Origin of the sequence: Pseudomonas sp. 2,4-D (genome assembly GCF_030418155.1) — a bacterium.
Classification (GTDB): Bacteria; Pseudomonadota; Gammaproteobacteria; order Pseudomonadales; family Pseudomonadaceae; genus Aquipseudomonas; species Aquipseudomonas alloputida.
The window spans coordinates 114,789-163,069 of record NZ_JAUHUI010000007.1 but is presented as its reverse complement, the minus strand read 5'-3'; the positions used below and the strand labels follow the sequence as shown (position 1 = coordinate 163,069).

Genomic DNA, 48,281 nt, shown 5'->3' with positions numbered 1-48,281 from the left:
CCCTCCCCCCTCCCAATGGCCTAGACTGCATTATTGCGTCAGTTCGCCCAAGGCCCTTGCATGTCCGACCCCCGCTATCAAATCGACGTCAGCGTCGTGACCCGCTACCTGAAAGAACAATCCGACCCCGAAAACAGTCGCTTCGCTTTCGCCTACACCATTACCGTGCAGAACAACGGCTCGCTCAGTGCCAAGTTGCTGTCGCGCCACTGGCTGATCACCAACGGTGACGGCGAGGTTGAGGAAGTACGCGGCGCCGGCGTGGTCGGCCAGCAACCCAACATCGACCCTGGCCAGAGCCACACTTACAGCAGTGGTGCCGTCATCAGCACCCGCGTTGGCACCATGCAGGGCAGCTACCAGATGTTCGCCGAAGACGGTAAGCGCTTCGACGCAGAGATTGCCCCCTTCCGGCTGGCAGTGCCCGGAGCGCTGCACTGATGGCCACCTACGCCGTCGGTGACCTGCAGGGCTGCCTGCAGCCACTCAAATGCCTGCTCGATCGCGTCAGTTTCAACCCCGCCGTCGACCGCCTGTGGCTGGTCGGCGACCTGGTCAACCGCGGCCCCGAGTCACTGGAAACCCTGCGCTTCCTGTACTCGATCCGTCATTCACTGGTCTGCGTGCTGGGCAACCATGACCTGCACCTGCTGGCCGCCTGGCACAACGTCGAGCGCCTCAAGAAAAGCGACACACTGCGCGAGATCATCGAAGCGCCGGACGCCGACCAGCTGTTCGACTGGCTGCGCCAGCAAAAGCTGCTGCATTACGACGAGCCCCGCGGCATCGCCTTGGTTCACGCCGGCATACCGCCACAATGGACCCTTGGCAAAGCCCTGGAGCTCGCTGCCGAGGTCGAGGAAGTGCTGCGTGACGACACCCGCCTGCAGCTGTACCTCGACGGCATGTATGGCAACGAGCCGAACAAGTGGAGCAAGAACCTCGCCGGCGTCGAACGCCTGCGGGTCATCACCAACTACTTCACCCGCATGCGCTTCTGCACGGCCGATGGCAAACTCGACCTCAAGAGCAAGGAAGGCCTGGGTAGCGCGCCCAAAGGCTACAAAGCCTGGTACGCGCACAAGGACCGCCGCTCACGCCACGTGAAGATCATCTTTGGCCATTGGGCCGCTCTGCAGGGTGAGGTCACCGAGCCCGACGTCATCGCCCTGGACACTGGCTGCGTATGGGGCGGCGCCATGACCCTGTACAACGTCGACAGCGGCCAATACCACCGCTGCGACTGCGCCGACGACGGCACCCTGCGCCAGCCGGCACAACCCACTACACTCAACGACCACACCTGAAGGAAGTAGTACCCATGAGCGAATTCAAGCGCATCCCTCCTGAGCAGGCCTTGGAGCTTCGCAAGAAAGAAGGTGCGGTCGTCGTCGACATTCGCGACCCGCAGGCCTTTGCCGCCGGCCACATCACCGGCGCCCGGCACCTGGATAACCACTCGGTCGCTGATTTCATCCGCAACGCCGACCTCGACGCGCCAACCCTGGTGGTCTGCTATCACGGCAATTCCAGCCAAAGTGCTGCCGCCTACCTGGTAGGCCAGGGTTTCTCCGACGTGTACAGCGTGGACGGCGGCTTCGAACTGTGGCGCGCGACCTACCCGGCCGAGACCGCCCAGGGCAACGCTGAATAATTTTTTATTTTCCCCTGCAGCCCGTGCCCCGCGCGGGCTTGCGGCTTATCTGACGAACGGTCGTTCGTAACTTCTGCCTTTCTCGCCCCTTTACCTTGCAGATAACCAACTACGCTTAAGCTCAGGCCATCCAAAAAGGGGAGAGCCGGTACACCGGCGTGCGGGTCATCGGTAGCGTTACAGGGTGTTCTGGGGGGTATACAGCAATCGGCCAACCCGGTTGCATGCCAGCATCAGCTGACTGATCCGGCGTCGTCTCCACGTATCGAGCGAGGTGACGTCATGAGTATTTTTAGCCACTTCCAACAACGTTTCGAGTCTACGCGCCAGGAAGAACTCTCGCTGCAGGAGTACCTCGAGCTGTGCAAAGAGGATCGCAGTGCCTACGCATCGGCGGCCGAACGGCTGTTGCTGGCCATCGGTGAGCCAGAGCTGATCGACACCTCTACCAACTCCAGGCTGTCGCGCATCTTTTCCAACAAGGTTATCCGCCGCTATCCGGCCTTTGCCGACTTCCATGGCATGGAAGAGTGCATCGACCAGATAGTGTCGTACTTCCGCCACGCCGCCCAAGGCCTGGAAGAGAAGAAACAGATCCTCTATCTGCTGGGCCCGGTAGGCGGCGGCAAGTCCTCGCTGGCGGAAAAACTCAAGCAGCTGATGGAAAAGGTGCCCTTCTACGCGATCAAGGGCTCGCCGGTATTCGAGTCACCTCTGGGCTTGTTTAATGCCACCGAAGATGGGGCCATTCTCGAGGAAGAGTTCGGCATCCCACGGCGCTACCTCAACACCATCATGTCGCCTTGGGCCACCAAGCGCCTGCAGGAGTTTGGCGGTGACATCTCCAAGTTCAAGGTGGTGAAGCTGTACCCGTCGATTCTTAACCAGATCGCCATTGCCAAGACCGAACCCGGCGATGAAAACAACCAGGACATCTCGGCCCTGGTCGGCAAGGTCGATATCCGCAAACTTGAGGAATACCCACAGAACGACGCCGATGCCTATAGCTACTCGGGCGCGCTGTGCCGGGCCAACCAGGGCCTGATGGAATTCGTCGAAATGTTCAAGGCGCCGATCAAGGTCCTGCACCCCTTGCTCACCGCCACCCAGGAAGGCAACTACAACAGTACCGAAGGCCTTGGTGCGATCCCCTATACCGGTATTCTGCTGGCGCACTCCAACGAATCGGAGTGGCACACCTTCCGTAACAACAAGAACAACGAAGCGTTCATCGACAGGATCTATATCGTCAAGGTGCCGTACTGCCTGCGGGTCAGCGATGAAATCAAGATCTACGACAAACTGCTGGTCAACAGCTCGCTGTCCAAGGCCCACTGTGCGCCAGATACGCTCAAGATGCTGGCTCAGTTCACTGTGCTTTCGCGCCTGAAAGAGCCCGAGAACTCCAATATCTATTCCAAGATGCGCGTTTACGACGGGGAAAACCTCAAGGACACCGATCCCAAGGCCAAGTCGATTCAGGAATACCGGGACTCTGCGGGTGTCGACGAAGGCATGAACGGACTGTCGACTCGCTTCGCCTTCAAGATCCTGTCCAAGGTGTTCAACTTCGATCCACACGAAATTGCCGCCAACCCGGTGCACCTGCTGTATGTCCTCGAACAGCAGATCGAACAGGAACAATTCCCGGCTGAAGTGCGCGAACGCTATCTGCGCTACCTGAAGGAATACCTGGCACCGCGCTACATCGAGTTTATCGGCAAGGAAATCCAGACCGCCTACCTGGAGTCCTACAGCGAATACGGCCAGAACATCTTCGACCGCTACGTGCTGTATGCAGACTTCTGGATTCAGGATCAGGAATACCGCGACCCGGAAACTGGCGAAATTCTCAACCGAATTGCGCTCAACGAGGAATTGGAAAAGATCGAGAAACCGGCTGGCATCAGCAACCCGAAAGACTTCCGCAACGAGATCGTCAACTTCGTACTGCGCGCACGCGCCAACAACAATGGCAAGAATCCAAGCTGGCTGAGTTATGAAAAGCTGCGGGTCGTGATCGAGAAGAAAATGTTCTCCAACACCGAAGACCTGCTGCCGGTCATCAGCTTCAACGCCAAGGCCAGCAAAGAGGACCAGAAGAAACACAACGACTTCGTCACCCGGATGGTGGAGCGTGGCTATACCGACAAACAGGTACGCCTGCTGTCGGAATGGTACCTGCGGGTCAGGAAATCGCAATAAAGCGGCAAGCTACGAGCCGCAAGCTGCAAGCTGCCTGGCGTTGGCATTGCTGCCCGCGTCACAGCTTGCAGCGGCGGTGGCTGCTCTTTCTTGCAGCTTGAAGCTTGTGGCTTGCAGCTTGTGGGTTGCAGCTGCATCCAGTCACCGGAGGGACCATGAGCTACGTTATAGACCGACGCCTGAACGGCAAGAACAAGAGCACGGTCAACCGCCAGCGCTTCCTGCGGCGGTACCGCGAACATATCAAGAAGGCCGTCGAAGAGGCGGTGAGCCGCCGTTCCATCATGGATATGGAACACGGCGAGCAGATCAGTATTCCCGGGCGCGACATCGACGAACCGGTCTTGCATCATGGTCGTGGGGGCAAACAGACCATCGTGCATCCTGGCAACAAAGAATTCACTGCCGGTGAACACATCCCACGGCCGCAAGGCGGTGGAGGTGGCGGCGGTCGCGGCAAGGCCGGCAATTCCGGCGAGGGCATGGACGAGTTCGTCTTCCAGATCACCCAGGAAGAATTTCTCGAATTCATGTTCGAAGACCTTGAGCTACCCAACCTGGTCAAACGTCACCTGACGGGCGCCGACACCTTCAAGACCGTTCGCGCCGGCATCGCCAACGAAGGCAACCCGTCACGCATCAACATCGTGCGCACCCTGCGCTCGGCCCATGCCCGGCGTATCGCCCTGACCGGCAGCAGCCGCGCCCTGCTGCGCGAAGCACAAAAAGAACTCGATCGCCTGCGGGTCGAAGAACCAGACAATTTCACCGATATTCAGGAAGTCGAACAGGAAATCGAGCGCCTGAAGGCACGTATCAACCGCTTGCCCTTCCTCGACACCTTCGACCTCAAGTACAACCTGCTGGTCAAGCAACCCAACCCCAGCTCGAAGGCAGTGATGTTCTGCCTGATGGACGTATCCGGCTCGATGACCCAGGCCACCAAGGACATCGCAAAGCGCTTCTTCATCCTGCTGTACCTGTTCCTCAAGCGTAACTACGAGCGCATCGAGGTCGTGTTCATTCGCCACCACACCAGTGCCCGGGAAGTCGATGAAGAAGAGTTCTTCTACTCGCGGGAAACCGGCGGCACCATCGTCTCCAGTGCCCTCAAGCTGATGCAGGAGATCATGGCCGAGCGCTACCCGGCCAGCGACTGGAACATCTATGCCGCGCAGGCTTCTGATGGCGACAACTGGAACGACGACTCGCCCATCTGCCGCGACATCCTCTCCAAACAGATCATGCCGCATGTGCAGTACTACACTTACGTTGAGATCACCCCCCGTGAACACCAGGCGCTGTGGTATGAATACGAGCGTATCGGAGATGCTTTCCCCGACACGTTCGCCCAGCAGCAGTTGGTATCGGCCGGCGATATCTACCCGGTCTTCCGTGAACTCTTCCAGCGCAGGTTAGCCACATGACCGCCAGAGCACAGAGACGCCAACCCATTTCCACTGGGTCCGAGTGGACGTTCGAGCTGATCCAGACCTACGACCGGGAAATCAGCCGCTTGGCCGAGCGTTACGCCCTGGACACCTACCCCAACCAGATTGAGGTCATCACTGCCGAGCAGATGATGGACGCCTACGCCTCTGTCGGCATGCCGCTGGGCTACCACCACTGGTCCTACGGCAAGCAGTTCCTCAGTACGGAAAAGTCCTACAGCCGCGGCCAGATGGGCCTGGCCTACGAGATCGTGATCAACTCCGACCCTTGTATCGCCTACCTGATGGAAGAAAACACCATGTGCATGCAGGCACTGGTGATTGCGCACGCCTGCTACGGCCATAACAGTTTTTTCAAAGGCAATTACCTGTTCCGCACCTGGACTGACGCCAGTTCGATCATCGACTATCTGGTGTTCGCCAAGCAGTACATCGCCCAGTGCGAAGAGCGCCACGGTATCGATGCTGTGGAGGACTTGATCGACTCCTGCCATGCCCTGATGAACTACGGTGTCGACCGCTACAAGCGGCCTTATCCTATTTCCGCCGAAGAAGAGCGGCGCCGGCAACAGGAGCGTGAAGAGCATCTTCAGCGTCAGATCAACGACCTTTGGCGGACAATTCCGAAAAATGCCGAAAAGGGTAACGACCGGGATGAGGGGCGCTTCCCCGCCGAACCGCAGGAAAACATCCTGTATTTCATCGAGAAGAACGCCCCGCTGCTCGAGCCCTGGCAGCGTGAAGTAGTGCGCATCGTGCGCAAGATCGCCCAGTACTTTTACCCGCAGCGCCAGACCCAGGTCATGAACGAGGGTTGGGCAACCTTCTGGCACTACACTCTGATGAACGACCTGTACGACGAAGGGCTGATTACCGAAGGCTTCATGATGGAGTTCTTGCAGTCGCACACCAGCGTGGTGTTCCAGCCCGGTTTCGACAGCCCGTACTACAGCGGCATCAACCCCTACGCACTGGGCTTTGCGATGTACACCGACATCCGCCGCATGTGCGAAAACCCCACCGAGGAAGATCGCCACTGGTTCCCCGAAATTGCCGGCAGCGACTGGCTTTCTACCATCAAGTTCGCCATGAGCAGCTTCAAGGACGAGAGCTTCATCCTGCAGTACCTGTCGCCCAAGGTGATGCGCGACCTCAAGCTCTTCAGCATCCTCGATGACGACCAGCGCGACGACCTGCTGGTGCCCGCCATCCATGATGAGGCCGGCTACCGGGTGATTCGGGAGCAGCTGGCAGCGCAGTACAACCTGGGCAACCGTGAACCGAACGTACAGATCTGGAGCGTCGACCGCCGCGGAGACCGCTCGCTGACCCTGCGACACCAGCAACACAACCGCAAACCGCTGGGCGACTCGACCGACGAAGTGCTCAAGCACCTGCATCGCCTGTGGGGCTTCGATATCCACCTGGAGACCGTGCAAGGCGAGCAAGTGATGAGTACTCACCACATGCCGCCGCGCGGCGAGCATAGCGAAAGCGCCGACTACGGCCGCATGGACCTGGCCGTTATCCACCACCTCTGATGCAACCCCATGACCGCCGACGGGTTATCCTGTCGGCAGTTATGGAGAGCTGCACATGCACATCTACAAAGTTGGCGGCGCCGTGCGCGACCGTTTGCTCGGCCGCCCTTTCAGCGATATCGACTGGCTGGTGGTGGGCGCCACCGTCGAAGAAATGCTCGCCAAGGGCTATCGGCCGGTGGGAGCCGATTTCCCGGTGTTCCTGCACCCGAAAACCGGTGAGGAATACGCCCTGGCGCGCACCGAGCGCAAGAGTGGGCGAGGCTACGGCGGGTTCACTTTTCACGCCAGCCCCGACGTAACCCTGGAAGAGGACCTGATCCGCCGCGACCTCACCATCAATGCGATGGCCGAGGATGAGGCGGGCACGGTCTACGACCCCTACCAAGGCAAGAACGATCTGGATCAACGCCTGCTACGCCATGTTTCCCCGGCATTCGCCGAAGATCCTCTGCGGGTGCTGCGCGTTGCACGCTTTGCTGCCCGTTACGCACCACTGGGGTTCCGCGTTGCCGATGAAACCTTGGCGCTGATGCGCCAGATCAGCGCCTCAGGCGAACTGCAGGCACTCACTGCCGAACGCAGCTGGAAGGAAATCGAGCGCGCGCTGATGGAAGTGCAACCGCAGGTATTCTTCAAGGTGCTGAGCGCGTGTGGGGCCCTACAGGAGCTGCTGCCTGAGCTCGATGACGGCTCCCGGACATTGGCGGGGCTGGAGCAGGCGGCGGCGCACGAACAACCGCTGCACGTGCGCTGGGCCTGCCTGTTGCGAGGGTTGCCACCGACATCGATCAAAGCCGTCAACCAGCGCCTGAAGGCACCGCGAGAGTGCCAGGAACTGGCCATGCTGGCCGGGGAATGCCTGGCGCAGGGTAATCAGGCGCTCGAACTGCCTGCCACGGCACTGCTGGAGCTGTTGCAGAAGTTCGATGTTTACCGACGACCGCAGCGATTTGAGGATTTTCTGGCCGTTTGTGAGATGGCGGCGCGGGGCGATGGCAAGCAGGGTTACCCACAGGCCGATTACCTGCGAGGCGCAGCAGCGGCGGCGCGAGCGGTGGATGTGAAGCCGTTGGTGCAAGCCGGGCTGACGGGTCAGGCGCTGGGCGAGGCACTCAAAGGTGAACGGCTGAAAGCGCTCGAGGCTTACCAGCGCGGTTAGACCTACCGGCCTCTTCGCGGGTAAACCCGCTCCTACAGGGGCACACATCGAGGTTTGGGCACAGCCCGTTGTAGGAGCGGGTTTACCCGCGAAAGGGCCGGACCTGCTGGCCAATTTCCACCCGCGGTTCACCGTCCCAGCCGCCACCGTATTCGCGGGTAAACCCGCTCCTACAGGGGGCACACATCAGAGGTTGGGCTCAGCCCGTTGTAGGAGCGGGTTTACCCGCGAAGAGGCCGATACAGGCTCAAGCGGGCGTCAACTGCAACCCGCGCCACTCAAAGGCCACCGGGGCCAGTACCTGATCGATCTGCGCTTCCTGCCACAGCTGCGCCATGCGCTTGCCCACCCCCGGATGCACCAGGTCGGGCGCCAGCAACGACAGCGGCCACAGCACAAAAGCGTTCTTCAGGATCTCGGCACGGGGCAATACCAGCCCATCGAAGGTACCGTGCAAATCGTCATACATCAGCACGTCGATATCCAGCGGCAACCCTTTGCGGTCAGGTGCATAGCGGCCATTGTCGGCCTCGATGAACTTCAGCCGGCGGTCCAGCTCGATCAACGGCAACGCGGTTTGCCCCGTTACCACGAAGTTGATGAACGGCCCGCTCTTGATGCCCACCGCCTGGCTTTCGAAGGCCGGTGAACAGCGCATGTCAGTCAGGATGCCAGCCAACGCATCGAGCCCGGCGCACAAATGCGCCTCACGGTCGATGTTGCTGCCCAGGCCCAGGTAAACCGTGCTCAGAGACATCCGCGCTCGATCTCCACGCCAACACCACCACGGGCCGCGGGCACCGCGCCCGGCTTGGTCAGCTTCAACCGCACCCAGGGGATGTGGAATTCGTCCATCAGGGTTGCCACCAAGCGCTCGGCAAATGTCTCAACCAGCTCGAAACGGGCCTGTTCGGCAAACGCCTGGATGCGCGCCGACACACTGGCGTAATCCAGCGCCAGGTTCAGGTCGTCTCCGGCGGCGGCCGGGCGGTTGTCCCAGGCAAAGCTCAGGTCCAGGCGCAAGCACTGGCGAATATCCCGCTCCCAGTCATAGGCACCGATGACGGTATCGACTTCCAGGCCTTCGATGAACACTCTGTCCAAGCACTTCTCTCCACAGCACGACAAGGGCGACTGGCGCCGTTAGAATCAGGGCGTCCTCGCCCGGAATAGTTAGCATGTTTTGGTTACTGGCGTTGCTCGCCTACCTGCTTGGCTCGCTGTCCTTCGCCATTGTTCTCAGCCGCCTCTCGGGCAGCCCGGACCCGCGTTCCAGCGGCTCAGGCAATGCCGGCGCCACCAACATGCTACGCCTGGCAGGCCGTAAACTGGCGATCCTGACCCTGCTTGGCGACCTGTGCAAGGGCCTTTTGCCGGTATTGCTCGCCCGCGCTGCCGGGCTGGACCTGCATGCGCAGGCCTGGGTGGGCATATGCGCGGTGCTGGGCCACCTGTTCCCCCTGTACTTCCGTTTCAAGGGTGGCAAGGGCGTGGCGACGGCTGCCGGCATGCTCATGGGCCTGTATTTCCCGGCCGCGCTGCTGGCCATCGGCGCCTGGCTGCTGACCTTCTACCTCACGCGCACCAGCTCACTGGCTGCACTGATTGCCACGCCACTCACCTTGCCATTGCTGGCCTGGCGCGAGCCCGAGGCCCTGCTGCCGATCAGCGTACTGACTGTGATGATCGTGTGGCGCCACCGCAACAACCTGCGCGACTTGTTTGCAGGGCGCGAACGGCACTTCTGAACCTTCGACGCGCTACCTTACAGCGGCGGCAACTGTTCCATCGGCCAGCGTGCCTGCACGCTGATCGCCAGGTCTTGCTGCTGCCCGGCCAGCAGGCGCTGGCAACCGGCGTAGGCGATCATCGCACCATTGTCGGTACAGAATTGCGGGCGCGCGTAGTACACGTTGCCCTTGATGCTACCGAGCATGTCCTCCAGGGACGCGCGCAGGGCCTTGTTGGCACTCACGCCACCCGCGATGACCAGCCGCTTGAGGCCGGTCTGCTTGAGCGCCCGCTTGCACTTGATGGTCAAAGTCTCCACCACCGCCTGCTGGAATGCCAGGGACAGGTCGCAACGGGTTTGCTCACTGTCGTCGCCAGCATTCCTGCATTGCTGCCAGGTGTTCAGGGCGAAGGTCTTGAGGCCACTGAAGCTGAATTCCAGGCCTGGCCGATCGGTCATTGGCCGCGGGAACACGAAGCGCCCAGGCACACCTTGCTCGGCCAGACGCGCGATTTCCGGACCACCAGGGTAATTGAGGCCGATCAGCTTGGCGGTCTTGTCGAACGCTTCACCGGCAGCATCGTCCAGGCTTTCGCCCAACAGTTCGTACTGACCGATGCCATCGACCCGAACCAGCTGGGTATGCCCACCGGAAACCAACAAAGCGACGAACGGAAACTCGGGCGGGTTTTCTTCCAGCATGGGCGCCAGCAGGTGCCCCTCCATGTGGTGCACACCGATCGCCGAGATGTCCCAGGCAAAGGCCAGCGCCTGGGCGCAGGAAGCGCCCACCAGCAAGGCGCCGACCAGGCCGGGGCCCGCGGTATAGGCGATGGCGTCGATTTCGGTGGCAACGCAGCCTGCCTCGTCCAGCACCTGGCGGATGAGCGGCAGCATGCGCTTGACGTGATCGCGCGAGGCAAGCTCGGGCACCACGCCGCCGAAGACGCGGTGCAGGTCGATCTGGCTGAACAGTGCGTCGGCCAACAAACCGCGTTCACTGTCGTATAATGCGACGCCGGTTTCGTCGCAGGATGTTTCCAATCCCAGTACTAGCATGGGCTCGTCCCTTGTGGGGGCTGAATTCGAAGCCGCGCATGATAGTCCCCGTGTCGGGTGCCGACCAGCGGTTTTCGATCAGAGGCTTTGCATTCCGGCTTGCTAAGGGTTAACATCCGCAACCCTTGAAAACCGACGTTCTCCAGCACACCTTTGTTTTGCCAGGAGCACGTCTACCCCGGTAATGAATTAAGGTAGCCCTGGATGCCAGCCGTCAAAGTTAAAGAGAACGAACCCTTCGACGTAGCTCTGCGTCGTTTCAAGCGCTCCTGCGAAAAAGCCGGTGTACTGGCTGAAGTTCGTAGCCGCGAGTTTTACGAGAAGCCGACCGCAGAGCGTAAGCGCAAAGCAGCTGCTGCTGTTAAGCGTCACGCCAAGAAAGTTCAGCGCGAACAGCGCCGCGCCGTTCGTCTGTACTAATACAGACGTTCAACGCAAAGCTTCTGCCCTGCCCGGCTAACCCCCGGGCGATGGCAGTGGTCGTTTCAAACTTGAGCAGCTAGCTCAAGGCCCTGCACAAGCTTCATGCGAACTGCATCATGGGCAACCTGCCTGAAACGTCAGAGCTGGTCCTCCTTAGCTGTATGACCAGACGTGCACGTCCGACTGACGAGCCCTTAGGGGCTGGCGACGAGCACACATTCCCTCGCACTTCCCCAAGCAGCACTCGCCCCCTACGGCGCGTGAGCGATTAGACTTGCCAGTTGCCAGATAACGAGACTGCCATGGCCGGGCTGATTCCCCAGAGTTTCATTGACGACCTGATCAACCGCCTCGACATCGTCGACGTGGTGAGTTCGCGTGTCCAGCTGAAAAAAACCGGCAAGAACTACTCCGCCTGCTGCCCGTTCCACAAAGAAAAAACCCCGTCCTTCACGGTCAGCCCCGACAAGCAGTTCTACTACTGCTTCGGCTGTGGCGCCGGTGGCAACGCCTTGGGCTTTGTCATGGACCACGACAACCTGGACTTTCCCCAGGCCGTCGAGGAACTGGCCCGCGCCGCCGGCATGGAAGTGCCCCGCGAGCAAGGCCGCCGCGACCAGAAGCCGCGCCAGCCCACTGACTCGCCACTGTACCCGTTACTGGACGCCGCCTCGGAGTTCTACCGCCAGGCCCTGCGCAGTCACCCGTCCCGCAAGGCAGCAGTGGACTACCTCAAGGGGCGCGGCCTGTCCGGGGAAATTGCCCGCGACTTCGGCCTGGGCTTTGCCCCACCCGGCTGGGACAACCTGCTCAAGCACCTGGGTGCCGACACCCTGCAGCAGAAGGTGATGATCGATGCCGGCCTGCTGATCGAGAACGCCGAGAGCGGCAAGCGCTACGACCGCTTCCGCGACCGGGTGATGTTCCCGATACGTGACAGCCGCGGGCGCATCATCGCCTTCGGTGGCCGGGTGCTCGGCGACGACAAGCCCAAGTACCTGAACTCCCCGGAAACCCCGGTGTTCCACAAGGGGCAGGAGCTGTACGGGCTGTACGAGGCGCGCAAGCACAACCGCAACCTCGACGAGATCATCGTCGTCGAGGGCTACATGGACGTCATTGCCCTGGCCCAGCAAGGCCTGCGCAATGCCGTGGCCACCCTTGGCACCGCCACCAGCGAAGAGCACCTCAAGCGCCTGTTCCGCGTGGTGCCCAGCGTGCTGTTCTGTTTTGACGGCGACCAGGCTGGGCGCAAGGCGGCCTGGCGCGCACTGGAATCGACATTGTCGAACCTGCAGGACGGCCGTCGCGCGCGCTTCCTGTTCCTGCCCGAAGGCGAAGACCCGGACAGCCTGGTGCGTGCCGAAGGTACCGACGCCTTCATGGCCCGTATCAACCAGCATTCCCAACCGCTGGCCGACTACTTCTTCGAGCAACTTGGCGTCGAAGCCGACCCGCGCTCGCTGGAAGGCAAGGCGCATATGGCGACCTTGGCCGCACCGTTGATCGAAAAGATCCCCGGCGCCAACCTGCGCCAGCTGATGCGCAACCGCCTGAAGGAAATCACCGGCCTCGACCCGCAGCAGGTCGAGCAGCTGGCGCAACAAGCGCCGGCGACCAGCAGCATGCCGGACTACGACCCTGGCTACGACTACGACGCCATGGCCAGCTACACCCCCGACTACGGCGACATGCCACAGCACGACTATGCCCCCGTTCATCAGGAGCAGGCATGGAAACCCAACAAGGGGGGCAGCAAGAAGCCGTGGAGCGACAAACCCTGGGACAAGAACCGCAAAGGCGGCAAGCCCTGGCAGCAACGCGACGAAGCACCTCCCCGCGTGCCAGCACCGGTCGAGCCGCCCACCCTGGCCGCGCTGCGCACCCTGCTGCACCACCCACTGCTGGCAGGCAAGGTGGAAGATGCCAGCCACTTCGCCGACGAAGAACACCTGTACAGCCAGCTGCTGGTGGCGTTGATCGAAGCCGCACAGAAAAATCCTGGGCTAAGCTCAATGCAGTTGATCGCACGTTGGCATGGCACCGAACAGGGCCGCCTGCTGCGGGCCCTGGCGGAAAAGGAATGGCTTATCGTGGCCGATAACCTTGAACAACAGTTTTTCGACACTATAACTAGCTTGTCCGCCCGCCAACGCGAGCGCAGCCTGGAACAATTGCTCAGGAAGTCACGTCAAAGCGAATTGACCAGCGAGGAAAAAACCCAGCTCCTCGCCCTGCTGAGCCGAAATGTTCCCGCACAAACGCCGACCTCATCTGGCGCGTGAGGCCCATGCTCGGGTATAATCCTCGGCTTGTTTTTTGCCCGCCAAGACCTTCAGTGGATAGGGTGTTATGTCCGGAAAAGCGCAACAGCAGTCTCGTATCAAAGAGTTGATCACCCGCGGTCGTGAGCAGGGCTACCTGACTTACGCGGAGGTCAACGACCACCTGCCTGAGGATATTTCAGATCCGGAACAGGTGGAAGACATCATCCGCATGATCAACGACATGGGGATCAACGTATTCGAGAGTGCTCCGGATGCGGATGCCCTTCTGTTGGCGGAAGCCGACACCGATGAAGCCGCGGCCGAAGAAGCCGCTGCTGCATTGGCGGCAGTTGAAACCGATATCGGCCGCACGACCGACCCGGTGCGCATGTACATGCGCGAAATGGGTACTGTCGAGCTGCTGACCCGCGAAGGCGAGATCGAAATCGCCAAGCGTATCGAGGAAGGCATTCGTGAAGTCATGGGCGCTATCGCCCACTTCCCGGGCACTGTCGACTACATTCTCGGCGAATATGATCGCGTCACCACAGAGGGTGGCCGCCTGTCGGACGTTCTCAGCGGTTACATCGACCCTGACGACAACATTGCCGCGCCAACCGAAGAAGTGCCGATCCCAGGTGCCAAGGCCGCTGCGGCGAAGGAAGAGTCCGACGACGACGAAGAAGAATCCGAAAGCGGTGACGACGAGGAAGAGGCCGAGAGCGGCCCGGATCCGGTCGTCGCAGCCCAACGCTTCGGTGCGGTATCCGATCAGCTTCAGGCAACCTCCAAGGTCCTGAAGAAAAATGGTCGTAACCACAAGGAAAGCATCGAGGCCTTGCAGGCCCTGGCTGACCTGTTCATGCCGATCAAGCTGGTACCGAAGCAGTTCGAGGTACTGGTCGAGCGTGTCCGTGACGCCCTGAACCGTCTGCGACAGCAGGAACGCGCCATCATGCAGCTGTGCGTACGTGACGCCCGCATGCCGCGAGCCGACTTCCTGCGCATGTTCCCAAGCAACGAAACCGACCAGACCTGGAGCGGTGACCTGGCCAAGCGCAACACCAAGTGGGCTGCCGCCCTGGGTGAAAAGAACGCTGCCATCGTCGCTTGCCAGCAGAAGCTGATCGACCTTGAGACCGAAACCGGCCTGACCGTTGCCGAGATCAAGGAAATCAACCGTCGCATGTCGATCGGTGAAGCCAAGGCCCGCCGCGCCAAGAAAGAAATGGTCGAGGCGAACCTGCGTCTGGTGATTTCCATCGCCAAGAAGTACACCAACCGTGGCCTGCAGTTCCTCGACCTGATCCAGGAAGGCAACATCGGTCTGATGAAAGCGGTGGACAAGTTCGAATACCGTCGCGGCTACAAGTTCTCGACCTATGCCACCTGGTGGATCCGTCAGGCGATCACCCGTTCGATCGCCGACCAGGCACGCACCATCCGCATTCCGGTGCACATGATCGAGACGATCAACAAGCTCAACCGTATTTCCCGCCAGATGCTGCAGGAAATGGGTCGCGAACCGACTCCGGAAGAGCTGGGCGAGCGCATGGAAATGCCTGAGGACAAAATCCGCAAGGTACTGAAGATCGCCAAAGAGCCGATCTCCATGGAAACCCCGATCGGTGACGACGAAGATTCGCACTTGGGCGACTTCATCGAGGACTCGACCATGCAGTCCCCGATCGACGTGGCCACGGTCGAAAGCCTCAAGGAAGCCACCCGTGACGTGCTCTCGGGCCTGACTGCACGCGAAGCCAAGGTGCTGCGCATGCGTTTCGGTATCGACATGAACACCGACCACACCCTCGAAGAGGTGGGCAAGCAGTTTGACGTAACGCGTGAGCGGATCCGTCAGATCGAAGCGAAGGCGTTGCGCAAGCTGCGCCACCCGACTCGCAGCGAGCACCTGCGCTCCTTCCTCGACGAGTGATGACAAAACCCCGGCCCAGGCCGGGGTTTTTCTTTAGTGGCCCGAGACATAAAGCCCGCCTTCCGTTGCACACCAGCAGCAATGCCCGTCTACACTCGACTTCAGACCACCTGAGTGCGAGGCTGCCATGTCCTTGAAGCCGGCCATTCTGTTGCTGATCCTGATTTTATGGAACACAACGGCCGGCGCCCTGACCCTGACAGATGAGGAGAACGCCTGGCTGGCTGCCCACCCGCAGCTGAAACTGGGTGTAGACGCCTCTTGGCCACCGTTCGAGTTTCGCGACCAGGAGGGCCGGTACCAGGGATTGGCCGCCGACTACATCGCCATGATCCAGCAGCGCCTGGGCGTGACGTTCAAACCGGTCGAACCCAGCAGCTGGACCGAGGTGCTGGTGCAGGCGCGGGAAAGCCGTATCGACCTGCTGCCCGGCATCATGTCCACCCCCGAACGCCAGGGCTTCCTGGCTTTCACTCGCCCGTACCTCGACTTCCCCATTGTCATCCTCGCGCACAAAGGCGGCGCGCAACCGCGCAAGCTGGCTGACCTGTACGGCCTGAAAATTGCCGTGGTCGAGAACTACGCCCCGCACGAGTTGCTGCGTACCCACCACCCGGACCTCAACCTGGTTGCCCTGCCAAACGTCAGCTCCACGCTGCAAGCCCTGGCCACCGACCAAGTAGATGCCGTGGTCGGCGACCTCGCTTCCAGTATCTGGAGCCTGCGCCAACTCAAGCTCGACGGCCTCTACGTCAGCGGCGAAACGCCCTACCGCTACCAGTTGGCGATGGCCGTTCCCCGCGACAAGAGCGTACTGGTCGGCATTCTCGACAAAGTGATGGCCGACATGAGCAGCAGCGAAATCAGCCAGATCCAGCAGCACTGGGTGGGCAATGTGGTCGACCAGCGGATGTTCTGGTCCGACCTGCTGGTGTATGGCCTGCCAACGGTGCTGTTGCTGATGGCTGTGCTGGCAGTGGTCATTCGCATCAACCGCCGGCTCAGCTCGGAAATTTCCCGGCGCATCGCCCTGGAGCAAGAACTGCGCAGCAGCGAATACCACTACCGCGGCCTGGTCGAGAGCCTGTCAGCGATCGCCTGGGAAGCCGATGCCAACGACTTCACCTACAGCTATGTTTCACCCCATGCCGAAGACCTGCTTGGCTACCCATTGAGTGACTGGCTCAGGCCCGGTTTCTGGCGCAGCATCCTGCACCCGGAGGACGCGCTCTGGGCCCAGGCCTACTGCGACAGCGAGACCGCAGCGGGGCGCGACCACAGCCTGGACTACCGGGTGATCCGGGCTGACGGTCAGCCACTCTGGGTACGCAACATCGTCAGCATGATCGAGCACGGCCACCAGCCAGTGATGCGCGGGCTGATGATCGACATCAGCGAAACCAAGCGCACTGAGGACGCCCTGCGCCTGTCCGAACAGAAGTTCGCCTCGGTATTCCAGCAGTGCCCCGATATCTTGCTGATCGCTCGCCACAGCGATGGCTGCCTGCTGGAGGTGAACGAGGCTTTCGAAGAGCAGATCGGCCTGCCCCCAGACCAGGTCATTGGCCGCACTGCCACCGACCTTGACCTGTGGGGCGTAGAGGGCAGTGGCCCGCTCCTGCTTGAAAGGTTGCACCAAGGGGGTATCCGTAACCTGGAAATGAGCTTCCGCCGCAGCAACGGCCAACTGTTCACTGGCCTGACTTCGGCTGAAACCTTCGAACTGGACGGCACGCCCGCGCTGGTAGTGGCAGTACGCGACATCAGCCAGCTCAAGGAGACCCAGCAGCAGCTGCAAACTTCAGAAGAAAAGTTCGCAAAGGCCTTCCACGCTTCGCCCGACGGCCTGCTGCTGTCGCGCCAGAGCGACGGTTTGCTGCTGGAGGTGAACGAAGGCTTCTGCCGCCTCACCGGCTACGACCTCAACCCAACCATCGACCAGACCTCGCTGGACCTGGGTATCTGGGTCGACCTCAACGAGCGCAAACGCCTGGTCGACCAGCTAAACCGCGACGGCTTCGTGCGCGACTTCACCTGCCATATCCGCCGCAGCGACGGGCAGATCCGACTGTGCGAGCTGTCTGCCCGCCCCCTGCCGATTACCGGCGTCGACTGCATGCTGACCATCGCCCGCGACATCACCGAGCGTCACCTGATGCAAGAAAAACTGCAGCTGGCCGCCACAGTGTTCGAGAACACTGCCGAAGGGGTGCTGATTACCGACATTGACCAGCGCATCAGTGCCGTCAACCGCGCCTTCAGCGAAATCACCGGCTACAGCGAGATCGAGGCCCTTGGCCAGACCCCGCGCCTGCTCGCCTCTGGCCAGCACGACAGCGCTTTCTACCTGGCCATGTGGCACCAGCTTACCGCCGAGGGCCACTGGCAGGGCGAAATCTACAACAAGCGCAAGAACGGCGAACTTTACCCAAGCTGGCTGACCATCAGCGCCGTGCGCAACAGCGACCGCGAGATCACCCACTTCGTGGCGGTTTTTGCAGACATCTCCAGCATCAAGCACGCCCAGGCCAAACTCGACTATCAGGCCCACCACGACCCACTGACCGGCCTGCCCAATCGCACCTTGTTCGAAAACCGGCTGCAGGGCGTACTCACCTGCGCGCAGGTGTCCAACCGCCAAGGCGCAGTGCTGTTCCTGGACCTCGACCGCTTCAAGCACATCAACGACAGCCTTGGCCACCCGGTCGGCGACCTGCTGCTCAAGGGCATCGCCCAGCGCCTGAAAGAGCAGGTACGCGACGTTGACACCGTAGCCCGCCTGGGTGGCGACGAATTCATCATTCTGCTGCCCGGCTTGCACAAGCCCAGTGACGCCAGCACTATCGCCAACAAACTACTGGCCTGCTTCAACGCACCGTTCCAGGCCGGCGAGCATGAGTTTTTCACCAGCGCCAGCATCGGCATCAGTCTTTACCCACAGGATGGCACTGACGTCTCCACACTGATCCGCAACGCCGACGCCGCCATGTACCGCTCCAAGGCCAAAGGCCGTAACCGCGTCGAAGCCTACACCCGCGACCTCACCGCCCAGGCCAGCGAGCGCATCGCCCTGGAGCATGAGCTGCGCCGGGCCGTCGAACGCAACGAAATGAGCCTGTGCTTCCAGCCCAAGCTCAGCCTGAAGACCCAGAGCCTGGTAGGTGCCGAAGCGCTGATCCGCTGGAGCCACCCGACCTTTGGTGAGGTACCGCCGGAACACTTCATCCACTTGGCGGAAGAGAACGGCACCATCCTGCAGCTCGGCGACTGGGTACTGGAGCAAGCCTGCCGGCAGATGCAGGCCTGGAAGCAGCACTACGAACCCTTCGGCCCGCTGTCGATCAACCTTGCCGGCGCCCAGCTGCGCCACCCGCACCTGGCACGGCGCATCGAACAACTGCTCAAGCACCATCAGCTGAAGGCCGGTGACCTGCAGTTGGAAATCACCGAAAACTTCATCATGAGCCAGGCAGAAGAGGCCCTGGCCGTGCTGTACCAACTGAAGAAACTCGGCGTACAGCTGGCCATCGATGACTTCGGCACCGGCTATTCCTCGCTCAGCTACCTCAAGCGCCTGCCTCTGGACATTCTCAAGATCGACAAGTCGTTCATCCGCGGCCTGCCCGACGATCCACACGACGCCGCCATCGCCCGGGCGATCATTGCCTTGGGCCGCAGCATGCAGTTGACCATCATTGCCGAAGGCGTGGAGAACCAGGCCCAGCAACGTTTTCTGGCGGCCGAGGGCTGCGAGCAGATCCAGGGTTACATCGTCAGCCTCCCGCTACCCCCAGAGGAATTCGCAGCCGCGTTTCTTCGCATAGCACTATCGGATCTTTCAGATGGCACAGGTGCGAAACCCTCGTTATAATCCGCCCACTTACTGAGGGCCTATAGCTCAGTCGGTTAGAGCAGAGGACTCATAATCCTTTGGTCCACGGTTCGAGTCCGTGTGGGCCCACCAGATACGACAAAGCCGCGCGATTGCGCGGCTTTTTCATGCCCGCAAGAAATAAATGGTCAGGGGCGCGTACATCCAGCGCAGCGGCGCCGAGCGCATGACCTTGGAAGTAGCGCTGAAACGGTATCTCAGCGAAATCCGCCCCACCAAGAAGCCGATCACCCAGCACGCCGATAATCGCGGAAAGGTGCCCTATCGATACTTCAAGCCAAACACCCTAGCTTGAGGATCAGACAATGAGCCGAGTAGCCGCCATTATCAGCTCACAAAATGAGCCGAATATGCTCGCTAATCGGCTCACAGATGAGCAAGCCCATGAATGAACCTGGGCCTGCCCCGTGACTACGGACGCCAGGAAGCTGGCTACAGAGCCAACTGCCTCAAGCCTTTGCGTATTCGTTCGGTGCGCTCATCACTAGCGCGGCGCCTGGGCTAAACGAAGAAGGCCGCACCACTGCACGATCCAGTCCATCGGGCGAGGCCATCAACCATGGGCAACCCCATAAGAACCCTCCCAGTCTGCTCCACCACCCCCTCTGCCAACGTCCACAAATGTACCGCTGTTGGTTAACCCCCTCCAGGACGCATCTCGACCTGCCGTGGGTTGTAGAAGGTCATGCCAGGCGGAATATCCCGCGTAACCAACGACATCGCGCCAATCACCACGTCATCGCCAATGTCGATGCGATCAGCAACGATGCAACTGTTGGCGCCCATGCTCACGTTGTCGCCAATGCGCAGTGCGTACTCATCCAGCCCCAGGGTCTTGATGCCAATCGAGCAGTTCTGCCGGATGAAGAAGTTGCGCCCGATGCTCACATACCGGGTAATCACTACCCCCGGCAGGTGCGCGATGCGCAGGCCGGGGGCAATCTGGGCGCCGATGTCGATGTCCACCCCATACTTGAGGTTGAGCCGCTGTTGCAGGCGCCGGGCGTGACGCCGGGCAAGGCCGCCGCGGGCGTCGAGGTACTGGGCCAGGCGATAGGCGAAGAGGAAACGCAGTTTGTTGTCCTTGCGTGCGCGGCGCAGCACGTTGAACAGCAGGCTGATAGGGCGTCCGGGCCTTTTCTTGTTGGAGACTTCCAGTCGCCAGCATTCGAGCAGGTGGTCGAGGTTCACGCTGAGGTTCCCGTTGAACTAGCACTTCATCATGCCGAATTAGTGTCGAAGACGCAGCCTTCGGACATGCGCGGCCGTTCTAACCCAAAGTACCAAGCCGACGCCGTCAACGGTGATCGACTGTACCTGGCCTTGCCCTGATTGGCACAGGCTGGCTAGGCTAGCGGGCCAACCGTAGAGACTCGCCATGTCGGATTCCCGCTCCATTACGCTGGATGAAATCGATCGCCAGCTGATCGCCCTGCTGCAGATCAACGCCCGCGAAAGCGTCGCCACCCTCGCCCGCCAGCTGGGCATCGCCCGCACTACCGTCAATTCGCGCCTGGAGCGGCTGGAGAAAAACAAGGTTATCTCCGGCTATGGCGTGCGCCTGGGCCAGAGTGTGATAGGCGGCGGGTTGCAGGCGTATGTCGGGATCAAGGTACAGCCGCGTTCCGGCAAGGACGTGGTGCGGCGCCTGAGTGCCATGGGCCAGGTGCAGCAGCTGTGTGCGGTAAGCGGCGAATTCGACTATGTGGCCTGGCTGCGTACGGACTCGCCCGAGCAGCTGGATCAGTTGCTCGACCAGATTGGCAGTGTCGACGGTGTGGAGAAAACCACCACGTCGATCATTCTCAGCAGCAAGGTGGACCGTGGACAGCCGCTTTGAATGGACTGGCGCTCGGGTGAGGTTAGCGGGCGTGGGTCAGTTCTAGATTTCACGGCAGGAGCCGGTTGTAGGAGCGGGTTTACCCGCGAATAGGGCAGAGAATCTACCGACGCATTCGCGGGTGAACCCGCTCCTACAAAGGGCCAGGGCGTTTTTTGAATTACCTCGACCGCCTGCCTCGTCTTAATGAACATGAACCTGATCATTACGACGAAACTAACTACATTCAGACAACACTCTGCACCTTAATAACGAACACCCCACTCCCTAAAATGACAGCCGGGCATCTCCTATACTCAGGCTCCGCTCCTCGCGCAGCCTCTCTGGCAAGGTCATTTCATGAACAAGAAGAACCGCCACCCCGCCGACGGCAAGAAGCCAATCACCATTTTCGGCCCGGACTTCCCTTTTGCTTTCGACGACTGGCTGGAACACCCGGCAGGCCTGGGCAGCATTCCGGCTGAGCGCCATGGGGAAGAGGTGGCCATTGTCGGTGCCGGTATCGCCGGCCTGGTAGCGGCCTACGAGCTGATGAAGCTGGGCCTCAAGCCGGTGGTGTACGAGGCTTCCAAGCTGGGCGGCCGGCTGCGCTCGCAAGCCTTCAATGGCACTGACGGGATCGTTGCCGAGCTGGGTGGCATGCGCTTCCCGGTGTCGTCCACCGCCTTCTACCACTACGTCGACAAGCTGGGCCTGGAAACCAAGCCCTTCCCCAACCCGCTAACCCCGGCTTCGGGCAGCACGGTGATCGACCTGGAAGGCCAGACCTACTACGCCGAGAAGCCCACCGACCTGCCGCAACTGTTTCATGAGGTAGCCGACGCCTGGGCCGATGCGCTGGAGAGCGGTGCGCAGTTCGCCGATATCCAGCAGGCCATCCGCGACCGTGATGTACCGCGCCTGAAGGAACTTTGGAACAAGCTGGTGCCGCTGTGGGACGACCGCACCTTCTACGACTTCGTCGCCACCTCGCGCTCTTTTGCCAAGCTGAGCTTCCAGCACCGGGAAGTGTTCGGCCAGGTCGGTTTCGGCACCGGCGGTTGGGACTCGGACTTCCCCAACTCGATGCTGGAAATCTTCCGCGTGGTGATGACCAACTGCGACGACCACCAGCACCTGGTGGTCGGCGGCGTGGAACAAGTGCCACAAGGCATCTGGCGCCACGTACCGGAACGCTGCGTGCATTGGCCGGAGGGCACCAGCCTCAGCACGCTGCATGGCGGCGCACCACGTACCGGGGTCAAGCGCATTGCCCGCGCCGCCGATGGCCGCCTGGCGGTCACCGACAACTGGGGCGATACCCGCCACTACAGCGCAGTACTCGCCACCTGCCAGACTTGGTTGCTGACCACCCAGATCGACTGCGAGGAATCGCTGTTCTCGCAAAAGATGTGGATGGCCCTGGACCGTACCCGCTACATGCAGTCGTCGAAAACCTTCGTCATGGTCGACCGCCCATTCTGGAAGGACAAGGACCCGGAAACCGGCCGTGACCTGCTGAGCATGACCCTCACCGACCGCCTCACCCGCGGCACTTACCTGTTCGACAACGGCAACGACAAGCCCGGGGTGATCTGCCTGTCGTACTCGTGGATGAGCGACGCGCTGAAGATGCTGCCGCACCCGGTGGAAAAGCGCGTACAACTGGCCCTGGATGCGCTGAAGAAGATCTACCCGAAGACCGATATCGCCGGGCACATCATCGGCGACCCGATCACGGTTTCCTGGGAGGCCGACCCGTACTTCCTCGGCGCCTTCAAAGGCGCGCTTCCGGGCCATTACCGCTACAACCAGCGCATGTACGCGCACTTCATGCAGCAGGACATGCCGGCGGAGCAGCGCGGTATCTTCATTGCCGGTGACGACGTGTCATGGACCCCCGCCTGGGTTGAAGGCGCGGTGCAGACGTCGCTGAATGCAGTGTGGGGTATCATGAACCACTTTGGTGGCCACACCCACCCCGACAACCCCGGCCCGGGCGATGTGTTCAACGAAATCGGGCCGATCGCCCTGGCGGATTGAGACAAGGAGGCACCATGCGCATCGCTCTGTACCAGGGCGCACCCAAGCCACTGGATGTGCCCGGCAACCTGCAACGGCTGCTCCACCAGGCGCAGCTGGCAGCCGAACGCGGCGCACAGTTGCTGGTGTGCCCGGAGATGTTCCTGACCGGCTACAACATCGGCCTGGCCCAGGTCGAGCGCCTGGCCGAGGCCGCCGATGGCCCGGCAGCCATGACTGTGGTGGAGATCGCCCAGGCGCACCGTATCGCCATTGTCTATGGCTACCCGGAGCGCGGCGATGATGGGGCGATCTACAATAGCGTGCAGCTGATCGATGCGCATGGCCGCAGCCTGAGCAATTACCGCAAGACCCACCTGTTCGGTGAACTGGACCGCTCGATGTTCAGCCCTGGTGCGGACCACTTCCCGGTGGTGGAACTGGAAGGCTGGAAGGTTGGCCTGCTGATCTGCTACGACATCGAGTTCCCGGAGAACGCCCGACGCCTGGCGCTGGACGGCGCCGAGCTGATCCTGGTGCCGACGGCGAACATGACGCCGTACGACTTTACCTGCCAGGTGACCGTGAGGGCACGGGCGCAGGAAAACCAGTGCTACCTGGTATATGCCAACTACTGCGGCGCGGAAGACGAGATCCAGTATTGCGGGCAGAGCAGCATCATCGGCCCGGATGGCAGCTTGCTGGCCATGGCCGGGCGGGATGAGTGCCAGTTGTTGGCAGAGCTCGAGCATGAGCGGGTGGTACAAGGGCGCAGGGCGTTTCCCTACCTGACCGATTTGCGCCAGGAGCTGCACCTGCGTAAGGGCTGACAGGGGCCGCTATGCGGCCCATTCGCGGGCACGCCCGCTCGCACGGGATCTGCGCTGCCTTTCATACCAGCGCCATACCCGCGAAAAGGCCGGGCCTGCGAACAAATCGGTTAGCATGGAAAGCAGCCACCGGAGCCCCCATGCCTGACGCCATCCGCCAACTTACCCTCGCCAATGGCTTGCAACTGACCCTGCGCCACGCCCCTCGCCTCAAGCGCTCGGCCGCCGCACTGCGGGTGCACGCGGGCAGCCACGACGCGCCTGCCAAATGGCCCGGCCTGGCGCACTTCCTCGAACACCTGTTCTTCCTCGGTACCCTGCGCTTCCCGCTGGAAGACGGCCTGATGCGCTACGTGCAAGCCCTGGGTGGCCAGGTCAACGCCAGCACCCGCGAACGCGCCACCGACTTTTTCTTCGAGGTGCCACCCAACGCGCTCGGTGGCGGTCTCGAGCGCCTGTGCCAAATGCTGGCAGAACCGAATCTGGGCATCGAACGCCAACGCCGTGAACGCGAAGTGATCCATGCCGAATTCATCGCCTGGTCGCGCAATCCATCGGCCCAACAGCAGTTCGCCTTGCTGCAGTCAGTGTCAGCCAAGCATCCACTGGGCGCTTTTCATGCTGGCAATCGATACACCCTGGCCTTGCACGACGCGGCTTTCCAGCAAGCGCTTGCGGGCTTTCATCAACGCTTTTACCAAGGCGGCCAGATCTGCTTGAGCCTTTGCGGGCCGCAGCCGCTGGATGAACTTGAACGCCTTGCCCGGCAGCATGCCGAACTGTTCGCTGCAGGTGAGCGCGTGCCGCAAATGCTGCCGCCGCCACTGCCAGCAATCGCTAGCTCTCTGACCTTCACTCACCAAGGCCTCCCCAGCGGAGCCGAGCACGCCCTGGAACTGCTGTTCGCTTACCTGGAAGACAGCCGCCCAGGTACCTGGCTGGGCGCGCTGCGCGAGCGTGGCTGGCTACAACGTTTCACGGCCGAAAGGTTGTATGCGTTCGCCGGTCAGCTGCTGTGGCACCTTGACCTGAAACTCAGTGCCGACGCTTGCCCGGACGAAGCCAGCGCCCTGCTGCAAGGTTGGTTCAAGTTCATCCGTCAGGCCGACCGCGAACAGTTGAACCACCAATTCGGCTTGCTGCAGCGCAGCCGTGCGCACAGTGCCAGCGCGCTCGAGCTGGCCCGCCGGGACAGCACTGGCCAGCCGTTCGCCAAGCTGGATACACAAGGGTTGCAGGCGCTTGGCGCCCTGCTCGAAAGTCTGCCAGGTGGCGACCATGGCGATTGGCAGCTTTTGCCAGTCGACCCATTGCTGAAGGCTGACCTGCCCCATGCCAAGACGCAGCCGCTGCCGGCAGCGATGAAGATCAGTGACCAGCTCCCGCCAGCGCGCCAATTCGCAGCGCTGTACCTGCGCTGGCATGTACCTTCACCTTTGCGCCAGCCGTTAGAGCGTGTGCTGGAACAGGCCCTGGCGCCACTGCAGGAACGTTGTGACCGCGCCTCTGTGCAGTTGCAGTACAGCAGTGCCGGGGAATACTGGCAGTTGCGCTGCGCCGGCCTGCCAGCAGCAGTGCTGCGGGCAGTGGAACAAGCCTTGGCATTGATGCTCAAGCCACCTGCCAGTTGCTGGCTGCCCTGCACGGCGCAGCCCCCGGCCCTGATCCCCATCAGGGCCCTGCTCAAGCAACTGCCAGACGCAGTAAGGGGCAGCGTGCCCGCAGTGGTGCCTGCCTGCACACTGACCCAGCAGCAACTTGACAGCCTGTGGCTGCACACCGAGTGGCATGGCATGGCTGCAGGCTTCGAGGATACCGCGCTAAACGCTTTGGGTACCGCGCTGTTGCAGTGCCCTGGGCAAGGCTCGCGGCCGAGCCCCCTGCCATCATGGGCCAACCACCGCTGGCAGCATGCCCACGTGCCAGGCAGCGAACATGCCCTGCTGCTGTTCTGCCCGTTGCCTGCGGCCAAAGAAGCCGCAGGCCGCCTGTTAGCCCAATTGCTGCAAGGGCCGGTTTACCAGCGCCTGCGGGTAGACTTGCAACTCGGCTACGCGGTGTTCAGCGCCTTTCGTCAGATCGAGGGTGTCGGTGGGCTGCTGTTCGGCGTGCAATCCCCCCACACCGCACAGGCACAGGTGCTCGACCACCTGCTCAGCCTGCTGCGCCATGGCGTCACCCTTGACCCGGCCGCTCGCCAGGCATTGGCTGGGCAATTCGACGAGCCCGCCATGGCCGATGCCGATGTCGCCGAATGGGCGTGGCAGACACACTTGGCCACACAAGCCGATCGGCTGGATGTGCTGCGCAGGTCTATCCTGACTACGCGGCAGACGGATCTGGACCACCTGCTGAGCGACCTGCTCGACCCAGGTTCCGCTTGGCTATGTTTGGCCAACGCTGCCGCGCCAGACACTTCCTGGCAGGGCGAAAATCGATGATTATTACGCGAACTGCAACGGCGCTTCTCGAATAATTAACCTTCCGGTTCAAATTTTTCTTGTAAGATAGCGCAATCCCGTTTTCACGGAACTGCCAACGCATGGCGGTACCCAAGTAGTAGCTGAACAACCCAACCCTCATTCGGAAGGAGTAATTCCATGTGGACCAAACCTGCATACACTGACCTGCGTATCGGCTTCGAAGTCACCATGTACTTCGCTAACCGCTAAGCCAGGCTTAGGGTTTCACGCCTCGGCCTGCCGGGGCGTTTTCGTTTTTCCGATCCGGTTTCTGCATAGAGAGTGGCCATGTACATCCAGGTTCTCGGTTCCGCCGCCGGTGGCGGGTTCCCGCAGTGGAACTGCAACTGCGTCAACTGCAAGGGCTACCGTGATGGCACCCTGAAAGCAACGGCGCGCACCCAGTCATCCATCGCCCTTTCCGACGACGGTGTGCACTGGATATTGTGCAATGCCTCGCCCGATATCCGCGCCCAACTGCAGGCCTTTGCGCCGATGCAGCCAGCCCGGGCACTGCGCGACACCGGTATCAACGCCATCGTCCTGCTAGACAGCCAGATCGACCACACCACCGGCCTGCTCAGCCTGCGCGAAGGCTGCCCGCATCAGGTGTGGTGCACGGACATGGTCCACCAAGACCTGACCACCGGTTTCCCGCTGTTCAACATGCTCAGCCACTGGAACGGTGGTCTGCAGTGGAACCGTATCGAGCTGGAAGGCAGCTTCGTGATCGACGCCTGCCCCAACCTCAAGTTCACCCCCTTCCCCCTGCGCAGCGCCGCGCCGCCTTATTCGCCACACCGCTTCGACCCGCACCCGGGCGATAACCTGGGTTTGATGGTCGAAGACACCCGCACCGGCGGCAAGCTGTTCTACGCCCCGGGTCTGGGCCAGGTAGACGAAAAGCTGCTGGCGATGATGCACGGTGCCGACTGCCTGCTGGTCGACGGCACCCTGTGGGAAGACGACGAAATGCAGCGCCGTGGCGTGGGCACCCGCACCGGCCGCGAGATGGGTCACCTGGCCCAGAACGGCCCTGGCGGCATGCTGGAAGTGCTCGACGGCTTCCCGCGCCAGCGCAAGGTACTTATCCACATCAACAACACCAACCCGATTCTCGACGAAGACTCACCCGAGCGCGCCGAAGTCCTGCGCCGGGGCGTCGAAGTTGCCTTCGATGGCATGAGCATCGAGTTGTAAAACAGTCTGTGAGGCGACACCAGACCCTGTGGGAGCGGGCATGCCCGCGAAAAAGCCAACACGGTCTATGGCACCGGTTTCGCCGGTGTTCGCGGGCACGCCCGCTCCCACGAGGGAGGGAGATGTGCCAGGCCAGATAATCGTTCTACAGGAGCCAGCCGAATGAGCGACGCACTGCCAATGTCCCCTGCCGAATTCGAGCAGGCCCTGCGCGCCAAGGGCGCCTACTATCACATCCACCACCCGTACCACGTGGCGATGTATCAAGGCCGCGCCACCCGCGAGCAGATCCAGGGCTGGGTGGCCAACCGCTTCTATTACCAGGTCAACATCCCGATGAAAGATGCCGCGATCCTGGCCAACTGCCCGGACCGCGAAGTGCGCCGCGAGTGGATCCAGCGCCTGCTCGACCACGATGGTGCGCCCGGCGAGGATGGCGGCATCGAAGCCTGGCTGCGCCTGGGCCAGGCTGTCGGGCTGGACCCGGACCAATTGCGCTCGCAAGAACTGGTATTGCCTGGCGTGCGCTTTGCCGTGGACGCCTACGTCAACTTCGCCCGCCGCGCCAGCTGGCAGGAAGCCGCCAGCAGCTCGCTGACCGAGCTGTTCGCCCCGCAAATCCACCAGTCACGCCTGGACAGCTGGCCGCAGCACTACCCGTGGATCGACCCCGCCGGCTATGAGTATTTCCGTACCCGCCTGGGCCAGGCTCGACGCGATGTGGAGCACGGCCTGGCGATTACCCTGCAGCACTACACCACCCGTGCGGGCCAGGAGCGTATGCTGGAGATACTGCAGTTCAAGCTGGATATCCTCTGGAGTATGCTCGATGCCATGAGCATGGCCTACGAACTGAACCGCCCGCCCTATCACTCCGTCACCCAGGAACGGGTGTGGCACAAGGGAATCACCCTATGAGTTTCGACCGTAACCAGGTACCCAACTGGCGCCCCGGCTACCGCTTCCAGTACGAGCCGGCGCAAAAGGGCCATGTGTTGCTGTACCCCGAAGGCATGATCAAGCTCAACGACAGCGCGAGCCTGATCGGTGGCCTGATCGACGGCCAGCGTGACGTGGCAGCGATCATCAGCGAACTCGAACAGCAATTCCCCGGTGTCCCGGAAGTGGCGGACGACATCGAGCAGTTCATGGAGGTGGCCCGTGCCGAACACTGGATCGTCCTCGCCTGAGTTGCCGCCCACGCCCGAGGTCGGCCTGCCGCTGTGGCTGCTGGCCGAACTGACCTACCGCTGCCCGCTGCAGTGCCCTTACTGCTCCAATCCACTGGACTTCGCCGCCCAGGGCCAGGAGCTGAGCACCGAACAGTGGTTCAAGGTCATGGCTGAAGCGCGGGAAATGGGCGCCGCGCAAATCGGCTTTTCCGGCGGTGAACCGTTGGTGCGCCAGGACCTTGCCGAGCTGATCGGCGAAGCCCGCAGGCTGGGGTACTACACCAACCTGATCACCTCGGGCATTGGCCTGACCGAGGCGCGCATCGCCGACTTCAAGAAGGCCGGCCTGGACCATATCCAGATCAGCTTCCAGGCCAGCGACGAGCAGGTGAACAACCTGCTGGCCGGCTCGAAAAAGGCTTTTGCACAGAAGCTGGAAATGGCCCGCGCGGTAAAAGCCCATGGCTACCCGATGGTGCTCAACTTCGTCACCCATCGGCACAACATCGACAAGATCGACCGCATCATCGAGCTGTGCATTGCCTTGGAGGCCGACTTTGTCGAGCTCGCCACGTGCCAGTTCTATGGCTGGGCGCACCTCAACCGCCTTGGGCTGCTGCCAACCCGCGCGCAACTCGAGCGGGCCGAACGTATCACCAACGAATACCGGGACAAGCTCAAGGCCGAGGGCAACCCGTGCAAGCTGATTTTCGTTACCCCTGACTACTACGAAGAGCGCCCCAAGGCCTGCATGAACGGCTGGGGCAACCTGTTCCTCACCATCACCCCGGACGGTACCGCCTTGCCCTGCCACGGCGCCCGCCAGCTGCCCGTGCAGTTTCCGAATGTACGCGACCACGACTTGCACCATATCTGGTATGAGTCGTTCGGTTTCAACCGCTTCCGTGGCTATGAGTGGATGCGCGAACCTTGCCGCTCCTGCGACGAGAAAGAAAAAGACTTCGGCGGCTGTCGCTGCCAGGCCTTCATGCTGACCGGCGATGCCAGCAACGCCGACCCGGTGTGCGCCAAGTCGACCGAGCACGGCATCATCCTCAAGGCCCGCGAGGAGGCAGAAACCGCCCAGCTCGCGATCGAACAGATGACCTTCCGCAATGATCGAAACTCCCGTGTCATCGCCCGCGGCTGAATTCAGCGCGGCCCAGGCGGTTGCCGCCGGCACCGACTTCGCCGAACTCAAGGTCAGTGCCGACGGGCTGTTCTGGAACGAATTCCGCCCGGCCGATGGAGCGTGCCGTATCTGGCACTGGCTGCACTACCAGGCCCGCTGCCTGACCCCGGACGGTTTCAGCGTACGCAGCCGGGTTTATGAGTACGGCGGCGGCAGCTTCTGCCTGGGTGGCGATGGGCTGGTGTTCGTCAACGAAAAGGACCAGCAGGTCTACACCCAGCCGCTGGACGATCTGTTACCACGTGCACTGACCCAGGATGCCAGCTGCCGCTATGGCGATGTGCAGTGGCACGACGGCCACGTGCTGGCCGTCGAAGAGCGCCATGCCGAGCACGTAGAGCACCGCCTGGTCGCTTTGGGTGACAGCAGCCGCGAGGTGCTCGCCGAGGGCGCCGACTTCTACGCCTCGCCTACCGTCAGTGCCGATGGCCAGCGCCTGGCGTGGATCGAATGGGACCGCCCGGCGCAGCCCTGGACCGTCACCCGGTTGATGTGCAGCGTGCGCGATGCCAGCGGCCACTGGGGACCGGCGCAATGTGTAGCCGCTGCCGAGGAATCGCTGCAACAACCACGCTTCGATGCCGAAGGTCGGCTCTACTGCCTGTCCGACCGCAATGGCTTCTGGCAACCCTGGGGTGAGGTCGATGGCCAATGGCAGGCGTTGCCTGCTGCACCGGCGGACCATGCTGCTGCGCCTTGGCAATTGGGCACCTGTACCTGGTGGGCACTTGGCCCGCAAAGCTACCTGGCCAGCTGGTTCGAAGACGGCTTCGGGCAATTGGGGCTGCGTGGTGAAGATGGCCGTATGGAGCGTTTCGCCAGTGCCTACACACGCTTTCGCAGCCTGGCCATGGACAGCGAACACCTGTATGCCATTGCCGCGTCGCCCATCAGCCCACCGGCGGTCATTGCCATTGACCGCAGCAACCATGAAGTACGCGTGCTGGCCGGTGGTGCCGAAATACTGCCAGCAGGGCAAATCAGCCTGCCGCAGTCAATCCATTACGGCAGTGACGGCGAGCAGGCCCATGGTTTCTTCTACCCGCCAGCGCAGTCAAAAAGCGCGGCACCGCTGGTGGTGTTCATCCACGGCGGGCCAACCTCAGCCTGCTATCCCGTGCTCGACCCGCGCATCCAGTACTGGACCCAGCGTGGCTTTGCCGTGGCCGACCTCAACTACCGGGGCAGCACCGGCTATGGTCGGGAATACCGCCAGGCACTGAACCAGCGCTGGGGCGAAAGTGATGTGGCCGATGCCTGCGCGGTGGTCGAATACCTGGCTGCTCAAGGCCTGGTCGACAAGCAAAAGGCGTTCATCCGCGGCGGTAGCGCCGGTGGCTACACCACCTTGTGCGCCTTGGCGTTCCATGACGTGTTCCGCGCCGGCGCCAGCCTGTACGGGGTCAGCGACCCGATAGCCCTGGGCCGGGCCACCCACAAGTTCGAGGGCGATTACCTGGACTGGCTGATCGGCGACCCGCAGCGCGACACTGAACGCTATCGCCAGCGCACGCCGCTGCTGCATGCGCAGCGCATCAAGGTGCCGGTGATTTTCTTCCAGGGTGAGCTGGATGCGGTAGTGGTGCCGGAGCAGACACGCGCCATGTTGGCGGCGCTACAGGCCAACGGGATCGACGCTGAAGGGTATTTTTATGCGCAGGAGCGGCACGGGTTCCGCAAGGCGGAGAACCTGGCGCATGCCTTGGAAGAAGAGTGGAAATTCTATTGCCGGGTATTGGCGCAATAGTTCCAGACGCCCCTGCAGGAGCGACCTTGCGTTGCTCCTGCAGGGACCAATCTCTGCCTGTATCAACGCTTGGCGATGATATACACCGCATGCACGATCCCCGGAATGTACCCCAGCAAGGTCAGCAGAATATTCAGCCAGAACGCCCCGCCAAACCCCACCTGCAGAAACACGCCCAGAGGTGGCAGAAGAATGGCGATGATGATGCGAATAAAGTCCATGCGAGTATCTCCTGAAGGGTTACATCAAAGACTAGCTCCCAGCCGTAGAGGTTCCACAGGCAAAAAAAAACGCCCCGGGCCGAATGAAACAGGCCAGGGGCGATGCGCAGGAACGCCAGACGGTTCGTTGAATTCTTGGGCAGGCCGCTACGCCGGCACTTCGCGACGGGCCTGCTGTTGGGCATGCAGGCGGGCGAAAGCGCGCGCCAGGCGCAGCAGCATTTCGTCGATGTTTCCTTTGCTCACAGTCAGCGCCGGTGAAAAGCGCACTACATCCACTTGCGGCGCGTTGAGCAGCAGGCCTTCGTGCAGGGCCGCAGCCACCAGTTCGCGGGCCAGGTTTTCTTTCAGTTGCAGGGCCCATAGCAGCCCGTGACCGCGCACTTCACCCTGACCATAGCGCCCGGTCAGGCGGCTCAGGCCTTCACGCAGGTGGCGACCGTTGTCCTGGACCTGGGCCAGAAAGCCAGGTTCCAGCACGCTGTCCAGCACCGCCAGGCCGGCGGCGCACATCAGCGCGTTGCCGTGATGGCTGCCTTCCAGCTCGCCAGGCTCGGCGCAGCATGCCTTGCCCCTCGCCAACAAGGCGGCCAGCGGCACGCCGCCCCCCAGGCCCTTGCCCAAGGTGATGATGTCGGCGCGCACGCCATAGAGCTCCTCGGCCAGCAGCGCACCACAGCGACCAATACCGGTCTGCACTTCATCGAGGATCAGCAGGATGCCCAGTTCGCGGCAGAGCGTTTCCACGCCCTTGAGGTATTCCTGAGTAGCGGGAATAACGCCCGCCTCACCCTGAATCGGCTCGAGCATGATTGCCACGGTGCGTGAATCCACCTCGGCGTGCAGCGCCGCCAGGTCATTGAACGGCACCTTGCTGAAACCCGGCAGGCCAGGTTCGCAGCGATTGCACGGCAACGGGTCGGACGCGGACAGCGCACCGAGGCTACGGCCATGGCAGGCTTGGCTGGCGGTAATGATGTGATAGGCGCCATTGCGGTGCAGTTGGCCCCACTTACGCGCCAGCTTGATAGCCCCTTCACAGGCCTCGGCACCGCTGTTGAGCAGGTAGGCCTGGTCACTGCCGGTACTCTGACACAGCCGGTTGACCAGCCCCAGCAGGCCACGGTTGTGGAAACCCGAGCCTGGGTTGATCAACGCCTGAGCCTGGTTGCCCAACGCTTTGACCAGCACGCTGGGGCTGTGGCCCAAGCTGTTGACCGCACCGCCCTGAGTGAAGTCCAGGTAGGCATGCCCTTCGTTGTCCCACAACCACGAGCCCTGGCCACGCACGAATACCTGCGCTGCACGTTCGGCGCCGGGCATCAGGCGCTCAGGCGACAGCTCAGTCGCGTGCGGCACGATCACCGGCGCACACTTGGGCTCGGCGACGGCGGCAGGAGCCGAGCGGCGCAGGTTGAACAGGTTCATCAAGGGCTCCAACCAATCACGGTAAAGGGCAGCCACGGTGCGGTCTTGGTGCCGACACTCGATATTTTGCCTTGCCTATCAAAAGTGTTTTTCATCCGGGGTAACAATCGACCGAATCATCGCTGTAACCCTTTGGAATACGGCGATAGACTAGGCCTCAGCAGGGTTTTCGACCATTTCGTTTTTCCAGCATTTTCGATAAGTGTTGCTTATGGATTTCCGCCAACTGCGTTATTTCGTCGCGGTGTACGAAGAAGGTCACGTAGGCCGTGCCGCCGAACGCCTGTCGCTGTCACAGCCGGCGCTTTCCCAGCAGATTCGCCAGTTGGAGCACAGCCTCGACCTGAGCCTGTTCGAGCGCAGCAACAAACGCTTGCTGCCGACCCTGGCCGCCCACACCTTGTACAACCATGCCCTGCCGTTGCTCGACGGCCTGCAGCGTGCCCACGAGGCCATGCGCAACTTCAAGGGCCAGTCGCTGCGCACCTTGGCTATCGGTGTATTGCAGACCGTGCGGCCAAGCCTGATACCGCAGTTGCTTGAACGGCTGCGCAAGGCTCAACCTCACCTGGTCGTGCAGATTTACGAGTTGTCGGGGTTGGAGATCGAACGGCGCCTGCTCAACGGTAACCTGGACATCGGCATCAGCTATTTGCCGCCGCGCCAGCCAGGGCTGCATGGCCTGCTGTTGTACGAAGACGAGTTGCAGTTGGTCATACCCGATACCCACCCGCTGAAGGACTTCAAGAAGGTGTCCATCCGCCAGGCCGCCGAGTTGCCCATGCTGATGCTGGGCGAGGAGTTCCAGATCCGTCAGATCTGGCAGGCGCAGCTGGCCAGCCAGGGCCGACGGCCGCAGGTGCAGGCAGAGATGAACAATATGGCAGGGATTCTCGATAGCCTCGCGCACACAGCGCTGGCGACCATTCTGCCGGGGCGCGCCAAGGAGGCCGCCGAAGATGATCAGGGGCTGCTGTGGAAGCCGTTGAGCGAGCCGCGCGTGCCATTGAAGGTTGGCCTCGTATTTCGCGATGCCCAGCGCCAGCAGGCCTCTGTAGAGTTGCTGCGCACATTGCTTGAGGAAGAGACGGACGCCCGCCTGTTGGGTGCATCACCGCTGGATGTGCTGGCTTAAAACACGCACATAAAGAAAACCCCGCCGAAGCGGGGTTTTCCAGACTGTTTCCCTGTGACATCCGTATCGCCCCGCCATCCTGGCAGGTGGTCCTTCGTCGTCATCCTTGATCTGTCCTTTGCGCTTCCTGCGCAACGTCCATGTGGTAAAGATTAACCGTGGATCCAATCTTAGAACAGTGGTGAAAAGTCACCACGTCGTGTAGGAAAAAGCTTACACAGAGGGTTCATTCACAGATATGCGATGGCTGGGACCGCTTCCACCTATCCAAACTTAGGCGATACCTGTGGGAGCGGCCTTGCGTCGCGACTGGGCTGCGCAGCAGCCCCAACAATCGATCAGAACTGCTCGGCATCCAGCAGGTACAGCGACTCACTTCCCGCCTTCACCGAAGCCACCAGCGAATGCACCCGTGGCAGCAACCGCGCGAAGTAGAACCGCGCCGTACCCAGCTTGCCCGAATAGAACGGCGCATCCCCCTCGCCCGCCTGGGCCGCCCGCGCCATCAGTGCCCACATGTAGCCATAGGCAACATAGCCAAAGGCATGCAGGTACTCGACCGAAGCCGCGCCAATTTCATTCGGGTTGCCCTTGGCCTGCTGCAATACCCACTCGGTCAACCCGTCGAGCTGGTCGAGCGAAGCGCCCAGTGGCTTGGTGAATTCGTCCAATTCGCTGCCCGCACGGTTAATGAACTGGCGAATCTCGTCAGAGAACAGCTTGTAGTATGCCCCGCCGCTGGCCACCACCTTACGCCCCATCAGGTCGAGGGCCTGGATGCCATTGGTACCCTCGTAAATCTGGGTAATGCGCACATCGCGCACCAACTGCTCCTGCCCCCACTCACGAATGTAACCATGCCCGCCGAATACCTGCTGGCCGTGCACTGCGCACTCCAGGCCCAGGTCGGTGAGGAATGCCTTCGCCACCGGCGTCAGCAGTGCCACCAGCTCTTCGCTGCGTTTGCGCACGCTGGCGTCTTCGCTGTACTTGGCACTGTCCAGTTGCATGGCCACGTAGGTGGAGAAAGCGCGGCCACCCTCGATCAGCGCCTTCATGGTCAACAGCATGCGACGCACATCCGGGTGGACGATGATCGGGTCAGCAGCCTTGTCCTTGGCTTGTGGGCCGGTCGGGGCACGGCTTTGCAGGCGATCGCGGGCGTACTCCACGGCATTCTGGTAGGAGCGCTCGGCCGACGCCAGGCCTTGAATGCCGACGCCCAGGCGCTCGTAGTTCATCATGGTGAACATGGCCGCCAGGCCTTTGTTCGGCTCACCGACGATGTAGCCGACAGCTTCGTCGAAGTTCATCACACAGGTAGCCGAAGCCTGGATGCCCATTTTGTGCTCGATCGAGCCGCAAGTGGCCGGGTTCCGCGCGCCGAGGCTACCGTCTTCGTTGACCAGGAATTTCGGCACCAGGAACAGCGAAATACCTTTCGGCCCCGCCGGTGCATCCGGCAACTTGGCCAGCACAAGATGGATGATGTTCTCGGTCAGGTCGTGTTCGCCACCCGTGATGAAGATCTTGGTACCGCTGACCTTGTAGCTGCCGTCAGCCTGGGGCTCGGCCTTGGTGCGGATAATGCCCAGGTCAGTACCGGCATGCGGCTCGGTCAGGCACATGGAGCCGGCCCAAACGCCGGCATACATGTTCGGAAGGTATTTTTCCTTCAAGGCCTCGCTGGCGTGGGCGTTGATCGACAGGCAGGCGCCGGCGGTCAGCATCGGGTACAGGCCGAAGGCCAGGCTGGACGCGTTGACCATTTCCTCCACCTGGGCCGAGATGGCCTTGGGCATACCCATACCGCCGAACAGCGGATCGCCGCCCACGCCCACCCAGCCGCCTTCAGCGTAAGTGTTGTAGGCCTCGATGAACCCGGCTGGGGTGCGTACCGCGCCGTTGTCCCAGTGGCAGCCCTCTTCGTCGGCGGCGCGGCTGAGCGGCGCAATGGTCCTGGCGGTTACCTTGCCGGCTTCTTCCAGCACGGCGATGGCTGTGTCGGCATCGACAACCTCGGCCAGCCCGGGCAACTGCGTCCACTGCTCGGCCACGTTGAAGACTTCATTCAGTACGAAGCGCATGTCGCGCAGGGGCGCTTTATAGTCAGCCATGACAACCTCTCGCTAGTCGGGTCGGGGCGGTCTCGGGGAACCGCGACACTGGGGTTACTGGCAGTGTAACCGAACAACTTTTGCGAGACATAGGGTCATCAATAGACTGCATAGTCTCGCCTGGTCACGCCGTGCGCACTGCCCCACGCAGTGATTGTCGCCCATGCACCATGACACAATTGCGCCCCGCGCCTTTGGCACTGTAGAGCGCCTGGTCGGCGGATTTCAGCACCGCCTCGGGGTTGCGATGATCGGCCTGGCGCTCGGCCACGCCGATACTGATGGTGACCGAGACGGTGCCGCCGGTGCTGCCAGCCCGGCGCTGGCGCCCGGCGGTATCATCCTGCGGGCGGTTGTGCTGATCGCGCAGGTGCATCACGTAATTGGCGATCACTTCACGCACGGCTTCCACATGCGGCACGCATTCCGCGGCAGTCTTGCCGGCGAACACCAGAGCGAACTCTTCCCCGCCATAACGGTAGGCGCGGCCACCGCCGGTGACCTTGGACAAACGGCTGGCGACCAACCGCAGCACTTGGTCACCGACATCGTGGCCGTGGGTGTCGTTGAATTTCTTGAAGTGGTCGACATCGGTCATGGCGATCACATAGTTACGCCCCAGGCGCTGCATGCGCTCGTTCAGGGCACGGCGCCCCGGCAGGCCAGTCAGCTCGTCACGGAAGGCCATCTGATAAGCCTCGTGCGCCACTGCTGCGGCGATCATCAGCATTACCTGGCTGCACATGATGTTCAAGGTAAACGGCAGGATGAAGGTTTGCGGCAGCATCCAGAAAATGCCCAGCAGGCCGATCAACTGGGCGGCATGCAGCGGCCGGGGTGCACGCAGGTACTGCACCACCAGCAGAATGAACACACCCAGGAACAGCGGGTAGACCATCTGGATCAGGCTCATCCAGTGGCCATGCAAAGCCGGCCAGCGGATCTCCGCCAACCAGGTCAGCAACGCCTCGGGGTAGCTTTGCTGGAGGGCCACCGCCACACTGCCCACGGCAAACAGCACGGCACCGCGAGCGACCAGGTCCTGCAGCAGGTGCGTACGCTCCTGCCAGGCGCCATACAGCCCGAACAGCGCCGGCAGCAACAGGCAGACAAGGTGGAAGATCACCGCGGCGTCCTCACGCACGCGGCCATGGTCACGGTAGAAGTCGGTCTGGGTATCGAGCAGGAAGTAGGCGATGTACACCGTCAGCATCAGGAACAGCTCACGCTGGCGGCGGTACACCGCACAGTAGGCGCCGCCCAGCAGTAGAACCAAGGTAGGCAGGACATTGAACAGCGATGTGAAAAAGACGCTGAGGTCTCTCACATAGGCTGCGGCGAGCCCTGCCAGCAACAAGAACAGCGACGGCAGGAAGTGGCTTGCGCGAACAGCGTTAAGACGAAACAAGGGTAATCTCCAACCCGGCAGATCAATAATGGCATTGTGCCCTCACTTCATCGGCAGTGCACTGGAACAGTTGAATTTGCGGTTGGATGAACGAACTTCCCATGCACCGTGTCGCATCCTTCGCGGGTAAACCCGTTCCTACGACGGCCTGCGTTCAACCCCTGATGTGTGGCCACCACCGATCAGTGTGGTAGGAGCGGGTTTACCCGCGAATACGGTGGTGGCGGCAACGGTGAACGGCGGGTGAAAATTGGCCAGCAAGGCCGGCCCTTTCGCGGGTAAACCCGCTCCTACGAGGGACCACGCTGAACCTGAAGACGTAAAAAACCCGCCTGCCGGTCAGGGCAGGCGGGTTTTGGGTACAGCGCCAGTATCAGTACGACAGACCGAAGTGCTCTTCGTCCATCGCCATCAGGTTGTTGGCGCCCGACAGCATGGTCGCCACATGGGTACGGGTACGTGGCAGGATGCGCTGGAAGTAGAAGCGGGCTGTCTGCAGCTTGGCGGTGTAGAACGCCTCCTCGCTGGTGCCGGCTGCCAGTTTCTCGGCGGCCAGGCGGGCGATGTCGGCCCAGAAGTAGGCCAGGCAGGCATAGCCGGAGTACATCAGGTAATCGACCGAAGCCGCACCCACTTCTTCACGGTCCTTCATGGCAGCCATGCCCACTTTCATGGTCAGCTCGCCCCACTCCTTGTTGATGGCCGCCAGCGGTTCGACGAACTCCTTGACCGCTTCGTTACCTTCCTGCGCCTGGCAGAACTTGTGCACGATCTTGGTGAAGCCCTTCAGTGCTTCGCCCTGAGTCATCAGCACTTTGCGACCGAGCAGGTCGAGGGCCTGAATACCGGTAGTGCCTTCGTACAGCATGGAGATACGGCTGTCGCGCACGTTCTGCTCCATGCCCCATTCGGCGATGAAGCCATGGCCACCGTAGATCTGTACGCCGTGGTTTGCGGCTTCGAAACCGACTTCGGTCATGAATGCCTTGGCGATCGGGGTCAGGAACGCCAGCAGGGCGTCAGCCTTCTTGCGCTCTTCTTCGTCCTGGCTGTACTTGACGATGTCCACCTGCTTGGCGGTGAAGTAAACCATCGCGCGGTTGCCTTCGGCGAAGGCCTTCATGGTCAGCAGCATGCGGCGCACGTCGGGATGGACGATAATCGGGTCAGCGGCCTTGTCCGGTGCTTTTGGGCCGGTCAGGGAACGCATCTGCAGGCGCTCACGGGCGTACTTCAAGCCACCCTGGAACGCGACCTCGGCGTGAGCCAGGCCTTGCAGCGCGGTACCCAGACGAGCAGTGTTCATGAAGGTGAACATGCAGTTCAGGCCTTTGTTGGCTGGGCCGATCAGGTAGCCGGTGGCAGCATCGAAGTTCATGACGCAGGTGGCGTTACCGTGGATGCCCATCTTGTGTTCGATCGAGCCGCAGCTCACGCCGTTGCGCTCGCCCACACCGCCTTCGGCGTTGGGCAGGAACTTCGGCACGATGAACAGTGAAATACCCTTGGTGCCGGCCGGTGCGTCCGGCAGGCGGGCCAGAACGATATGGACGATGTTGTCGGCCATGTCGTGCTCACCGGCCGAAATGAAGATCTTGGTGCCCGACACTTTGTAGCTACCATCGGCCTGTGGCTCGGCCTTGGTGCGCAGCATGCCCAGGTCGGTCCCGCAGTGCGGTTCAGTCAGGCACATGGTGCCGGTCCACTCGCCGGACACCAGCTTGGTCAGGTAGGTGTGCTGCTGCTCGGCAGTGCCATGCGCAGAAATAGTGTTCATCGCGCCATGCGACAGGCCTGGGTACATACCCCACGACCAGTTCGAGCCACCGACCATTTCGCTCAGGGCCAGGCCCAGCGATTCTGGCAGGCCTTGGCCGCCATGTTCGACGTCATGTGCCAGGCTCGGCCAGCCGCCTTCGACGAACTGCTGGTAGGCTTCCTTGAAGCCGGTTGGGGTTTTCACCCCCGATTCGCTCCAGGTGCAGCCTTCCTGGTCACCCACGCGGTTCAGCGGCGACAACACCTGCTCACAGAACTTCGCGCCTTCTTCAAGGATCGCGTCGACCATGTCGGGCGTGGCGTCCTGGCAGCCCGGCAGGCTCTGATAGTGCGCCTCATAGCCAAGCAGCTCGTCGCGAACGAAGCGGATATCACGCAAGGGGGCTTTGTAGTCAGGCATTGCGATGAACCTCTAGGTGAGTTCTGTGGGGTGACCCGCGCTTGGCGGAAGCCGATCAAACAGTTGTTTGAAACTTACGTTTAGCTCAGCTTTCTGTCAAGGATGGACTATGGTGCCATTTACGCCACGAAAAATGGCAAATCAGTCATGCCATGGCACAAACCCTTGTAGGAGCGGGCTTGCCCGCGAAGAGGCCCGACCAGACAAAATTGTTGTCTGATCGGACGCATTCGCGGGCAAGCCCGCTCCTACAAGGGCAGGCGCTGAAATAAGGGATGAAGCAAATGTTCAGGCGTAGGTGTCGATGATCCGGCCAAGCATTTCGTCGGATGCCTTGACGACCTTTGCGCCGAGCTCGACTTCGGTCTTGCCCACCGCCTGTTGCACGACACTGGTGGCCAAGTCCATCTGCTGGCTGCGGTCGACCGCGCGCAGGCGTTCGGCCTGAAAATCGCTGGACTGGCTAGTGGCGGTACGTTCGGCAGTGGTGTTGGCGATCTGGCTGGCGGCCTGATCGACGCGGTTCTGGCCGGTCTGGATTGCGCTCAGGCCCGCGTAGTAGGCGGAGCTACCGGTGATTTCCATGTCAGGACTCCATTGACGCTGGATGACGAACAGCCCCAATTAAAACAGGCTAGGGGCGAAAAGGCCCGTTTAAATCCCTAATAGCTCAATGCCAGTTGATAGGCCTTGGGTATTCCTGCACTGGCCGCTTCGCGGGTAAACCCGCGCCCACAACGGTATGCGTTCCCTCGTAGGAGCGGGTTTACCCGCGAAGAGGCCGGGCCTGCAACACACTAATCCAACAGATCCAGCTGCAGATGCTCAGCCACCATGTCGGCACTGGCCTGCTTGAGCTTGGGCACCCGCCCCAGGCAAGGCGCCGGCAGGCGCTCTGCAAGGCTGGCCAGGTTCTCTTCCAGGCGTGAGGTGCGCGGCTCGATGATGTTTGCCACCCAACCCGCCAACTGCAGCCCATCACGCTCGATCGCTTCGGCGCTGAGCAAGGCATGGCTGATGCAACCCAACCGCACGCCTACCACCAGAATCACCGGCAACCGCAGGGCAACGGCAAGGTCGGACAGGTTTTCCAGGCCCGACAGCGGTACACGCCAGCCACCGGCCCCCTCTATCAAGGTGAAGTCGGCATTTTGTTGCAGCACATTGCGCATCGCCGCGAGCAGTTCAGGTACAGCCAGCGTCACCCCTGCCTCGCGCGCCGCCACATGCGGGGCTATAGCAGGCTCGAAGGCAAACGGATTGACCTGCTCATAGGGCAGCTTGACCGTGCTTTCGTCGATCAGCGCCAGGGCATCGCTATTGCGCAGGCCTTTCGGCGTCATGGTGCAGCCCGAGGCCACCGGCTTGGCACCCAGCGTGCTCATGCCCTGCAAACGCGCCGCATGCAACAGGCCGGCGGCGATGGTGGTCTTGCCGACATCGGTATCGGTACCCGCAATGAAAAAGGCCTGGCTCATCGTGCTCCCCTTACACCTGTGGCTTGCGCAACACACCATAGACCACTTGATAGGTGGCTGGCAGCCCCGCGGGCTGGCGAAATGCCTCATAGGCCTGCAACAGGCCCTGCATTCGCGCCCGGCCGGTGAGGCCGGAAGGTCGCCCAGGGTTCAGATTGTGCGCCCCCAACGCCTTCAGTTCGTGGGTCAGGCTGCGCACATCCGGGTAGTGCAGCACATGCGGGCACCGCTCTAGCTCAAGCTGTTCAAAACCGCTGGCTGCGCACAGGCGCTGATAGTCTTCGAAACGGCGGAAGCGGTTTACATGCACCAGGCCATCCACCGCCTGCCAGCTGGCGCGCAGTTCGTCGAGGGTGCCCACGCACAGGCTGCTGAAGGCCAGTACACCGCCTGGGCACAGCACCCGCTGCGCCTCGGCCAGCACACTGGCGAACTGATCGCACCACTGCACCGCCAGGCTGGAAAACACCAGGTCGATGCTGCCATCGCGCAGCGGCAAACGCTCGGCGTCGCCAACCACGTGATACTGCGCCCCACCCTTAACATGACGGGCATGAAGCAACATGCCCTCGGCAATATCCACCGCCACGCCGCTGGCCTGGGCGAAACGCTCAGCCAGCATGCGGCTGAAATGGCCGGTGCCACTGCCCAGGTCCAGCCAGTGTGACGGCTGCAGGCCTGCCGGCAACTGCTCCAGCAGGCTCAGGCCTACAGCGCGCTGAAGGGCCGCCACGCTGTCGTAGCTGGCCGCGGCGCGGGAGAACGAGGCCGCCACCTGGCGCTTGTCGGGTAATGCGCCGGGCAGGGTCGGACGGGAAAGGTCAGTCATCGCCACTCTCATGCAGAAAACTCTTGATGCCCGCCGCCAGCTCCTGCGGGTACTCCAGCAGGAACGCGTGGGAACTGTCTTCGACCAGGCCCACTTCTACATCGGGCAACAGCTCGCTCAACGCCTTTGCCGCCTCTGCCGGCACTAGTGCATCGCTGCCGGCGAACAGGTGCAGTTGCGGGCCATCATAGGCCTGCAAGGCTTCACGGGTGTCCAGCTTGGCCAGCACTTCAAGGCCAGTGGCCAGGTACAACGGGTCGGTATCCGGCACGCCGACACCCAGTTGGCGCAACAGGGTGCGCGGCTGCAGGGCGCCGTCGCTGCACAGGGTACGGAAGCGCTTGAGGGTAACCTGAGTATGGTTGCGGCAACCGTCGAGGAAGGTGCCGAAGGTGTCTTCGGCCATGCCATGGGGCCAATCTGGCCGGGCCAGGAAGCTGGGGTTGCTGGCCAAGGTCAGCAGCCCGCAGCAGTGGTCGCCACGCTTGTGCGCCAGCGCGCTGGCCAACATGCCACCCAGTGACCAGCCACCCAGCCAGACATTGTTGGGCAGCTTGCGGTCCAGATGGTCGATCCAGGCCTGCACATCGCTGTGGGCCAGTTCTGGCAGGGGCATCAGCTCTACCTGCAGGCGGGCGTCCTGGGCTCGCAGGCTAGCGGCCAGCGGCTCCAGCGCAGCAGTTCCCAAGCCCCAGCCGGGCAATAGAACAAGTCGATTACGCATCGGCGTTCTCCAACTGTGGATAACACTCGGCCAATGCATTCAACAATAGCTGCACCTGCGCCTCGCTGTGTGCGGCGCTCAGGGTTACCCGCAGGCGTGCGCTGCCAGCCGGCACGGTGGGTGGACGGATGGCCGTCACCAGCAAGCCGCGCTCACGCAGCAGGCGTGACAGGCGCAACGCCTGCGCACTGTCGCCGATCACGATGGGCTGGATCGGCGTCGGGCTGTCCATCAACTGCAGCCCCAGCTGCTGCGCGCCTTCTCGGAACTGGCGAATCAAGGCTGCCAGGTGCTCACGACGCCAGGTTTCGCGGCGCAGCAGCTCCAGGCTCTTGAGTGTGGCGCAGGCCAGCGCCGGTGGCTGGCTGGTGGTGTAGATATAGGGGCGGGCGAACTGTACCAGCGCCTCGATCAGCGCTTCGCTGCCAGCAACAAAGGCGCCCGCAGTGCCGCAAGCCTTGCCCAGCGTGCCGATCAGCACCGGTACGTCATCCACGCCCAGGCCAAAGTGCTCGACGATGCCGCCGCCCTGTGCGCCCAAGGTACCCAGGCCATGGGCATCGTCAACCATCAGCCAGGCTCCGCGGGCACGGGCGACATCAGCCAGCGCCGGCAGGTCGGCCAGGTCACCGTCCATGCTGAATACGCCATCGGTCACCACCAGGGTATTGCCGACTGCCTTGTCCAGGCGGCTGGCCAGGCTGGCCGGGTCGTTGTGCAGGTAGCGGTTGAAGCGGGCACCACTGAGCAGCCCGCCATCCAGCAGCGAGGCATGGTTGAGGCGGTCTTGCAGTACCGTGTCGCCCTGCCCCACCAGCGCGGTGATGGCGCCCAGATTGGCCATATAGCCGGTGGAGAACAACAGGGCGCGCGGGCGGCCGGTGAGTTCAGCCAGTGCCTCTTCAACCTGATGGTGCGGGGTGCTGTGGCCAACCACCAGGTGCGAGGCACCACCTCCCACACCCCAGCGCTCGGCGCCGGCCTGCCAGGCGGCGATCACCTCGGGGTGGTTGGCCAGGCCCAGGTAGTCATTGCTGCAGAAGGCCAGCAACCGCTGGCCGTCGACCACCACTTCCGGCCCTTGCGGGCTTTCCAGCAATGGCCGCTGCCGATACAGGTCTGCGGCGCGCCGTTCGGCCAGGCGCGCTGCCAGGTCGAAAGCCATGTCAGGCTGTCGCGGCGTCGTAGAACATCTCGCTGCTGCGCTGCTCGACCAGCGCTTGCTCGATGGCTGCCTGGTGCACTTCGTCGGCGTGCTCTTCACGCGCTTCGGGCTTGATGCCCAGGCGTGCGAACAGCTGCATGTCCTTGTCGGCCTGGGGGTTGGCGGTGGTCAACAGCTTTTCGCCGTAGAAGATCGAGTTGGCGCCCGCCATAAAGGCCAGGGCCTGCATCTGCTCGTTCATCTGCTCGCGGCCGGCGGACAGGCGCACGTGAGACTTGGGCATGAGGATCCGGGCCACGGCCAGCATACGGATAAAGTCGAACGGGTCGACGTCCTCTTCCTCAGCCAGCGGCGTGCCGGCCACCTTGACCAGCATGTTGATCGGCACCGACTCCGGATGCTCCGGTAGGTTGGCCAGCTGGATCAGCAGGCCGGCACGGTCATCCAGCGACTCACCCATGCCCAGAATGCCACCAGAGCAGATTTTCATCCCGGCATCGCGCACGTAGGCCAGGGTCTGCAGGCGCTCGCTGTAGGTACGCGTGGTGATGATGCTGCCGTAGAACTCCGGCGAGGTGTCGAGGTTGTGGTTGTAGTAGTCCAGACCAGCCTGGGCCAGGGCCTTGGTCTGCTCCTGGTCGAGTTTGCCGAGGGTCATGCAGGTTTCCAGGCCCATGGCCTTGACGCCTTTGACCATCTCCAGCACGTAGGGCATGTCTTTGGCCGACGGGTGTTTCCACGCCGCCCCCATGCAGAAACGGGTAGAACCGATGGCTTTGGCGCGGGCAGCTTCCTCCAGCACCTTCTGCACTTCCATCAGCTTCTGTTTCTCCAGCCCGGTGTTGTAGTGACCGGACTGCGGACAATATTTGCAATCTTCCGGACAGGCGCCGGTCTTGATCGACAGCAAGGTCGAAACCTGCACGCGGTTGGGGTCGAAATGCGCGCGGTGCACGGTCTGCGCCTGGAACAGCAAGTCATTGAACGGTTGCTGGAACAGCGCCTTGACCTCGGCCAGGGACCAGTCGTGACGTGTTGTTGCAGTTGTGCTGGCGCTCATCGGCGTTTCCTTGTTTAGGCTGTAGCTGGCGCCGGGACAGGAAAGCCCGCCAGCGCATCACGGATAGCTCGCATAGTCATGGAAGGCCTATGAACTGTCAACTGCACTGGAAGCGACTGGTTTACAAGTGCTCACTTATTAATCAGAAGTGCTTGTTATGCGATGAGCCTGCCGAACAGCATTACCCGCTGTGCATCACCTGCGAACAGGCGCTGCCCTGGCTGGGTGATCAGTGCCGGCATTGCGCCCTGCCCCTGCCTATGGCCGGCTTGACCTGCGCCCCATGTGGCCGCTGCTTGCCGGCCTTCGATCAGGTCATTGCCCTGTGGCATTTCGGCTTTCCGGTTGACACGTTGATCAGCCGTTTCAAGCACAATCGCCAATGGCCTTTGGGGCGCCTGATGGCTGAACTGCTGGGGCAGGGGCTGCTGTATCGCTATGCCGAAGGGTTGCCTCGCCCTGACCTGCTGTTGCCTGTGCCTTTGGCCAGGCGTCGACTGCGCGAGCGGGGGTTCAACCAGGCAGGGATGCTTGGGCGGTGGTTGTCATCGCACGTCGGCGTAACCTGCAACGAGCGTTTGCTGGTCCGCACACGCGAGACACCGGCACAGCAACATCTGGGCGCCAAGGCACGGCAGCGCAATTTACGCCAGGCGTTCGCGGTAAAGGGCGAACTGGAAGGCAAGCATGTCGCCATCGTCGATGATGTGTTGACCACCGGTGCCACTGCGCAGGCTATCGCCCAGGCACTGCGCAAGGCAGGTGCGCGGCGGGTGGATGTGTATTGCCTGGCACGTACGCCCAAACCGGGGTATGTATGACCAGGCGCGACCTGCCCATTTGTAAAGCACCCTTGTATACGGAATACCCATGTCCCTACCCTCCGTTCTCACCCAGCACATCGCCCGCCGCCCACAGCGCATCGCGCTGCTGCAGCACATTGCCGAACAAGGCTCGATCACCCGCGCCGCCAAGGCCGCGGGTATCAGCTACAAGGCGGCCTGGGATGCCATCGACGAGCTCAACAATCTGGCCAGCCAGCCCTTGGTCAAGCGCAGCACCGGTGGCCGTGGCGGTGGCGGTGCGCATCTGTCGCCGGAAGGCGAGCGGGTGTTGCGCCTGTACCAAAGGCTGCAGGCCCTGCAGGCACAAATCCTTGAGGCCGCCGAAGAATCCGGCGACCTCGACCTGCTCGGGCGCCTGATGCTACGCACCAGTGCGCGCAACCAGTTGCAGGGCCAGGTCAGCGGACTGCGCCCTGAAGGCCGGTATGACCGCGTCAGCCTGGCATTGGGTGGCGGGTTGGAGATCGATGCGCTGATCACCCACGACAGCACGGCGCGCCTGGAGCTGACCCTGGGAACGATGGTGGTGGCGCTGCTAAAGGCCGGGTGGGTGCGGTTGCTGGCGCAAGAGGAAGAAGCCGAGGGAGGCAGCAACTGTTTGAGCGCAACGGTGGAAGAAGTGCTGGCCGAGGAGGATGGCCCCAGCGAGGTCAGGCTGGCGCTGGGTAATGGTCAGACGTTGTGTGCCATTGCAGAGGCGCAGTGGTTGGCTGGGCAACAAGTGGCGGCCGGCAGCTCGGTGCGGGTGCAGTTCCATCCGTCCTATGTGCTGATCGGGATACCGGCATAGCCTGGCCACACGGCAAGCGGATTGCGGGCCTGCCTGTGAAGAAGCCGGCACAGGCATAACGCGCTACCATGGCCCCACGCCGCTTACCCTCCGGAGCCACCATGTCCCACCCCTTCGACACCCTCACCCCCGACCTGGTCCTGGACGCAGTGGAAAGCCTGGGCTTTCTCAGCGACGCTCGGGTGCTGGCGCTGAACAGCTACGAGAACCGCGTGTACCAGGTGGGCATCGAAGACGCGCAGCCGTTGATTGCCAAGTTCTACCGCCCAGGCCGCTGGAGCGATGCAGCCATCCTCGAAGAACACGCCTTCACGGCCGAACTCGCCGACTGCGAAGTCCCGGTGGTTGCGCCCATGCAGCACGATGACCGCACTTTGTTCGAACACAAGGGCTTCCGCTTCACGCTGTTCCCCCGTCGCGGCGGCCACGCCCCCGAACCTGGCAACCTCGACCAGTTGTATCGCCTGGGCCAGTTACTTGGCCGCCTGCATGCCGTGGGCGCCAGCAAGCCGTTCAAGCACCGTGAGGCACTGGCTGTGGACAACTTTGGCCACGCCTCGCTGAACACCTTGCTGGAGGGTAATTTTGTCCCGCGTGAACTGCTGCCGGCGTTCGAGTCCGTGGCCCGCGATCTGCTCAAGCGGGTGGAGGAAATCTACGCTCGCACACCACACCAGCTCATCCGCCTGCACGGCGACCTGCACCCCGGCAACCTGATGCACCGTGACGAGGTGTACCACGTGGTCGACCTCGACGATTGCCGCATGGGCCCAGCGGTGCAAGATCTGTGGATGATGCTGGCCGGCAACCGTGAGGAGCGCCTGGGGCAACTGGCCGAGCTGATCGACGGCTACAACGAGTTCCACGACTTCGACCCGCGCGAACTGGCCCTGATCGAGCCCCTGCGCGCCCTGCGCCAGCTGCACTATAGCGCCTGGCTGGCAAGGCGCTGGGACGACCCGGCGTTCCCGCCCAGCTTCCCTTGGTTCGGCCAGCCACGCTACTGGGGCGACCAGATTCTCGCCTTGCGCGAACAGATGGCTGCGCTGGATGAAGCTCCGCTGAAATTGTTCTAGAAGCACGCCCGCCTCTGTCTACAATAGGCGTCGCTTTATTTAGCAACCTAAGCAAGGATT

General features: G+C 62.1%; 41 protein-coding genes, 1 tRNA gene and 1 pseudogene. 28 read left to right on the top strand and 15 right to left on the bottom strand.

Going from position 1 to position 48,281, the window contains the following annotated elements:
* Positions 1-60: 60 nt before the first annotated feature.
* The 7 genes from apaG to QYE47_RS08215 all read left to right on the top strand — a co-directional run bounded on the left by apaG (position 61) and on the right by QYE47_RS08215 (position 8,013).
* Positions 61-441 (top strand): Co2+/Mg2+ efflux protein ApaG, encoded by a 381-nt coding sequence (apaG, locus tag QYE47_RS08245; RefSeq protein ID WP_003255559.1) that lies wholly within the window; start codon positions 61-63, stop codon positions 439-441.
* A complete protein-coding gene (locus tag QYE47_RS08240; protein WP_014589444.1) occupies positions 441-1,307 on the top strand; it encodes a symmetrical bis(5'-nucleosyl)-tetraphosphatase in 867 nt (288 codons plus the stop codon). The genes apaG and QYE47_RS08240 overlap by 1 nt, the downstream gene beginning before the upstream one ends.
* 14 nt (positions 1,308-1,321) lie before the next feature.
* Positions 1,322-1,654 carry a thiosulfate sulfurtransferase GlpE gene (glpE, locus tag QYE47_RS08235; RefSeq protein WP_010951742.1) on the top strand — a complete coding sequence of 111 codons (333 nt, stop codon included), beginning with the start codon at positions 1,322-1,324 and terminating at the stop codon, positions 1,652-1,654.
* 282 nt (positions 1,655-1,936) lie between these two features.
* Complete coding sequence (locus tag QYE47_RS08230) at positions 1,937-3,859, top strand: PrkA family serine protein kinase (protein ID WP_003255563.1); 1,923 nt, start codon at positions 1,937-1,939, stop codon at positions 3,857-3,859.
* A 155-nt stretch (positions 3,860-4,014) separates the two neighbouring features.
* Positions 4,015-5,286, top strand: coding sequence for a YeaH/YhbH family protein (locus QYE47_RS08225; RefSeq protein ID WP_003255564.1), 1,272 nt, complete (start codon positions 4,015-4,017; stop codon positions 5,284-5,286).
* Positions 5,283-6,851: a SpoVR family protein gene (locus tag QYE47_RS08220; protein ID WP_010951740.1), complete on the top strand. Its 1,569-nt coding sequence runs from the start codon at positions 5,283-5,285 to the stop codon at positions 6,849-6,851. Before QYE47_RS08225 ends, QYE47_RS08220 begins: the two co-directional genes overlap by 4 nt.
* 55 nt (positions 6,852-6,906) lie before the next feature.
* Positions 6,907-8,013, top strand: coding sequence for a multifunctional CCA addition/repair protein (locus QYE47_RS08215; protein WP_070383375.1), 1,107 nt, complete (start codon positions 6,907-6,909; stop codon positions 8,011-8,013).
* Positions 8,014-8,260: 247 nt separating this feature from the next.
* Here QYE47_RS08215 and folK read toward each other — a convergent pair whose 3' ends face one another.
* Together folK and folB are read right to left on the bottom strand one after the other, a co-directional pair.
* On the bottom strand, positions 8,261-8,770 hold the full coding sequence (gene folK / locus QYE47_RS08210) for a 2-amino-4-hydroxy-6-hydroxymethyldihydropteridine diphosphokinase (protein WP_003255569.1): 510 nt from the start codon (positions 8,768-8,770) through the stop codon (positions 8,261-8,263).
* Positions 8,761-9,117: a dihydroneopterin aldolase gene (gene folB, locus QYE47_RS08205; RefSeq protein WP_004576188.1), complete on the bottom strand. Its 357-nt coding sequence runs from the start codon at positions 9,115-9,117 to the stop codon at positions 8,761-8,763. Before folB ends, folK begins: the two co-directional genes overlap by 10 nt.
* A 74-nt stretch (positions 9,118-9,191) precedes the next feature.
* Between folB and plsY the strand changes: the two genes are divergently transcribed.
* A complete protein-coding gene (gene plsY, locus QYE47_RS08200) occupies positions 9,192-9,761 on the top strand; it encodes a glycerol-3-phosphate 1-O-acyltransferase PlsY (RefSeq protein WP_014589441.1) in 570 nt (189 codons plus the stop codon).
* A gap of 17 nt (positions 9,762-9,778) precedes the next feature.
* Here the strand turns inward: plsY and tsaD are convergent, their stop codons facing one another.
* Positions 9,779-10,804 (bottom strand): tRNA (adenosine(37)-N6)-threonylcarbamoyltransferase complex transferase subunit TsaD, encoded by a 1,026-nt coding sequence (tsaD, locus tag QYE47_RS08195; protein ID WP_070383374.1) that lies wholly within the window; start codon positions 10,802-10,804, stop codon positions 9,779-9,781.
* A 204-nt stretch (positions 10,805-11,008) separates the two neighbouring features.
* On the opposite strand from tsaD, the gene rpsU reads away from it, so the two are divergent.
* The 6 genes and pseudogenes from rpsU to QYE47_RS08165 form a co-directional block, all read left to right on the top strand.
* Positions 11,009-11,224, top strand: a complete 216-nt coding sequence (gene rpsU / locus QYE47_RS08190; protein ID WP_003255575.1) for a 30S ribosomal protein S21 — start codon at positions 11,009-11,011, stop codon at positions 11,222-11,224.
* A 305-nt stretch (positions 11,225-11,529) separates the two neighbouring features.
* Positions 11,530-13,512 carry a DNA primase gene (gene dnaG / locus QYE47_RS08185; protein ID WP_010951735.1) on the top strand — a complete coding sequence of 661 codons (1,983 nt, stop codon included), beginning with the start codon at positions 11,530-11,532 and terminating at the stop codon, positions 13,510-13,512.
* Between the two features lie 67 nt (positions 13,513-13,579).
* Entirely contained in the window at positions 13,580-15,430 is a 1,851-nt protein-coding gene (gene rpoD, locus QYE47_RS08180) for an RNA polymerase sigma factor RpoD (RefSeq protein WP_003255578.1), read from the top strand.
* 127 nt (positions 15,431-15,557) lie between these two features.
* On the top strand, positions 15,558-19,301 hold the full coding sequence (locus tag QYE47_RS08175; RefSeq protein WP_014589437.1) for a bifunctional diguanylate cyclase/phosphodiesterase: 3,744 nt from the start codon (positions 15,558-15,560) through the stop codon (positions 19,299-19,301).
* Between the two features lie 16 nt (positions 19,302-19,317).
* Positions 19,318-19,394, top strand: a tRNA-Ile gene (locus QYE47_RS08170).
* A 52-nt stretch (positions 19,395-19,446) separates the two neighbouring features.
* Positions 19,447-19,557: pseudogene (locus QYE47_RS08165) on the top strand (site-specific integrase); the annotation flags it as partial.
* Between the two features lie 401 nt (positions 19,558-19,958).
* Here the strand turns inward: QYE47_RS08165 and QYE47_RS08160 are convergent.
* The gene (locus QYE47_RS08160) at positions 19,959-20,513 is read right to left on the bottom strand and encodes a serine acetyltransferase (RefSeq protein ID WP_019439094.1); all 555 of its coding nucleotides are present in this window, start codon (positions 20,511-20,513) and stop codon (positions 19,959-19,961) included.
* Between the two features lie 187 nt (positions 20,514-20,700).
* On the opposite strand from QYE47_RS08160, the gene QYE47_RS08155 reads away from it, so the two are divergent.
* The 10 genes from QYE47_RS08155 to QYE47_RS08110 all read left to right on the top strand — a co-directional run bounded on the left by QYE47_RS08155 (position 20,701) and on the right by QYE47_RS08110 (position 31,766).
* Entirely contained in the window at positions 20,701-21,162 is a 462-nt protein-coding gene (locus tag QYE47_RS08155) for an Lrp/AsnC family transcriptional regulator (protein ID WP_003255583.1), read from the top strand.
* A 339-nt stretch (positions 21,163-21,501) separates the two neighbouring features.
* Positions 21,502-23,184: an NAD(P)/FAD-dependent oxidoreductase gene (locus QYE47_RS08150; RefSeq protein ID WP_003255585.1), complete on the top strand. Its 1,683-nt coding sequence runs from the start codon at positions 21,502-21,504 to the stop codon at positions 23,182-23,184.
* Between the two features lie 14 nt (positions 23,185-23,198).
* Positions 23,199-23,993 (top strand): carbon-nitrogen hydrolase family protein, encoded by a 795-nt coding sequence (locus tag QYE47_RS08145; RefSeq protein WP_014589434.1) that lies wholly within the window; start codon positions 23,199-23,201, stop codon positions 23,991-23,993.
* 140 nt (positions 23,994-24,133) lie between these two features.
* Positions 24,134-26,434: a pyrroloquinoline quinone biosynthesis protein PqqF gene (gene pqqF, locus QYE47_RS08140; RefSeq protein ID WP_070383373.1), complete on the top strand. Its 2,301-nt coding sequence runs from the start codon at positions 24,134-24,136 to the stop codon at positions 26,432-26,434.
* A 159-nt stretch (positions 26,435-26,593) separates the two neighbouring features.
* The gene (gene pqqA, locus QYE47_RS08135; RefSeq protein ID WP_003243383.1) at positions 26,594-26,665 is read left to right on the top strand and encodes a pyrroloquinoline quinone precursor peptide PqqA; all 72 of its coding nucleotides are present in this window, start codon (positions 26,594-26,596) and stop codon (positions 26,663-26,665) included.
* A gap of 78 nt (positions 26,666-26,743) precedes the next feature.
* Entirely contained in the window at positions 26,744-27,655 is a 912-nt protein-coding gene (pqqB, locus tag QYE47_RS08130; RefSeq protein WP_014589432.1) for a pyrroloquinoline quinone biosynthesis protein PqqB, read from the top strand.
* Positions 27,656-27,817: 162 nt separating this feature from the next.
* Entirely contained in the window at positions 27,818-28,573 is a 756-nt protein-coding gene (gene pqqC / locus QYE47_RS08125) for a pyrroloquinoline-quinone synthase PqqC (RefSeq protein WP_003255592.1), read from the top strand.
* Positions 28,570-28,845 (top strand): pyrroloquinoline quinone biosynthesis peptide chaperone PqqD, encoded by a 276-nt coding sequence (gene pqqD / locus QYE47_RS08120; protein ID WP_010951728.1) that lies wholly within the window; start codon positions 28,570-28,572, stop codon positions 28,843-28,845. The genes pqqC and pqqD overlap by 4 nt, the downstream gene beginning before the upstream one ends.
* Entirely contained in the window at positions 28,817-29,977 is a 1,161-nt protein-coding gene (gene pqqE / locus QYE47_RS08115) for a pyrroloquinoline quinone biosynthesis protein PqqE (RefSeq protein ID WP_019439092.1), read from the top strand. Before pqqD ends, pqqE begins: the two co-directional genes overlap by 29 nt.
* The gene (locus tag QYE47_RS08110) at positions 29,943-31,766 is read left to right on the top strand and encodes a S9 family peptidase (protein WP_070383372.1); all 1,824 of its coding nucleotides are present in this window, start codon (positions 29,943-29,945) and stop codon (positions 31,764-31,766) included. The genes pqqE and QYE47_RS08110 overlap by 35 nt, the downstream gene beginning before the upstream one ends.
* Before the next feature lie 62 nt (positions 31,767-31,828).
* Here QYE47_RS08110 and QYE47_RS08105 read toward each other — a convergent pair whose 3' ends face one another.
* Positions 31,829-31,987, bottom strand: coding sequence for a YqaE/Pmp3 family membrane protein (locus QYE47_RS08105; protein ID WP_003177654.1), 159 nt, complete (start codon positions 31,985-31,987; stop codon positions 31,829-31,831).
* 147 nt (positions 31,988-32,134) lie between these two features.
* Complete coding sequence (locus tag QYE47_RS08100; RefSeq protein ID WP_070383371.1) at positions 32,135-33,415, bottom strand: aspartate aminotransferase family protein; 1,281 nt, start codon at positions 33,413-33,415, stop codon at positions 32,135-32,137.
* A gap of 211 nt (positions 33,416-33,626) precedes the next feature.
* On the opposite strand from QYE47_RS08100, the gene QYE47_RS08095 reads away from it, so the two are divergent.
* On the top strand, positions 33,627-34,550 hold the full coding sequence (locus QYE47_RS08095; protein ID WP_003255599.1) for a LysR family transcriptional regulator: 924 nt from the start codon (positions 33,627-33,629) through the stop codon (positions 34,548-34,550).
* 338 nt (positions 34,551-34,888) lie between these two features.
* Here the strand turns inward: QYE47_RS08095 and QYE47_RS08090 are convergent, their stop codons facing one another.
* The 9 genes from QYE47_RS08090 to bioB all read right to left on the bottom strand — a co-directional run bounded on the left by QYE47_RS08090 (position 34,889) and on the right by bioB (position 45,510).
* Positions 34,889-36,667, bottom strand: coding sequence for an acyl-CoA dehydrogenase C-terminal domain-containing protein (locus tag QYE47_RS08090; RefSeq protein ID WP_110159622.1), 1,779 nt, complete (start codon positions 36,665-36,667; stop codon positions 34,889-34,891).
* Between the two features lie 124 nt (positions 36,668-36,791).
* Positions 36,792-38,075 (bottom strand): diguanylate cyclase, encoded by a 1,284-nt coding sequence (locus QYE47_RS08085; RefSeq protein ID WP_014589427.1) that lies wholly within the window; start codon positions 38,073-38,075, stop codon positions 36,792-36,794.
* A 373-nt stretch (positions 38,076-38,448) separates the two neighbouring features.
* Positions 38,449-40,254 (bottom strand): phenylacyl-CoA dehydrogenase, encoded by a 1,806-nt coding sequence (locus QYE47_RS08080; protein ID WP_010951720.1) that lies wholly within the window; start codon positions 40,252-40,254, stop codon positions 38,449-38,451.
* Positions 40,255-40,542: 288 nt separating this feature from the next.
* Positions 40,543-40,839 (bottom strand): hypothetical protein, encoded by a 297-nt coding sequence (locus tag QYE47_RS08075; protein ID WP_014589426.1) that lies wholly within the window; start codon positions 40,837-40,839, stop codon positions 40,543-40,545.
* 212 nt (positions 40,840-41,051) lie between these two features.
* Positions 41,052-41,732: a dethiobiotin synthase gene (gene bioD, locus QYE47_RS08070; protein ID WP_003255605.1), complete on the bottom strand. Its 681-nt coding sequence runs from the start codon at positions 41,730-41,732 to the stop codon at positions 41,052-41,054.
* A gap of 10 nt (positions 41,733-41,742) precedes the next feature.
* Positions 41,743-42,561, bottom strand: a complete 819-nt coding sequence (gene bioC / locus QYE47_RS08065; RefSeq protein ID WP_014589425.1) for a malonyl-ACP O-methyltransferase BioC — start codon at positions 42,559-42,561, stop codon at positions 41,743-41,745.
* A complete protein-coding gene (locus tag QYE47_RS08060; protein WP_014589424.1) occupies positions 42,554-43,285 on the bottom strand; it encodes an alpha/beta fold hydrolase in 732 nt (243 codons plus the stop codon). The genes bioC and QYE47_RS08060 overlap by 8 nt, the downstream gene beginning before the upstream one ends.
* Positions 43,278-44,450: an 8-amino-7-oxononanoate synthase gene (bioF, locus tag QYE47_RS08055; protein WP_004577120.1), complete on the bottom strand. Its 1,173-nt coding sequence runs from the start codon at positions 44,448-44,450 to the stop codon at positions 43,278-43,280. Before bioF ends, QYE47_RS08060 begins: the two co-directional genes overlap by 8 nt.
* A gap of 1 nt (position 44,451) precedes the next feature.
* Positions 44,452-45,510, bottom strand: coding sequence for a biotin synthase BioB (gene bioB, locus QYE47_RS08050; protein ID WP_014589423.1), 1,059 nt, complete (start codon positions 45,508-45,510; stop codon positions 44,452-44,454).
* 89 nt (positions 45,511-45,599) lie between these two features.
* Between bioB and QYE47_RS08045 the strand changes: the two genes are divergently transcribed.
* From QYE47_RS08045 to QYE47_RS08035, 3 genes are all read left to right on the top strand, one after another.
* Positions 45,600-46,331 carry a ComF family protein gene (locus QYE47_RS08045; protein ID WP_014589422.1) on the top strand — a complete coding sequence of 244 codons (732 nt, stop codon included), beginning with the start codon at positions 45,600-45,602 and terminating at the stop codon, positions 46,329-46,331.
* A 49-nt stretch (positions 46,332-46,380) separates the two neighbouring features.
* Positions 46,381-47,145: a TOBE domain-containing protein gene (locus QYE47_RS08040; RefSeq protein ID WP_070383368.1), complete on the top strand. Its 765-nt coding sequence runs from the start codon at positions 46,381-46,383 to the stop codon at positions 47,143-47,145.
* Between the two features lie 101 nt (positions 47,146-47,246).
* Positions 47,247-48,221, top strand: a complete 975-nt coding sequence (locus QYE47_RS08035; protein ID WP_070383367.1) for a serine/threonine protein kinase — start codon at positions 47,247-47,249, stop codon at positions 48,219-48,221.
* Positions 48,222-48,281 lie beyond the last annotated feature (60 nt).

Excerpts from the sequence above, each read along its gene's own strand:
- apaG (WP_003255559.1), top strand. The coding sequence starts at position 61 with ATGTCCGACCCCCGCTATCAAATCGACGTCAGCGTCGTGACCCGCTAC.
- QYE47_RS08240 (WP_014589444.1), top strand. The coding sequence starts at position 441 with ATGGCCACCTACGCCGTCGGTGACCTGCAGGGCTGCCTGCAGCCACTC.
- glpE (WP_010951742.1), top strand. The coding sequence starts at position 1,322 with ATGAGCGAATTCAAGCGCATCCCTCCTGAGCAGGCCTTGGAGCTTCGC.
- QYE47_RS08230 (WP_003255563.1), top strand. The coding sequence starts at position 1,937 with ATGAGTATTTTTAGCCACTTCCAACAACGTTTCGAGTCTACGCGCCAG.
- QYE47_RS08225 (WP_003255564.1), top strand. The coding sequence starts at position 4,015 with ATGAGCTACGTTATAGACCGACGCCTGAACGGCAAGAACAAGAGCACG.
- QYE47_RS08220 (WP_010951740.1), top strand. The coding sequence starts at position 5,283 with ATGACCGCCAGAGCACAGAGACGCCAACCCATTTCCACTGGGTCCGAG.
- QYE47_RS08215 (WP_070383375.1), top strand. The coding sequence starts at position 6,907 with ATGCACATCTACAAAGTTGGCGGCGCCGTGCGCGACCGTTTGCTCGGC.
- folK (WP_003255569.1), bottom strand. The coding sequence starts at position 8,770 with ATGTCTCTGAGCACGGTTTACCTGGGCCTGGGCAGCAACATCGACCGT.
- plsY (WP_014589441.1), top strand. The coding sequence starts at position 9,192 with ATGTTTTGGTTACTGGCGTTGCTCGCCTACCTGCTTGGCTCGCTGTCC.
- tsaD (WP_070383374.1), bottom strand. The coding sequence starts at position 10,804 with ATGCTAGTACTGGGATTGGAAACATCCTGCGACGAAACCGGCGTCGCA.
- rpsU (WP_003255575.1), top strand. The coding sequence starts at position 11,009 with ATGCCAGCCGTCAAAGTTAAAGAGAACGAACCCTTCGACGTAGCTCTG.
- dnaG (WP_010951735.1), top strand. The coding sequence starts at position 11,530 with ATGGCCGGGCTGATTCCCCAGAGTTTCATTGACGACCTGATCAACCGC.
- rpoD (WP_003255578.1), top strand. The coding sequence starts at position 13,580 with ATGTCCGGAAAAGCGCAACAGCAGTCTCGTATCAAAGAGTTGATCACC.
- QYE47_RS08175 (WP_014589437.1), top strand. The coding sequence starts at position 15,558 with ATGTCCTTGAAGCCGGCCATTCTGTTGCTGATCCTGATTTTATGGAAC.
- QYE47_RS08155 (WP_003255583.1), top strand. The coding sequence starts at position 20,701 with ATGTCGGATTCCCGCTCCATTACGCTGGATGAAATCGATCGCCAGCTG.
- QYE47_RS08150 (WP_003255585.1), top strand. The coding sequence starts at position 21,502 with ATGAACAAGAAGAACCGCCACCCCGCCGACGGCAAGAAGCCAATCACC.
- QYE47_RS08145 (WP_014589434.1), top strand. The coding sequence starts at position 23,199 with ATGCGCATCGCTCTGTACCAGGGCGCACCCAAGCCACTGGATGTGCCC.
- pqqF (WP_070383373.1), top strand. The coding sequence starts at position 24,134 with ATGCCTGACGCCATCCGCCAACTTACCCTCGCCAATGGCTTGCAACTG.
- pqqB (WP_014589432.1), top strand. The coding sequence starts at position 26,744 with ATGTACATCCAGGTTCTCGGTTCCGCCGCCGGTGGCGGGTTCCCGCAG.
- pqqC (WP_003255592.1), top strand. The coding sequence starts at position 27,818 with ATGAGCGACGCACTGCCAATGTCCCCTGCCGAATTCGAGCAGGCCCTG.
- pqqD (WP_010951728.1), top strand. The coding sequence starts at position 28,570 with ATGAGTTTCGACCGTAACCAGGTACCCAACTGGCGCCCCGGCTACCGC.
- QYE47_RS08110 (WP_070383372.1), top strand. The coding sequence starts at position 29,943 with ATGATCGAAACTCCCGTGTCATCGCCCGCGGCTGAATTCAGCGCGGCC.
- QYE47_RS08105 (WP_003177654.1), bottom strand. The coding sequence starts at position 31,987 with ATGGACTTTATTCGCATCATCATCGCCATTCTTCTGCCACCTCTGGGC.
- QYE47_RS08100 (WP_070383371.1), bottom strand. The coding sequence starts at position 33,415 with ATGAACCTGTTCAACCTGCGCCGCTCGGCTCCTGCCGCCGTCGCCGAG.
- QYE47_RS08095 (WP_003255599.1), top strand. The coding sequence starts at position 33,627 with ATGGATTTCCGCCAACTGCGTTATTTCGTCGCGGTGTACGAAGAAGGT.
- QYE47_RS08090 (WP_110159622.1), bottom strand. The coding sequence starts at position 36,667 with ATGGCTGACTATAAAGCGCCCCTGCGCGACATGCGCTTCGTACTGAAT.
- QYE47_RS08080 (WP_010951720.1), bottom strand. The coding sequence starts at position 40,254 with ATGCCTGACTACAAAGCCCCCTTGCGTGATATCCGCTTCGTTCGCGAC.
- QYE47_RS08075 (WP_014589426.1), bottom strand. The coding sequence starts at position 40,839 with ATGGAAATCACCGGTAGCTCCGCCTACTACGCGGGCCTGAGCGCAATC.
- bioD (WP_003255605.1), bottom strand. The coding sequence starts at position 41,732 with ATGAGCCAGGCCTTTTTCATTGCGGGTACCGATACCGATGTCGGCAAG.
- bioC (WP_014589425.1), bottom strand. The coding sequence starts at position 42,561 with ATGACTGACCTTTCCCGTCCGACCCTGCCCGGCGCATTACCCGACAAG.
- QYE47_RS08060 (WP_014589424.1), bottom strand. The coding sequence starts at position 43,285 with ATGCGTAATCGACTTGTTCTATTGCCCGGCTGGGGCTTGGGAACTGCT.
- bioF (WP_004577120.1), bottom strand. The coding sequence starts at position 44,450 with ATGGCTTTCGACCTGGCAGCGCGCCTGGCCGAACGGCGCGCCGCAGAC.
- bioB (WP_014589423.1), bottom strand. The coding sequence starts at position 45,510 with ATGAGCGCCAGCACAACTGCAACAACACGTCACGACTGGTCCCTGGCC.
- QYE47_RS08045 (WP_014589422.1), top strand. The coding sequence starts at position 45,600 with ATGAACTGTCAACTGCACTGGAAGCGACTGGTTTACAAGTGCTCACTT.
- QYE47_RS08040 (WP_070383368.1), top strand. The coding sequence starts at position 46,381 with ATGTCCCTACCCTCCGTTCTCACCCAGCACATCGCCCGCCGCCCACAG.
- QYE47_RS08035 (WP_070383367.1), top strand. The coding sequence starts at position 47,247 with ATGTCCCACCCCTTCGACACCCTCACCCCCGACCTGGTCCTGGACGCA.